Below are 55,610 nucleotides of genomic sequence, written 5' to 3'. Positions count from 1 at the left end.
TCCTCACTGAGGCCACCCCAGACGCCGGAGTCCTGGCCGGACTCGAGCGCCCACTGCAGGCACTGCTCCATGACGGGGCAGCGACGGCAGACGGCCTTGGCTTCCTCGATCTGCAGCAGCGCAGGACCGGTGTTGCCGATGGGGAAGAACAGCTCGGGGTCTTCCTCACGACAAACGGCGTTGTGACGCCAGTCCATGGCTGCTACCTCTCCTTGGTATTACATGCTGGTGCTTGTGAATGTGAACGCTTTCACGAATCCCCCCGCAGACGAAGGTCCGACGCCCAGATGAGCTGGATGTGGTCCTGTTGTGGTGAGGAGGGGTTCTGGCTCTCAGTGGAGGCCGATGTTGCGGGCCGTCCCGATCGCCATGTAGAGATTCGCAAACCTCGGCGGCGGATACAACCCCTTCTGGAAAGTTTTTTTTGATTCCTCGGTGTCGACTAGGTCACAGCCGTACTTCTAAGGGGTGGGGGACAGCCCAAACGTTCGAGTTAAAGGACTTTGGCCCCATCCACTCACACAATCACACGCAGTGCACGGCGTACGCCTGTGAACGTCACGCTCGTACGCAGTCCCAGGTGGTCACCGTCCATCTGGAAGGGCAGCGGCGCCTTTGAATGCAAGGTGAAGTCCGTGAGGTCGTGAAGCGACACGGCGTGCTTGCCGTGCGGCCCCTTCTCGGGGCTCGAAGTGAGCAGCTGGGTGGCGTACCGGGTCACGGCGGGGGTGGACAGACGCTTGAGGCCGAGGACGTCCAGGGCGCTGTCGAAGGACGCCTTCGGGGAGGCGTACAGCGGGCGGTTGCCCAGGTAGGTCCAGGGTGCGGTGTTGCAGATTATCGACAGCGCGAGGTCGGTGACCGGGTCCTGTCCGGGCACGTCGAGGGTGATCATGCCGTTGCGCCGGTGGGGGTCGTCCATGAACTGCCGGAGCACCTGGCGTACGTACAGGGCGTGGGTCGACCGTTTGCCCAGCTCGCGCTTCTGTTCGACCCGCCCGATGACTCCGGCATCGAATCCGAGTCCCGCGCAGAAGGTGAACCACCGCCCGGGCACGGCCTCGTCCGCCGTGCCCGGGGTGCCGGCCGCGAGGCCGAGGCCCACCGTGCGCTCGCTGCCGTCGGCGAGGGCGTCCAGGATGGCGCCGGTCGCCTCGACAGCGTCGTTGGGAATGCCCAGGGCCCGCGCGAAGACGTTCGTGGAACCGCCCGGGACCACGGCCAGGCTCGGCAGGCCCTCGGGGTCCGGGCCGTCGTGCAGCAGGCCGTTGACCACCTCGTTCACCGTGCCGTCGCCCCCGAGGGCGACCACCAGGTCGATGTCGTCGGAGTCGGCCGCCCGGCGTCCCAGGTCCCTGGCGTGACCGCGGTACTCCGTGGTCACGGTCTCGATCTTCATCTCGCTCGCGAGGGCGTGGATCAGCACGTCACGTGTCCGCGCACTGGTAGTGGTGGCAGCTGGGTTGACCACGAGGAGTGCGCGCATGCACGCCAGGGTACCTACCGCGCGGTACCGCCCTGAAGTCCCGATCCGACGGGTTCACCAGTGGTCACGCAGGGTGACTTCCCGGCCCGCCGCGCTGCCCCGGCTTCGCTTTCGGCGGGCCGGGGTGCGAATCTGAAGGGTGTGAGCACTCAGCAGAACACGCCCGCCCCGTCCCCCTCGGCCGGAACGGAGAAGCCGGGCCGGATCGCCGCCCTGGCGGCGCTCAACGCGCTCGAGGGCGCGGCGCTCGTCATCGGCGGGATCTACATGCTGGCCGTCGGCCTCCTCGGGCGTCCCGAAAGCGTCCAGCAGGCCGAGATGGGCGGACTCACGCTGGTGGCGCTCGGTCTGATCCCGCTCCTCGCCGCCCGCGGGCTGCTGCTGCGGCGGAGCTGGAGCCGCGGTCCCGCGCTCATCACCCAGCTCATGGCGCTGCCGGTGGCGTGGACGCTGTTGCGGGCCCAGGGCGCGCTGATCCCCCTGGGCATCGTCCTCGCGGTGGTCGCCGTGACGGCCCTCGTGCTGGTGCTCGACCCCGCGACCACGAGGGCGCTGGGCATCCGGGGGCCGCGGACGACCCCCGACGCCTGACCCCGGCGGCCCCGCGTCCCGCCGGCTACTCCTCGACGAGCAGCCGCTCGCGCAGCTGGGCGAGCGTGCGGGCCAGCAGGCGCGAGACGTGCATCTGGGAGATGCCCACCTCCTGCGCGATCTGCGACTGGGTCATGTTGCCGAAGAAGCGCAGCAGCAGGATCCGCTTCTCGCGCGGCGGGAGGTCCTCCAGCAGCGGCTTGAGCGACTCGCGGTACTCGACGCCCTCCAGCGCCTCGTCCTCGGAGCCGAGGGTGTCCGCGACCGCCGGGGACTCGTCGTCCGTGTCCGGGACGTCGAGCGAGAGCGTGCTGTAGGCGTTGGCCGACTCCAGCCCCTCCAGGACCTCCTCCTCGGAGATGCCCAGGCGCTCCGCCAGCTCGTGCACGGTGGGCGAGCGGCCGTGCTGCTGGGAGAGCTCGGCGGTGGCCGTCGTGAGCGACAGCCGCAGCTCCTGGAGGCGCCGCGGTACCCGCACCGCCCAGCCCTTGTCCCGGAAGTGCCGCTTGATCTCGCCGACGACCGTGGGGGTCGCGTACGTCGAGAACTCGACTCCGCGGTCGGGGTCGAACCGGTCCACCGACTTGATCAGGCCGATGGTGGCGACCTGGGTCAGGTCGTCCAGCGGCTCGCCGCGGTTGCGGAACCTGCGGGCCAGGTGCTCCACGAGCGGCAGGTGCATCCGCACCAGCCGGTTGCGGAGCTCGGCCTTCTCGACCGAGCCGTCGGGAAGCGCGCGGAGCTCGACGAAGAGCGCCCGCGCCCCACTGCGGTCGTGTGGATCGTGGTGCCCGTGCTCGCTCATCCGGCCCGCCCGCTCCACCTGTGGCTGCTCAGGCGCGGCCGGACGGCCCTGCGCCTCGTCCGCGCCGTCCGCCCCGCCCTCCGGATGCGGCCGGGCCTGCTGCTCCGGAAGGGCCGCCGGGCGCACCGCCCCCGACCGGATCGTCTCGTCCCGCACAGGACCGTCCCCGTTCCCGTCGCTCACGCCGGCCCGGGTCCCGCGCCGCGCTGTTTGTAGAGGCTGATGCTGACCGTACGGTCGTCGGCGACCGTGGAGTCGACCTTGCCGGCCAGCGCGGAGAGCACCGTCCAGGCGAAGGTGTCGCGCTCGGGGGCGCGGCCGTCCGTCGTGGGGGCCGAGACGGTCACCTCGAGGGAATCGCCGACGAGCCGGAACACGCAGCTGAGGACGGAGCCCGGCACGGCCTGCTGAAGCAGGATCGCGCAGGCCTCGTCGACCGCGATGCGAAGATCCTCGATCTCGTCGAGAGTGAAGTCCAAGCGCGCTGCGAGACCGGCCGTGGCCGTTCGCAGCACCGACAGGTAGGCACCCGCAGCGGGCAGCCGGACCTCTACGAAGTCCTGGTTCCCGGGCTCGCCTGCGATCTGGGACACCCTCACCTCCAAGGTGGCACAAACTCGTTCGAGGCTCCGGGACGGGTGCCCGGGGCCGTGCGGTCCGTCGTCGGTCCTCGTGGGCCGGCGACGCTGTCGCGCCCCATGATGCCGTGTCGCCGGGACCGTAACCCCATGATTACTCATGGTAGGCACATGAGTACGTACAGTGGCTAGAGGTCTGCGGCGGTCAATTGCGAAGAACGGGCGCCGGTTTGACGTACCCAGGCCTCAGACGATCGAACCGTCCACGAAGCACCAGCGCCAGCTCTCGGCGCATTCGAAGCTGCGCATGACCGGATGTCCGGTCGCCTCGAAGTGGGCCGTGGCGTGCTTCAGGGGCGAGGAATCGCAGCACCCGACGTGCCCGCAGACCAGACAGAGCCGCAACTGCACGGGATGGGTGCCGGCCACCAGGCACTCCGGGCAGGTGTCGTCGAGCGCGACGGGCTCGGGGCGCGGCAGTTCGGATACATGCAGGCACTCACTCATGATGGCCACGTTACGTCGGATGTGAGGACTGTGAGATGGACGCATTGCCGCTGGTGGCGCTCGTCGCGGCAAGCGCGGCGGTCGCGGGGGCCGCCCGCCGCACCCCCGTGCCCGCCCCGCTGCTGCTGGTCGCCGCGGGGCTGCTGGCCTCGTACCTGCCGGGGGTGCCGGACTACACGCTGGACGCGCACATCGTCCTGCCCCTGCTGCTGCCGCCGCTGCTGTACACGGCGGCGGTCGACAGCTCGTACCTCGACCTGCGGGCCAATCTGCGTCCCGTCGCCCTGCTCTCCGTCGGCTACGTGCTCTTCGCGACGTTCGCGGTCGGGTGGCTGGCCTATCTCCTCGTGCCGGACCTGCCGCTCACCGCGGCGCTGGTGCTCGGCGCCGTCATCGCCCCGCCCGACGCCGTCACCGCCGCGGCGATCGCCCGCCGGGTGGGCCTGCCCGCCCGGGTCACCACGATCCTGCAGGGCGAGTCCCTGGTGAACGACGCCACCGCGATCACCGCCTTCAAGGTGGTCCTCGCCGCGGCGGTCGGTCAGGGCATGAGCTGGGGCGAGGGCATCGGGGAGTTCCTGCTGGCCTCCGTCGGGGGTGTCGGCGTCGGCCTGCTGCTGATGGTGCCGCTGCACTGGCTGCGCACCCACCTCAAGGAGGCGCTGCTCCAGAACACCCTGTCGCTGCTGATCCCCTTCGTGGCGTACGCGGCCGCGGAGCGGGTGCACGCCTCCGGTGTGCTCGCCGTGGTCGTCGTCGCGCTCTACCTGGGGCACCGCTCCTGGCAGGTCGACTTCGCGACCCGGCTCCAGGAGGCGGCGGTCTGGAAGATGGTCGCGTTCGTCCTGGAGTCCGCGGTCTTCGCGCTGATCGGACTGCAGCTGCCCTTCGTCCTGAAGGGGCTGGGAGCGTACGGCGTGGGCGAGGCGTTCCAGTACGCGGTGCTCGTGTTCGTCGCCGTGGTGGTGGTGCGCTTCGTCTGGGTGTACCCCGCGAGCTATCTGCCCCCGTGGCTCTCCCGGCGTGTCCGGGAGCGCGAGGGGCCGCTGCCCCGGACGTCCCCCCTGATCATCAGCTGGGCCGGGATGCGGGGCGTCGTCTCGCTCGCCATCGCGTTCTCCATCCCCGTGGTCACGCACGACGGGGAGGACTTCCCCGCACGCAACCTGGTGCTGTTCCTGACCTTCACGACCGTCATCGGGACACTCGTCGTCCAGGGGCTGAGCCTGCCCCTCATGGTGCGCGTACTGAAGCTCCCGGGACGCGACGCGCGCGCCGAGACGCTGGCCGAGGCCCAGGCGCAGAGCGAGGCGTCCACGGTCGCGGACGCCCGGCTGGAGGCGCTGCTCGCCGACCCGCGCAACGCGCTGCCCGACCCCCTCACCCAGCGCCTGCGCGCGGTCATGGAACGGCGCCGCAACGCCGTGTGGGAGAGGCTCGGCCGGGCGAATCCGGTCACCGGGGAGTCGGCCGACGACACCTACCGCCGACTGGCGAGGGAGATGATCGCCGCCGAGCGGGAGGTGTTCGTGCGCCTCAGGGACGAGCGGCGGATCGACGACGAGATGCTGCGCGCCCTGCTGCGCCGGCTGGACCTGGAGGAGGCCGCCGCCTACCGGGAGTCGGACGGCGCCTCGTGACCCCGGGGCCTCAGGGCCGTCCCGTGACGACCGCGGTGACCGAGGACCCGGTCGGGAAGGCGCCCTCCCCGGCGAGCACGGTCAGCCCGTACAGGAGTTTGGCCACATACAGTCGTTCGACGGGCAGCCCGTGCCGGTCCTCGAAGTCGTCGGCGAACGCGTGCAGCTCCGGTGTCGTCCGGGCGTACCCGCCGAAGTGGAAGCGTTCGTCCAGCGACCAGCTGCCTGCCGGGGCGCCGAACGCCTCCTGCTGCAGAGTGCGCACCGCGGCACCCAGGAACCCGCCCCGCAGGACGGGTATCCCCAGGGCGCGCTGCTGGTCGCCGAGCCCGGCGGCCAGCCCGGCGAGGGTGCCGCCGGTGCCGCAGGCGACCGCCACCGTGCCGGTCCGGCCGCGCAGTTCGCGGCCGAGCTCTGTGCAGCCCTCTGCGGCGAGCGCGTTGCTGCCGCCCTCCGGGACGACCGCGCAGTCCCCGAAGAGGCTCAGCAGGCCCTCCAGGACCTCGGGTGCGGTCTTCGCGCGGTAGGTCGCGCGGTCCACGAAGTGCAGACGCATGCCGTCGGCCGCGCACTGTGCGAGGGAGGGGTTCAGCGGGCGGTGGGCCAGCTCGTCGCCCCGGACGACGCCGACGGTGGGGAAGCCCAGGAGGCGCCCGGCGGCGGCCGTGGCGCGGAGGTGGTTCGACCAGGCCCCGCCGAAGGTCAGCACCGTGCGGCCGGCGGCGGCCCGGAGGTTGGGGGCGAGCTTGCGCCACTTGTTGCCCGGCAGGTCTGGGTGGATCAGATCGTCGCGCTTGAGCAGCAGGGTCACGCCGTGACGTGCGAAGCGCTCGTCCTCGGCCGGCTGCAGGGGTGAGGGAAGCACCGGCTGCAGCCGGGAGAGGTCGAGCGCTCCGTGGTCCATGCCTCCATTGTGTGCCGCTCCGTGCGGCCTACTTCAGGCGGTCGTGGATCCGGTTGCGCATCCCCGTCATGGAGAAGCCGCGCGGGTCCACCTTGCCGGGCTGCCACTCCCGGTGTCCGATGACCGAGGGGGCGTCCCAGCCGTGGAAGCGGCAGACCGCCGCGGCGGCCTTCTCGACCGCCTCGAGCTGGACGGCGGGCCAGGGGTCCTTCCCGTCGCCGAGGTTCTCGCACTCGAAGCCGTAGAAGTGCCGGTTGCCGTCGGTGTTGGACTCGTTGTCCGGCGGCAGCCGCTTCTCGGCGACGACGGCGCGCAGGACGTCGTCGTCCCCGAGGCCGGCGTGGTTGGCGCGGCCGTAGCCGACCAGGTGGACCCGGCCGTCCTTGGCGATCACACCGTGGCAGAGCGGACCCGGCAGGCCCGAGTAGCCGTCGCGGCAGATCTCGACCGTGCGGGCCGTGCCCTTGGTGACGGTGTGGTGCAGCATCACACCGTGCACCGGCCCCCAGGGGCCCTTGTGGTTGCGGTTGTGCGTACGCCAGTCGCCGACCTGGACGACGGTGAGTCCCTCGGCCTTGAGGGCCTTGAGGAAGTTGCTCGCGGACATGGGTGAGGACATGGGCCGACTCCTTCGTTCGCAGGGGAGCGTGTCCGTACAGCGCTTCTACCGGAACATGAGGCTCCGGCAAACCTGTTCGGGCACTGTTCGCGCCGTGTGCGATGCGATCCGGACAGTCCGCGAGTGCCCCGGGGGGCCGCGCTCAGTCCTGGCTCAGTCCTGGGCGAGCCACAGATCGGGACCGAACACCTCGTAGTGGATGTCGGCCGCCGCCACCCCCTTGCCGAGGAGCTGCGAGCGGACGGCGCGCATGAAAGGGAGCGGTCCGCAGAGGTAGGCGCGGGTCCCCGGGGCGACGGCCACGCCGCTCAGGTCGACGGTCCCGGCGCGGTCCGTACCGCCGGACGGGCCGGGCTCCGGGTTCTCGTACCAGAAGTGGGAGACGGCGCCGGGGAGCCTGCCGGTGAGCGCCGTGTGGTCCGCGCGCAGCGCGTGGTCGGCGGGCGACCGGTCGCCGTGGACCACCGTGACCGGCGAACCGTGCCCCTCCTCCACCAGGTGCTCCAGCATCGCCAGGACCGGGGTGCAGCCGATGCCGGCCGAGGCGAGCAGCAGCGGGGCGCCGGCCCCGTCGAGCACCAGGTCGCCGTACGGTGCCGAGACGCGCAGCACGTCGCCGGCGTGCAGCCGCTCGTGCAGGTGCGCGGAGACCTCACCCTCCGGGCCGGCCTCGCCCCGCACCCGCTTGACCGAGAAGGAGCGCGTGGCGGAGCGGGGAGTGCCGGTGAGGCTGTACTGGCGTATCTGTCGGGCGCCGTCGGGCAGTTCCACCTGGACGGAGACGTACTGACCCGGCCGGAAGGCCGGGGCGGGCGCGCCGTCGGCGGGGGTGATGCGGAAGGTGGCGACGTCGGGGGTGTCCTCGACGCGGGAGGTCACCGTCCAGTCGCGCCACACGTCGCCCGCCGTCACCTTCTGCTGCGCGTAGAGCCGTTCCTCGATGGCGATCAGAGCGTTGGCCATCAGCCAGTAGACCTCGTCCCAGGCCGCGGCGACCTCGGGGGTGACGGCATCGCCGAGCACCTCGGCGATCGCGGCGAGGAGATGGGTGTGGACGATCTCGTACTGCGGGGCGGTGATGCCCAGCGAGGCGTGCTTGTTGGCGATGCGGCCCAGCATCACGTCGGGCCGGGTCCCCGGGTTCTCGACGAGCTGGGTGGCGAAGGCGGCGATGGACCCGGCGAGCGCCCTGCGCTGTGTGCCGGAGGCCTGGTTGCCCCGGTTGAAGAGGTCCCGGAGCAGCTCGGGGTGGGCCTCGAAGAGCTTTCGGTAGAAGAGGTCCGCGATGTCCCCGATGGCCGCTCCCACGGCGGGGAGGGTGGCTCGGACGGTGGCGGTCGACGTCTCGGAGAGCATCGGTTGACTCCTCGGGTGCGGAGGCGGGCCGACTGCGGACGGCCCGGTTAATTGGTATGTGAGATGCCTATTTTTGAACGGCGTGAGCCGGTCGCCGTGCCCCGCGGGGTCCGGCGGCCGGGTTCGGTGGATCAGTCCGCGGCCGGGCGGCCGCGGCTGATTCCGAGCAGCAGCGGGCCGGTGGGGGAGGCGGTGAGGTCGCTGACCGTGAGCGGGTCGAGAGAGGCGTAGAAGGCCTCTTCGGCCCGGCGCAGCGCCGAGCGGAGCCGGCAGGCGGAACGCAGCGGGCACGGGGTGTCGCCCTCGCATTCGACGACCTCGCCCGGTCCTTCCAGCTCCCTCACCAGGGTGCCGATCGAGGCCGACCGGCCCGCGGTGGTGAGGGAGAGGCCTCCGCCCCGGCCTCGTCGTGCGTCGACGAGGCCGAGGTGCTGGAGGCGGGCGACGACCTTGGCCGCATGGGTGTAGGGCACCTCCATGGCGGCCGCCACGTCGCGGGTGGTCGGCGGGTCCTCGCCCTCCGTCGTGACGGTCAGGCGCATGAGTACCCGCAGCGCCACATCGGTGAATCGCGTCAGCCGCATGGGGGCAGCGTAGATAAATTGCATCGGGGATGCAACTTAGGGTGCCCGTTCCCGGGAGGAGGAGGCGCGTCATCATGGAGGGGCGCGGCCCCGTGACGGATGCGGGGCGCGCGTGGGCGAGAGAGGTGGTCAGCGGCCGTGCGGAAGCCGAACGCAGCCGACGGGATCCCGGCGGGCAAAGTCGTCACCGACCCGGACAGCCTGGGCCGGTACGCGCACGACGAGGCGGAGTGGGCCCCGGCCGGGCTGCCCCTCGCCGTCGTACGGCCGCAGGACACCGAAGAGGTCCGGGCCGTCGTCGCGTACTGTGCCGAGCACCTGATCCCCGTGGTCCCGCGCGGTGCCGGTACGGGCCTGTCGGGCGGCGCGAACGCCGTGGACGGCGCCGTCGTCCTCTCCTTCGAGGACATGAACCGGATCCTGCGCATCGATCCGGTGGAGCGCCTCGCCGTCGTCCAGCCGGGCGTCGTCAACGACGACCTGCGTGCCGCGTGCGCCGAGCAGGGCCTCTGGTACCCGCCGGACCCGGCGAGCTCGCCCTGGTCCACCATCGGCGGCAACGCGGCCACCAACGCGGGCGGCATGTGCTGCGTCAAGTACGGCGTGACCCGCGACTACGTGCTCGGGCTGGAGGCCGTCAACGGCCTCGGCGAGGTCGTGCGGATGGGCCGGCAGACCGCGAAGGGGGTCGCCGGATACGACCTGTGCGGTCTCTTCGTCGGCTCCGAGGGCACTCTCGGCGTGATCACCGAGATCACCGTGAAGCTGCGCGGAGCGCGTCCCGCCGAGCGGACGGTGGCGGGCTTCTTCGACTCGGTCGTCGCGGCCGGCGACGCGGTGAGCCGGGTGACGGCCGCGGGCGTCGTGCCCTCGGCACTCGAACTCCTCGACCGGCACTGCCTGAAGGCCGTGGACGAGTGGAAGAACATGGGCCTCTCCGCGGACGCGGACGCGATCCTGCTCGGCCGGGTGGACACCCCCGGAGCCGCGGGCGACGCCGAGGCGGAGACCGTACGGGCGTGCTTCGCGGAGGCCGGCGCGGCCTGGGCCGAGGTCTCCACCGACCAGGCGGAGGCGGACGCCCTGTTCCAGGCCAGGCGGCTCGCCTACCCGGCGCTGGAGCGGCTGGGACCGGTACTCACCGAGGACGTGGTCGTGCCGCGATCCCGGGTGCCGCAGATGCTTGCGCGCATCGAGGGGATCGCGGCCGAGCGCGAGGTCCTCATCGCCAACATCGCCCACGCGGGCGACGGCAACCTCCACCCCCTCATCATCACCGAACCCGGCGACGACGCGGCCAGGGCGCGCGCCCAGCTCGCCTTCGAGGACATCCTCGACGCGGCGATCTCCCTCGGCGGCACGGTCACCGGTGAACACGGTGTGGGGCTGCTGAAGATGGGTGGAATGGGCCGCGAGGTGGGACCCGTCAACCTGGCCATGCAGCGCGCGGTCAAGGCGGCCCTGGACCCGCTCGGCATCCTCAACCCCGGCAAGGTCGTCGTGTCGGGAGTGCCGCTCGCACCCTGAACGGCCCTGCCCGCAGTGGTCGCCGGGCCCGGCGGCACCCGGCGCGCGCCCGTTCGTCGCCGGATTCGCGCGCCCTGGTGGGGCCGGTCCCGTGGCACCGGCGCCAGCGGACCGGCCGGGGGCCGCGGCCCGTACTCCCGGCCGTGTCCGGCCCCGGATGCGGTCGGCATGCCCCGACCCCGGCCCGAATAGTCACACTCTTTTGTGTAATAGCGCGCCGTGTCCTCCGGCTGCAAGTCTTCTCGACGCAGGTCAGACCATGATCGAGAGGATGTCGGATGTCCGTTGGTGAAGAGGTTCGCGACACGCAGCCGCCGCAGCAGCAGAGTCTCGGCACAGCGGCTGCGCGGAACCTCGCGACGACGACCAAGTCCGCCCCGCAGATGCAGGAAATCACCTCGCGGTGGCTGCTGCGCATGCTCCCCTGGGTGCAGGTGCAGGGCGGCACCTACCGGGTGAACCGCAGGCTGAGTCATTCGGTCGGGGACGGCAGGGTGACGTTCGTCCAGACGGGCGACCGGGTCGCGGTCATCCCCGCCGAGCTCGGGGAGCTCCCCGCCCTGCGTGACTTCGCCGACGAGGACGTGCTGAGCGAGCTGGCCCGCAGGTGCGAGCAGCGTGACGTCGAGGCCGGCGAGGTGCTCGCCGCGGCCGGCGACGCGGCGGACCGTGTCCATCTGCTGGCCCACGGCAAGGTCGAGAAGATCGGGACCGGCCCGTACGGCGACGAGACGGTACTCGGAGTCCTCGCCGACGGCGCCTACTTCGGCGACCACGTCCTGGTCGACGGCGACGCGGCCTGGGAGTACACGGCCCGCGCGGTGACCGCCTGCACCCTGCTGACCCTGCGCCGGTCGGACGTGCTCAACCTCGCCGCCCGGGCGGACTCGCTCCGCGACCACCTCGCCGGGCTGCTCGCCATCCCGCACCAGCGGACCAACCCCTACGGCGAGGCGGAGATCGACCTCTCGGCGGGGCACGTGGGGGAGAGCGTCGTCCCGCACACCTTCGTGGACTACGAGTCGGCGCCCCGTGAATACGAACTCAGCGTCGCCCAGACCGTGCTGAAGGTCCACAGCAGGGTGGCCGACCTCTACAACCAGCCGATGAACCAGACCGAGCAGCAGCTGCGGCTGACGGTCGAGGCGCTGCGTGAGCGCCAGGAGCACGAGCTCGTCAACAACCGCGAGTTCGGCCTGCTCAACAACTGCGACTACGGGCAGCGGATCCAGCCCCACGACGGCGCGCCCGGTCCCGACGACATGGACGAGCTCCTGTCGCGGCGGCGCGGATCGAACCTGTTCCTCGCGCACCCCCGGGCCATCGCCGCCTTCGGCCGTGAGTGCAACAAGCGCGGCCTGGTCCCGGAGAGCGTCGAGGTCGGCGGGCACCACGTGCCCGCCTGGCGCGGGGTGCCGATCTTCCCCTGCAACAAGATCCCGGTCACCGACGCCCGCACCACGTCGATCATCTGCATGCGGACCGGCGAGGCGGACCAGGGAGTCATCGGGCTCCAGCAGAGCGGCATCCCGGACGAGATCGAGCCGAGCCTCTCGGTGCGCTTCATGGGCATCGACGAGCAGGCGATCATCTCGTACCTCGTGACGGCGTACTACTCCGCCGCGGTGCTGGTGCCCGACGCCCTCGGGGTCCTGGAGAACGTGGAGGTCAGCCGCTGGCGGTGATGCTCCCCGGGGCCCGGGCGCCCGACGCCCGGGCCCCGGCAGGCCGAGGCCGCGACCACGGTGCCCGGTGGCACCCGGAAGGAGTGACCGTGACCATGACCAGTACGGATGCCGCGATGGAGGAGGACAAGGCCGTCGCGCTCCTGGAGCGCACCCGTGACACCGTCGACCCGCATCTGCGGGCGGCCGTCGAGACGCTGCCCGGGGCGATACGCCGGGTCGCCATGTACCACTTCGGCTGGCGGGACGCCGGCGGGACGCCCGCGTCCGGTCAGTCCGGCAAGGCCATCCGGCCGGCGCTCGTCCTGGCCGCCGCCCGTGCGCTGGGAGGGGACCCGGAGGCCGCGACGCGGGCAGCCGTCGCCGTGGAACTGGCACACAACTTCACCCTGCTCCACGACGACGTCATCGACGAGGACACCACACGCCGGCACCGGCCCACGGCCTGGGCGGTGTTCGGTGTGCCGGACGCCGTCATCACGGGCGACGCCATGTTCTCGCTCGCCCTCCGCCTCCTGACGGACGACCCGCACCCGGCGTCCCCGCACGCGGCGGTACGGCTCTCCACCTGCGTCATCGAACTCTGCGCGGGCCAGCAGGCCGACTGCGGTCTGGAGGACCGCGGCCCCGACGACGTCACGCTGGACGAGTGCCTGGCCATGGCCATGGCCAAGACCGGCGCCCTGCTCGGCTGCGCGTGCGCTCTGGGCGCGCTCTACGCGGGAGCGGACGAGAGGGCCGTGCGCGCCATGGACGGCTTCGGGAGGGAGGCGGGTCTCGCCTTCCAGCTCATCGACGACCTGATCGGCATCTGGGGGGACACGGCGCGCACGGGCAAACCGGTCGGGGCCGACCTGACCGCCCACAAGAAGTCCCTGCCGGTGGTCGCCGCGCTCACCTCGGGCACCCCGGCGGCCGCCGAGCTCGCCTCGCTCTACCGGGGCGCCATGAACACGCCTGGGGAGGTGAGGAGCGCCGCCGACGCGGTCGATCGGGCGGGCGGGCGTGACTGGGCCCAGACCGCCGCCGCGGACCGGATGGCCCGGGCCGTCCACCATCTGTCCCGCGCGGTCCCCGACCCGGCGGCCGCGGGAGACCTGCTGGCCCTGGCCGAGTTCGTCACCCGCAGAACCCACTGAACCGGACCGCCCACGATCGGTGACGAAGGCCAACTCTAGTATTCCGTCCGTCGGTTGACACGAACCACCGTGGGAAGAAGGGGCGGGCACGGTCATGGGCGTACGCGTACGGCAGGCGGAGCAGCGGGACAGGGACCAGGTCGTCCGGATCCTGGAGGAGGCGTTCCACCACGATCCGGTGAGCAGCTGGGTCTTTCCGGACGAGGAGCACCGGCGTGCGGTGCACGGGAAGTTCCTCGGCGTCTTCGCCGACGTCACGCTGGAGGAAGGCCGTGTCGACCTGCTGGAGGACGGCACGGCGACGGCCCTCTGGCTCGATGTGCCCGCGGGCGTGCCGGAGGAGGACGACACCCCCGCGCTCATGAGGGAGACCGCCGACCCCGACAACGAGCGGGCCGAGCTGGTGGGGAGGCTGACGGGCGCGGTCCATCCCCACGACCGCGCGCACGCCTACCTGCTGATGATCGGCGTCTCGCCCGAGCGGCAGGGGGAGGGGATCGGGGAGGCGCTGATGAGAGGGGTGCTGGAGCGATGCGACCGGGAGGGGACTCCCGCCTATCTGGAGGCGAGCAGCGCGCGCAGCCGCGGACTCTACGAGCGGCTCGGCTTCACCTTCACGGGACGGACCGTCGACCTTCCCGGGGGTCCGTCGATGTGGCCCATGTGGCGTGAGCCGCAGGCCTGATGAGGGGCTCCTGCCACCGGGGCCACGTAGGGGAGGGTGCCGCCGGGCGTGTCCGCGGGCCGGGCTACAGTCCCTGCTCATGACAGATGAGTCGTGGGCAGGCTGGTACCGGGACCGTCATGGTTCCGAGGCCGTCATTCTCACCACGGACGGACAGCAGCTCCGCATCCGGGTCCGGGGCACGGACTTCGAGGGCGAGAGCTTCGACGGCCTGAGCCCCGTGGCGGGCGCGCCGGCCCCGGAAGGGCTGTTCGACCTGGTGGACGGCGTGCTCGACGACTGCGTCCTGGAGTGGGACCTCCCGCTCCCCGTTCTCGTGGCCGGCACGGTCCGTCAGGCCACGCTCAGGTGCCTGCTGTCCCGGCGCAGGGCGGATCCGGACCTGTATCTGGCCCTTCATCTGGACGGCGCCGTGTACGAGTCGAACCGGGCCGAGGGCGACTTCGCCGCCGCGCTGGCCACGGTGCAGCGGGTCCTGCCGCCGGACATGTATCTGCAGACGTGCATCGCCTGCGCCTTCTCGGACTACTTCCCGGCCCCGGCGCGGGACCTCTCCGGAGGGCTCGCCTGCTTCCGCGGCGCGAAGGACGCCTACCGCGACGTGGCGGGCGGGGAGGACGTCGCGGGCCTCTGGGACCGGCGCACCGGATCCGTCCAGGAGATATGGAGCTGCCGGGAGTTCGAACCGCGACCGGCGCACGGCGCCGGAACGGGGCACCGGGGGGCCTTCCCGCTCGAACCCGCCTGAGGCGGGCCTTCCCCGCGGGAACCACCGCGGGGCCGCTCCGCCGAGGCGGAACGACCCCTGTGCCGGGTGACGGGGTTGTGCGAGGAGTCGCGTCAGGAGGTGGCGCGGGCGAGCGCGGCCGCGAAGCCGTTCTGCCACAGGCTGTTCACCTTCGAGCGCTCGGTGGCGTTCGGGTAGGCGTTCGTGCAGGACGTGCCGGGGCCGCCGCCGGACATGAGCTCGCTGCACGGACCGGTGTAGTGGTCGGGCAGGCCCAGCACGTGCCCGGTCTCATGGGCGGTGACCCGGGTCGAGTTGTACTGCTGGTTCTGGGCGTAGTCCAGGAAGATGTAGCCGCTGCCGTGGCCGTTCGTGCTCGCGTACGAACCCCGCGAGTCGTTGCCCTCGCGGTAGGTGAAGTCGGGGTTCGACCCCTCCTGCAGCTTGACGTTGCTGACCGAGCTGTTCCAGATGCTGGTGCTGCTCGCTATCTGGTTGCGGAAGCTGGGGGCGTTGGTGGTGCTGTAGACGACGGTGACCGCCGCGGCGCCCGGGTTCGCGGCCCGCTTCTCGGCGACCGACTTCATGACGGCGTCGAAGAAGGCCTTGTTCGCCTTGGCGTTCTCGCTCGAGCCGGCGTACGCGGCGTAGCCGGCCTGCGCGGTGTCGACGGTGGTCGCGGACGAGGGTGACGGTGCGGCGGCGATCGCGGGGGTGGTGCCCAGCGAGGCGGCGAGGCCGAGTCCGAGACCGGCCACGGCTGACATGACGGCTGTCCTGGGGTGTCTCATGGGGGGTGTCTCCTGCCTGTCCGATGAACCCCTTCCGGGTAGCCGGAGGGGGAACGGGGGGGGAACGGGTGGGGGGTACGGAGAGAGTCTCGGGGCAGCCGGGCCCGCGGCGGATGATGTCAACCGGCGATAGCGCCGCCCTATCGCCGGGTCGGCGCGTGCGGGCGGACGGGCGCGAAGCACACAGAATCAGCACAGTGCCGGTCGCCCCTACACCCCCTGAATAGGCCCGGTTGATGGGGGTTGGGGCATCTGGTGCTCGACGTGCGAACAGCCATACCCTCGCCGTCATGGAGCTCGAGGTGAGGCACCTCAGGGCGCTCTGCGCCATCGCCGACACGGGCAGCCTGCACCAGGCGGCACGGCGGCTCGGCGTCAGCCAGCCCTCGTTGACCACCCAGCTCCAGCGGATCGAGAAGAGCATGGGCGCCGAGCTCTTCCGCCGCGGGAGGACCGGCTGCCGCCCGACCCTCCTGGGACGTGCCGTCCTCAGCCGTGCCCGTCCTCTGGTCGACGGCATGTCGGCCCTGGTCGGCGCCGCGATCGCGGAGGCCGAGGCCGCCCGGGCCGGTGGCCCGGGCCTGCGCATCGGGTCCACCGCGAGCCGGGTCATCGGCGGCTGGCTGCGCGGACTGCGGGTGAGGCTGCCCGGCACCGACATCTCGCTCCGGGTGGACGTCTCCGCCCGGGCGCTGCTGGGGGAGGTGGCGGCCGGCCGGCTCGACGTCGCCTTCGTGCACGAGGTCGAGGGCTGCCCGCTCGCGATCCCGGACGGACTCGTCCAGCGCGTACTCGTGGAGCGGGAACCGCAGTTCATCTCCCTGGCCCGGGACCACCCCGCAGCGGGACGGCCGGTGGTGGACCTCGACGACCTGGCGGGTGACCGGTGGATGGTCGATCCCTCGGTGGACGGGGAGTGGGACGGGGTCCGGCGGGTCCTCGGCGCGGCGGGCCTCGATCCGCCCGTGCTGCACGGCGACTACCTCACGGCGGCCTCCCTCGTCGTACTCGGGGAGGCGGTCGCCCCCTGCCAGCCGACCTCGGGCCCGCGCGACGACATGGCGATCCGCCCGCTGCGCGGCGACCCGCTGGCGGTCCGGCTGCTGCTGGTCTCGCGGCGGGGCGCGGACACGGACGCGGTGTACGGGGAACTGGAAGCGGCCTACCGCGACGCGGCGCGGCGGGCCGAGGACTACCACCGGTGGCTGCTGCGCCACCGCAGTCCCCTCGCGCACACGTCCTGAGCCGTAGGTTCCCCGTTCTGCCGAGAGCGACGTCCCGTTGTCCCCGCCCGTTCCGGCGGGCACGATCGCCGTATGAGGCTCCTGATGCTGGGCGGTACGGAATTCGTCGGACGCGCCGTCACCGAAGCCGCGCTCGCACGCGGGTGGGAGGTCACGGCCTTCCACCGCGGCCACCACGCGGCACCTGCCGGGGCGCGCACGCTGACCGGCGACCGGACGACGGGCGAGGACGGCCTCCGGGCACTGGCCGACGGCACCTGGGACCTGGTCGTCGACACCTGGAGCGGCGCCCCCTCGGCCGTGCGGGACGCGGCCCGGCTGCTGTCGGGCAGAGCCGGGCACTTCAGCTATGTCTCCAGCAGGTCCGTGTACGCCTACGCCGCCCGGGCCGGGCTTGCGGAGGAAGGACCCCTGGTGGCCGGCGCCTCTGCCGACGCCGGCCCCGACGTCTCCTACGCCCTGGCCAAACGCGGTGGGGAGCTCGCCGCGCTCGACGCCTTCGGCGACCGGGCGCTGCTGGCCCGGGCCGGACTGATCCTCGGCCCCGGGGAGAACATCGGCCGTCTGCCGTGGTGGCTGGGCCGGACCGCCCGGGGTGGACCCGTCGTCGCGCCGGGACCGCCGGACGCCGGGATCCAGTACATCGACGCCCGTGACCTTGCGGGCTGGCTGCTGGACGCCGCGGCCGACGGCCTGTCAGGGGCGTACAACACCGTGAGCCGTCCCGGGCACGCGACCATGGGTGAACTCCTGGACACCTGCGTCCAGGTCACCGGATCCCGGGCCCGACTGCGGTGGACCGATCCGGAGGTGCTCCTCGCCGCGGGTGTCGAGCCGTGGACGGACCTGCCGGTGTGGTTGCCCGCCGGGGAGCTGCACGACACCCTGCACATGGGTGACGTCACCAAGGCGCACGCGGCCGGACTGCGCTGCAGACCGGTCGCCGATACGGTCGCCGACACCTGGGCCTGGATGCGGGCACTGGGTGGCACGGTCCCGCGGCGGCCGGACCGGCCGGCCGTCGGTCTCGACGCGCAGACCGAGGCGAAGCTCCTCGGGACGCCCGGCTGCCCTTAACGTGGCCCGATGACCGAACAGTTGCTGCACCTCACCGAAGAGCCCCTGTGGGAAGCCGCCCGCACGGCGGGGACGTACGAGATGTCCACCAGGGGCCGCACCCTGGGGGACGAGGGGTTCATCCACTGCTCGCTGCCTCATCAGCTCCCGGCGGTGGCGAGGGCGGTGTACGGTGCCGGCGCCGAGGGCCTGGTGGTCCTCGTCATCGACACCGGCCGGCTCACGGCGCCCGTCCGGTACGAGGCCATGGAGCCGGGCGGCGAGGAGTTCCCGCACATCTACGGTCCGCTGCCGGCGAGCGCGGTCGTGGAGGTGCGCCCCTGGCGCCCCTCGGACGACCACGCCGCGCGCTCCGTGCACGGGGAGGCCCGGTGATCAGCCCTCTCGTCGCGGTGACCGGCGCGAGCGGCGCGGTCGGCGGCAGGGTGGCCGAGAGGCTGGCCCGGACCGGCGTCCCCGTGCGCCTCCTCGGCCGGAACCCCGCCCGGCTGCCCCGTCTGCCCGGCGCGGTGGCCGCGCCCCCGGCCGCGTACGGCGACGGTGAGGCCATGCGCCGCGCCCTCGACGGTGCGCACACCCTGTTCCTCGTCTCGGCGCACGAGAGTCCTGGCCGGGTGCTGGAGCACACCACGGCGGTGGACGCGGCCCTCGCCGCGGGAGTCGAGCGCATCGTGTACGTCTCGTTCCTCGGTGCCGCACCGGACGCGACGTTCACGTTCGCCCGCGACCACTGGCACACCGAGGCGCACGTCCGGACGACCGGAGTGCGCCACACGTTCCTGAGGGACAGCTGGTACCTCGCGGGGATTCCCGCGATGACGGGGTCCGACGGCGTCCTCCGCGGCCCCGGAGGCGAGGGGCGGGTCTCGGCCGTCTCCCACGAGGACATCGCGGACTCGGCGTCGGCCGTCCTGCTGGACGAGGGCACGGACCACGACGGCGCCACGTACGACCTCACGGGCCCCGAGGCGTTCACCCTGGCCGAGGCGGCCGAAGAGCTGAGCCGGTGCACCGGCCGCACGGTCCGGTACGTGCCCGAGACCGAGCAGGAGGCGTACGCCTCGCGGGCACACCACGGCGCCGAGGACTGGGAGGTGGCCGGCTGGGTCACGTCGTACGAGGCGATCGCCGCCGGCGAGCTCGGAACGGTCTCGGACGCCGTCCCCACCCTCACGGGGCGGCCGGCCATGAGCCTGTCCGGCTACCTGAGGGACAACCCGGACAGCTACCGCCACCTCCTGCCGGCGCCCTGACCCCGGCCCACGGGTGCGGGAGCGTCCTCCCGCACCCGTGGGCCGTGCGAGGCGGGCCCGGCCGGGTGCCGGTCGGTTCGCATCGCTCCGGGGGCCGCCGGTGCAGACCCGCCCTGTCCGGGCCGATTCGGGCATTCGGGCCGTGTCATTCCCGTGGCCTCCACGGGACGTGCACAACTGCTGCTCAGGATCCGGACTACGCCCCCTGTGCACACCTGGGCGAGTTGCTAGCTTGGCCTGAAACCGATGTGTCCACCGGGCGCGACGGGCTGGGTCAGGTATGCGGGGGAAGGGTTGCCCATGGCATGGGACGAGTGGGAGCAGCTGAAGGCGGACTCGGCCGATCGGCATTCGACCGGGATGCGGTTGAACCAGCTCGACCCGGGTGACGGCGGTTCCGGGGCTCTGCCCGTGCAGACGGGCGACCTCAAGGTGGGCCACGACGATCTGACGAAGATCGGCAGTCAGGCGCACGAGCTCTACGACAACCTCTGGGGCAAGGCCCGGGTGGCCATTCCCAGCAGCGACAAGGCCGCCGGTGACCTGAGCGGTCAGGGCTTCGCGCTGGGCGGCGGGCTCAAGCACGTGTCGACCCGGTGGGACGAGCAGCTGAAGTCGCTCATGGACGCGTGCGCCCACATCTCGAACCACATGCAGGTCACCAAGAACGTGCACGCCGGTGACGAGCACTACATCCACCGGCAGGTGAGCAGCATCGCCGCCCTGGACGCCGGATTCGACGAGCGGGTCGGCGAGCCGGGCAAGAAGAACCCGGCGTACGAGCCGAAGAAGTAGCGGCGCGGACACAGACGTACAGGAGAAACGACACCTCATGGATCTCGATGCGCTGCGCTTCGCCAACTTCTCGACGCTCGACGACGCCGTCTCCGACTGGGGCCTGCTCGTACGGCACCTCGTCGACCTGGAGAAGCAGGCCGAGGACGGGTTGCACACGGCCGCCAACAAGGCCGACTGGGCCGGCATGAACGCCACGGTCACCAAGGAGTTCATCGGCAAGACCGCGGGTGAGTTCACCGACGCCCACACGCAGGCCAACACCATTCACAAGATCCTCAGCGACACCCGGGACGAGCTCCGGCAGTACAAGAAGGACCTCGATGCGGCCATCAGCCGCGGTCACAAGAAGAACCTGACCGTCACCAGCAACGGCGACGGCGGTTTCACCGTCACCATGAACATCCACCCGGACCGGGCCGCGAAGGGCACGTCCGTCCCCGAGCACAGCGAGAGTGACGTCACCGCGCTGCGCGACGAGGTGCAGGGGATCCTCAAGAAGGCGTCGGAGAGCGACGACTCGGCGAGCAAGGTGCTGACCGCGATAGCCGATCAGGCCGAGATGGGCTTCTCGGACGCCGACTACAAGGACCGCGACTCCGCGGCGGAGGCCGTCCAGGCCGCGGAGGACCTCTCCAAGATCGCGGCGAAGAAGCCCGAGGACCTCACCCCCGCCGACTTCGACAAGATCAACGACGGTCTGGCCAGGTACAAGGACGACCCGCTGTTCGCCGAGCGGTTCGCCACACAGCTCGGGCCCCGGAAGACCCTCGAGTTCTGGCAGGGCATCAACGATCCCGCCGTGAACCCGAACGTGGGCCGTGAACGGCTCGACGAACTCGACGACCTCCAGCGCAATCTCGGCCTGACGCTCGCGACCGCCACGCAGAGCGACTCCGCCGACATGACGAGCTGGAAGGGCAACATGATCAAGCTCGGTGACCAGCCCATCGGGCGGGACGGCGGCGGCCCCATGGGCTTCCAGGTCATGAGCAACCTGATGCGGACCGGCGACTACGACGACCAGTTCCTCAAGAGCTACGGCACCCAGCTCATGGAGACGGAGCGCAGGCTCACCGGCAACGGCGAGCACGCCAACATGGCGTGGCAGCACATGGGCATGGACCCGTGGCTCAACCGGATCGGTGACGACAGCGGCGACGACCCGCTGACCGGTTTCCTCAAGGGGCTGTCGAACAGCCCGGACGCGGCGACCGACTTCTTCAACGAGGAGTACGTCTCCAAGGACGACTCCCCCTTCGAGCGCGACACGGACGGTAACGGCAAGAACGGGAAGGTTCCGCTCTCCAACTTCCAGTACCTGTTCGAGGAGCGGGAGTGGCCGCAGGAGAGCAACCTCCAGGGCGACGACGACAACACGGGGCGCAACAATCTCGCCCTCGCCCTGGAGGCCGCCACGACAGGGCACCCGGCGGGCGAACTGCCGACCGCGGACACTCCGGCCCACGACGAGGGGCAGACCGAGCTCTTCGAGTCCATCGTGTCCTCCATCTCGGACGACAACGAACGGCTCACGAAGCACGGCTACATGTCCGACAGCATCGGCCAGATCACCTCGGAGTACCTGCCTGACATCAACCGGGCCATGACCGACGACCAGGACGAGGACACGAACAAGCTGTTCCCCGTCGCCGGCAGCTCCGCCGTGCTCAACCACCGCGACGTGAACGCCCTGCTGGTGACCGTCGGACAGAACCCCGAGGGGTACGCGGCGGTCGAGGTCGCCAACAAGTCGTACATGGCGAACCTCATGGACTACCACATGAACCCGGACCTGCCGGCCGACGAGCGCTACTCGAAGGACACACAGTTCGCCATCGAGCAGATCGCCCACGGGTCGGGCGAGGTGTCCGGCACGCTGGCCATCGGCCGCCAGGAGGCGGTCGCCGGGCCCGCCGACGAAGCCGACAAGAAGTTCGACCAGTCCGTGGGGCAGTGGAAGAACGCCATCTCCGGAGGCATCGGCACGGGGATCGGCGTCGGCACGTCGTTCATCGCCAGCCCGGTCGGAGGCGCGGTGGCCGGAGGCGTGGCGGGCACGGCGAGCAGCATGGTCCTCGAAGCCCTCTTCAAGGACGCCGAGGGGCACGCCAAGGACGACGCGGGATCCGTCATGGGCGAGAGGTGGGAGAGCGGCCTCGACCAGAACGCGGGGTACACCGAGAAGGCCGCGGAGAGCGCGGCGAAGGCGCACCACCGCGAGGACCTGATGGACGCCAGCATCGACGAGAAGGCGCGCGTGGCCGCCCAGGAGGGGTTCCGGGCCGCGGGTACGAACACCGACTTCATGTCCCCGCACTTGAAGACGGACATCTGATCGAATCTCCGGGGCGGCGCCCGCCGCGTCATCACCGTCCGAACCTCGAAAGGTCTCTCGCGTTGTCAGTCCGTGGATCTCTCCGGCGCCACCGGTTCATCGGCGCGGCCGTCTCCGTGTCGGCGACTCTCGTCCTCGCCTCCGGCCTGTCGGCGTGCTCCGGCGACAGCGACGACGCGGCCGGGAAGAAGTACACCGTGCCCGCGTCGCTGTGCGGGGTCGCAGTCGACCCCGCGCTGGTGAAGGCCTTGCTGCCCAACGGGGATTCGGTCTCGTCGGCGTCCTCGAAGCCGAACGGCGGGACGGCCCGCTGCGACGTCTCCGTGGACGGCGAGGTGGCCCTGCGCCTCACCCAGGCGTGGTGGGGGGCGGGGGAGAGCGCGACGACGGTCGCGCAGGGATACGCCGACGCGGACGAGGGGACGGCGTCGGACGACGGGAGGTTCGTCCACGCCGGGAAAGCGGCAGTGGGGAAGACCGCTTCCTGCACGTCGTCGGAGCACCCGGATCAGGACCTCTACGCGGTGGTCCAGGTGCTCGCCCCGGGGATCGACGACAAGGCGGCCATGAAGAGCCTGATCACCGACTACACCGAGGCGGTCGGGCGGTCGGACGCCTGCCGGTGACCCTGCCGCGCACCGGTGGCCGGCCCTTCGCCGGTGCCGGCGTGACGTGAGCGACGCGGGGCGCCGAGAACCCGTACGCGTCTGTGGCCGGGAAAAGGAAGACCGCACCCGGTCCGTGAGGGCCGCCGTGACGACGGCCCGAGGACCGGGTGCGGACAGGTGGCGACGTGACCGGCGGAGACCGCCGGCCGGTCGGCCGGGCCCGGGGTCAGGCCTTCTTGGTCTCCTAGTAAAGGGCCGGGTCGGTGACCTGCGGGGATCATCTCTGCGGGGCGCTGACCTGGTCTTTTGCTGTTGGTCAGCGATGGGTCCCGACGGTCCTGATCGGGTGTCCTGCGGACTGTGTGCGGACTGCCTGGGGTGCTCGCTGATACACCGGTCGAGCTGAGGGCGGACCTACGCAGCAGAAGGAGTGGTCGACGCCGAATCGGTCGATCGGCAACAGCGTTCGTGGGCTCGGCCAGGAGCTCGACGGCCTTGGGGTACCGGTAGACGCCGCGGTGAAGCCGCCCCGACCCAGCGCGAGCTGGGCATAAATGTCTCTGCTCCGGAGGTCGGTCAAGGTGGGTAGGGCTTGCTGCCGGCGTTCGGGCGCTGCTACTGGGGACTGACTCGTCGGCGTTCCCGCAGGAAGAGAAGGGTAGAGCTAGACACGTCGACGCCGGACGGGTAGACAACCCTCTGAAGCCTCTGGTGGGACGGTTCTCTTGGTCGAAAACCTGGCTACCAGGGGCTTTCCTCGTTCGCCAGGACATCTGCCAGCTTCACCACGGGCACTGGCTGCAATGGGGGTTGCGGCCTAAAACTAGTGAAATTAACGGGGAGGGTGAATGACGATGGAAGAAAAGCTGAGTAGCTGGACTGGGCCGTCTAGCGCAACAGAGCAGGATAAGCAAGAACGCACCGAACGAATGATTTGTGAGGCCATTAGGGGGCACGCTGCGTTTGCCGACTGTGACCTCAGCGTCTATGCCAAGGGTTCTTATGCGAACAACACCAACGTCAAGGTCGATAGCGATGTCGATATCGCCGTGCAGTGCGGTGAGGCTGTGTACTGGGATGAGGCAACCGAGGGCGCGCATCCGCCGAGCGGATCGTACACGGGGATCTGGACGCCAGCAAGACTGAGGTCAGAGATAGAAACAGCGCTGAAGAGTAAGTTTCCCGGTCAGGTTGACTCCTCGGGATCGACTGCATTCCGAATCCACTCCAGCAGCGCGAGGGTAGATGCCGACGTCGTGCCTTGCTTTGACTATCGGTATTACCTTTCGTCAAGTAATTACCGGGAGGGCGCTAAGGTTTTCAAAAAGAATGGAAAATCTCTAGTGAACTACCCCAAGCGACAGCTAGAGAATGGCCGAGGAAAAAACACTCGCACCAAGCAATACTATAAAAAGGCCGTCCGAATCATGAAACGCGTCGAGAATGCGATGGCGGCAGAGGGCATCCATCGAGAGGTTCCCTCCTTCTTCGTTGAGTGTCTCGTATACAACTGTCCTGACAGTTTTTTCATGGAGTCGACTTGGACCAAGACGGTTGAAAGAGTTATCTTGCACATTTGGCAGGAGCTTGAAGGTGATGAACCTGCTGCTGATTCGGAGCGGTGGCTAGAGGTAAGTGAGTGCAAGTATCTCTTTCATGGCGCTCAGGATTGGAACCGCCAGGACGGGCGGGACTTTGTGAAAGCTGCTTGGAACTATCTGGGATACGCCTCATGACGAAAACGATCGTCATTCGCATCATTGTCGGTATGGTCGTCGCTATCTTCATGATTAGTGCATGGGTGCATGACGGGAAGCCGGACTGGAGTGTGCTCAAAATCTTTTCGACCGCAGTATTTGTGTGCACCATCATTTTCAACATATGGGATTTCTGGCTTTGGAGACTTCCTTGGATTCAGCGAATCCCAGGAGTGGGAATCCCGCGTAGCCTCTGCGGAACCTGGAAGGGCACACTTACATCTTTCTGGGTTGATCCGGAAACTGGGAGTAGCCCACCATCGAAGACCGTCTACCTTGTAGTGCAACAGACTTCCTCTCTGGTCACCGTGAAACTGATGACTGACGAGTCGAAGTCCGCATCTGCTTTGGCTGAGGTGTCGGAGGCTGATGGGTCTCTCGTGTTGGCCTATATGTATCTCAACAAGCCTGATTTGCGTGTCGAACACCGCAGTCGAATTCACCACGGCTCAACCGTGCTTGACGTATCGGGCAACCCGGCGAGGCGCCTGAAGGGTCACTATTGGACCGACCGTGATAGCAAGGGCGAGCTGGTTTTTTTGGAGCGAAACAAGAAAAATCTAGCCGATGACTTCACCGAAGCGGCCGAACTCTTCGTAGGGGCTGGGTGATACCAGACGCGGCGAAGCCGCACAGAATAATGGCAAACGGAATGGTTTTGGACGTTGAGGGGTAAGTGTGGGGGAACGGCTTTATATCAGGCAGTTCATGTGGGCCTATCAGCCTCACTTTAGAATTTCGGTAAAGGTTCGCGCGGTGTCGGCCCTTGAAGCGATCGGATTTGCTGGGAATCCTGATGTGGTGCTCGTTGGTTTCAGAGTTGCCGGTGAGCATGAATTTGACGTATGCATTGAGCCTGAGGATGGTCCCTACTCTCCCGATGGCCTAGGGGGAGTTAGGCAGCGAGCGGTCGAGCTTTACGATGGCCATCCTGATCGAAATATGATGCACAGTGTTGCGCATGTGCACGAACAGCGCCACCGAGAGCTTCGTGACAGGATGCGCGCGAATGCGCTCGAAGAAGCCTTTGAGGCAATGCCGAGAGAGCAGGGGAGGAAGTTCTTTTCGGGAAGATCAGTCCGAGTTGGTGACTATGAAGTCCATGTGGTCATCAGTATTGATAAAGCGGCACTTCGGGAGGTTCCTCAAATCAAGACCGAGGAGCGTGATCGATTCTTTGTGCATCAGTCGCTGGTGCATTCGGTGATTCGTGAGGTCCTTGGTCGTTCAGCCCGACTCCTCTTTATTCCTGATGCTGGTTCAGGTTTGTTTCCGGATGGCACGGATGAGATTGTTAGGAGTGCCACCGAAGCGATGGTCCGCTCCATGTTGTATTGCGCTGGATTCTGGTTTGGCAGCGAGAACCACTTGCTGCTGAGCGGTCTTTCCGCCCTGCCGTATGAGGGGCGGCCAGGAGCGGGGCGACTTGTCATTGCCAAGCAGAATGATCCGGCTATTCAGGTGTTCCTGAGGCTTAAGCACCCGGTGAAAATGCGCAATGTGCCGGCCGTGCGAAAGCTTCTGGAAGCCAGCGGATCCCAGTCGGACCTACTGTCGGATGGGGAAAGTGTCTACGGCCTTGGGGTTGTGAAGCCTGATTATGACGCCGATAGCGAAACAGTGTTTGCCGTCAGCTTCACTGCGCGAGGCGTTTGGGAGTTTTCACACGCAGATGAAGCGCTACTGATAATGCGTGACGGTATCCCGCATTTGCCAGCCCGTGAACTGGATGAAGAGTATTTCGACGATCTCCTGAATCGTTTTTTCCCTGAAGCCGATCATGATGCCCTACGTGAATCCGCGCTAGCTGCCGGCAAGCATAGGCACGGGGCGATGCTTATTATTTCGGGCGATGCTACGGGTGAAGCTGAACGCCTATCGCCACAGTCATGGTCTATAGAGCCGACTCGGCTAACATCTGAGCTATTGACACAGCTGACCGATATGGATGGTGCGATGCTCGTTGACCCACAAGGTCGGTGCCATGCTATCGGTGTAATTCTCGATGGCACTGCCCATGGTCGGGGTGATCCGGCTCGCGGCAGTCGATACAACAATGCCATTCGGTACCTCGACAGCGATCGGCCTCCAGCGATTGTCGTCGTCTATAGCTCGGACGGCGTAATCAACATCCTGCCGCAACTGCATCCACGTATTGAGAGGCAGATCGTGATTGATGCCGTTGAGTGCTATCTTGCTGCAGCTTCGGCGGAGACGCTAAATCTTAAAGAGCGTAACGAGACTTGGGACGTAGTGAAATCGCTGCGTTTCTACTTGTCGAGTGCTCAGTGCGGAGCAGTAAATCGCGCCCGAGCGCGAGTGGATGAGTGGGAAGAGCAGAATCGTACCGTGCGAATTATCAAGTCGGATATGGAGCCAGATCCAGATATGAATGATTCATACTGGCTGTGACCTTTTCAAGGTGTGCCGGCGTCCTGTGTTAGGGCTGCTGTCGTCCATTGGTAATCCATGCTCTGTCGAGAATGAGATCGTCGCCTTGTCGGGATTTGGCTTCCATTGGGGTATTTTAACTCGCCCACGGTTGGGGGACGCGGATTCTGTAGTCGCGCGGGTCGCCGACGCGCGCGCTCGACCTGAAGGCCAAGCTGAAGAGGCTCATTGAAGCGAAGGGAGGATCTGGCGGCTGGTTACGCCGCAGTTGAAATTTCAGTGCCAGCCGTTGAGGGAGACCTCCGGCCCTCCAGCGAGGTATCGGTGAAGGGCGCTCGAAGTAGTGTCGACGAAATTTTCGGGCACCGCGTTTGCGTCGACCCAGCGGACCTGGGCGTGTTTGCGGGGTTCGCGGTTCTCGGGTTCGCCGGTCCATTCGTGGGTGGCGAAGACGACCGTGAGGAAGCCATTGGGGGACTCGACGCCCCAAGCGCCGTGGATGATGTGGGCGACCTTGAGGGACTCGGGCTTCACCGTGAGGCCCGTCTCCTCGTAGAGCTCGCGGACCGCAGTCTCCGTGATGGGCTCGCCCGGTTCACTCTTTCCGACGGGCAGGTCCCACATCCCCTGGGCGAACTTCGCGTTCTCGCTGCGCTGGAGGAGCACGACGCGGTTAGTGGTTCTGTCGTGGACGATGACGGCCGCGACCAGCAGCGTCATCGAGTCGAGCGCCGGCTTGAGGGCTGGAGGGCGGTTATCGGTCTGCTGAGCCACGGGGTTCCCTTCGTCGGGCAGGTTGTTGGGCATGTTAGGCGAGGGCCTCGCGGGCGCGGCGGGCGAGATCGGCGGCGCCGGGGACGCGGCGGCGCTGGTAGACCGCGAGCGTGGAACGGATCGAGGTGATCGCCTTGCGGGTGCGGTCGGAGGTCATGCCCTCCATGAGGACCAGGGCCTGAGTCCAGGACGCAACCGCTTCGTCGGCGCGGACCTGGGCGGCCAGGCTGTCGCCGAGGTCGGCATGGGTGAGGGCGTGGACGCGCTTGTACTTCTCTGGGTCCCATCGGGTGAGTGCGTCGCGGTGCTGTTGTTCCGTTCCGATGTGGTCGGAGAGGTCGGTCAGCGTGCGTGCGGTGTGGCTGGCGACTGTGCCGGCGGCGGGACCGCTGACGCGGGAGAAGCTGGGCTGGGGACCGTCCTCGCGCAGGAGTGCGTCTTCGGCGGCGAGGAGAGCGCGGGCGGCCAATGGGTTCTCGCCGACGGCTGCGTAGGCACGGGCGTGCGTGATGTGGAGGAGCGCTTCCGTCTGGCCGTCTACGTGGCCGAGGCCGCGGGTGAGGGCGCCTTTGACGAGGTCCACGCAGTGGTGGGGTTGTTTGAGGCTGAGGGACTGGTGGGCGAGGGCGCGCATCATCCAGGCGGCATGGCCGTGGGGGTCGGCTTCGCAGGCGAGCTGGTAGCCGACCTGGTAGTAGCGCTGGGCAGCGCCTTCGTGTCCCAGGTCGTGGTGCTTCCACCCTGCGAGGTAGGCGAGTTCGGCGACGGCGCCGAAGGCGGCCCGGCGTAAGGCTTCTGTGGGGAACCGGCCGCGCAGCATGGGGGCTGCCGTGTCGGCGAGGTACGCGGTGACCGTGGTCAGGCCGTGCCCGCCGCCGAGCCTTTCGTCGGCGGCACTGAAGGCTGCCGTGATCTGTCGTACGACGTCGATGTCGTCGCTGCCGACGAGGGAGCGGGCGGTGCGGGCACGGAGCATCCGCGAGGTAGCTTCGTGGTCGTGCATGAGCGGCATGGCCACGCCGGCCGTGGTGAACGCGGCGATGGCGAGGAAGCGGCGGCGCTCGACGTCCGCGCGGCCGAGGTCGGTGACCGCGGTGACGGGGTCGGTGTCTGGTGGCGACTCCGTGTCGGGTGAGTGGAGGCCCAGCTCGGTTCGGGTCACGACGCGGCCCAGCCGCCGTGAGAGGGCTTCGGCGAGGTACTGGCCTGCCTGGCCGGTCGGCCTGCGGGCACCGCCCACCCAGTGGGAGATGGCCGACTTGTTGGTCTGGAGCAGTTCGCCGTTCTCGGCGGCGATGCGGCGTACGTCCTTGGCGAGCGCGTCATACGTGCACCCGGCCGCGTTGATCGTGTCGCGCAGGCGGGAGCTGGCGCTGGTCGGTGTCGGCACGATCGCCCCCGCTCCGGATCCGTAAACCGTGTATACCGCTTGACCTCGGTCACACCGTACCCACTCTGCGTAGCGGACGGTTCACTTATCGACAGCCGCCCCACTCTCGGGCCGGGCGGCCCCCAAGTTCCGTACGCCCCAACGGGCTCGGGCATTCCTGTGCCCCGGCCCGGACGATCAGAGACGGAGACACGGTGACCACCATCGACACCGCGACCATCACGGTCGAGCTGCCCGACGCCTTCGACCCGCGCTGGAACCGCCTGCCCGGCATCCAGGTGGACGGCCGGCGCATCACCATCGACCCGGCCGAGTACTTCTTCCGCTTCGAGTCCAGCACCTGGCTCGTCGCCGACTGAAAGTTGGTGAAGGCCCAGCTCCTGGACGTGGATGAGACGACCGAGAGCGCGGTCGAGCAGCTCGCGCTCGACTTCATCAAGAACCACGGCGAGTCCACCTCGGACGCGGCCCGCGTGCTGGCGACGGCGTACGGGGTGTACTCGTACCTCTTCCGCGAGGAGCACCTGGCCGGCCTCGGCCTGCCGCAGATCACTGCCGATCATCTGCGCATGCTGCGCGAGGCGGCCACGTTGATGGCGCTCAACAAGGTGGAGCTGGACGGGCACATCTCCAACGTCGGCCCGTGCTGGTTCTTCCCCGCCGCCACCTCCGTCGTCTTCGACCTGGACGACGAGACGGGCGGGATGCTCGACGAGGTCTACCACGGCGGCTGGTTCAACGAACACCGCCGGATCGAGTCGATCAAGGCCCACACCGCGCTCGGCGGCAGGCTCGTACACGGATGCCAGTCCGTGCCGGACCAGTCCGGCGGCGTCGTCGCACCCTACGGTGCCTCGATGGCCAACTTCCGTGACGACCTCGCCGCGTTCAAGGCGGGCTGGATCGAGCAGGTCTACGCCCACCGCGTGACCGCAGCCGAGTAACCCCGCCCCCAGTACGGCTCCGGGGCGGGCCAGCTCGCGCGCGCCCGCCCCGGAGCCCACCAGTCCCCTGGAGACCCCCATGGCCCAGAGCCTGTCCGCCACCCTGCTGTACGACCTATGCACCCTCGTCGGCAAGCCCCTCCCCGAACGTACCGAGATTCGCGTCTGGGGCATGTCCGGCGTCGAACGCGTCACCTTCCCCGACAGCACCACAGCTGTTTTCAAGTACGCCAAGGAGCCATTCGACCGCGAGGCCCAGGCCCTGCGGGCGGCCCACCAGCGCGGGCTCCCGGTCCCCGCCCTCCACGCCACCGCCATGCAGGACAAGTGGCTCGGGATGCTCATGGACGACCTCGGCACCCCCGTACGGGACGCAGACGACCTCGACGGCGTCGCCGCCGCCGTCATGCTCCATGCCGCCCGCCCGGCGGGCGGTCTGCCCCTCCTCGACGGTGCCGGCCTCGCAGCCCTGCCCGGCCGAGCCCTCGATCACCTCCAGCGGCTGCGAAAAGCCGACCGATGGACGGACTGCGACGACATCGAGACCGCGCTGGGGAAGATCTCCGCCGCTGCCGAGACCCGTGTCCAGGGGGCGACACTCGACCCGTTCGGCTGGGTCCACTCCGAGTTCCACCCCACGAGCGTCCACATCGGGGAGAACGGCTGGCACCTCCTCGACTTCGCACGCGCCTTCACCGGACCCGGCCTGATCGACCTCGCCTCCTACCACGGCACCACCGACGTACCGAGCCCTTTCCGCATGCGGGTGTTCCTGGAGCAGTACGTCACCGCAGGCGGTCATGAAGACGCCCTCGCCGCGCGGGGCGGCCTCGCCGCAGAGGCATGGGCCCTGGGCTGGCACCGCATGTGGGCCGTGGAGTGGTTCATGGAGCAGGCCATCCGCTGGATCAACGACCCGGCCAAGGACCCCGCCTACATCCCCGTCGTCCGCCGCCACCTGAACGACGTGGTCCAACTCCTGGAGGTCTAGGTGCTCGCCCAGGTCTCCCCCTGGTACGCCCACGCAGCCCAGCGCACAGCCGCCGCCCCCGCGCACGCCCTCACCGCGCCGGCCCGGATGGAATGGAGCACCCACGCGGGCATCGGTCCCGGCGCCGAGATCCTGGGCCGGGACCTGTGCGGCAAACGCGTCCTGGAGCTGGGCTGCGGCCCCGGCCACAACGTGGCCCACATCGCGAAGCATCACCAGGCCCGCGTCACCGGCGTAGACCTGGTCGGCCTCCAGGTACGCCGGGCCCGCTCCCACTACGGCCACATCGACGGCGCCACGTTCGCCGCCGGCCACGCACTGCACCACCTTCAGGCCACCGGCCAGACCTTCGACACGATCTACTCCGTCTTCGGCGCCGTCGGCCTCGTCGCCCCCGAGCTCCTCCTCGCCGCCATTTCCCGACGCCTGAAACCGGGCGGTGTCCTGGCCTTCTCCGTCCCTCACCCGGCACGGGCCGGAAGACATCCATCCACGGACGACCGTCCGCGCGAGGACTACGTCACCATGCCCGACCGCACCCGACTTCCCCTCACTCGATGGGAGTTCGACGCCCGCCGCTGGGGAGCCCACCTCTCCCGGACCGGCCTGGGCATCACCTCGGCGGTGGAGCTGCGGCACCCGCGCCGTGACCCGTGGCCCACCACCCTCCTGATCACCGCCCGTAAACGCTGACCGACGGAGGCACCGATGACCCTGCCCTACCTGCTTCTCGACATCGACGGCGTCCTCATACCGTTCCCGGCCGCCGACGGGAGCACCCCGCCCACCCACGTCCGTCACACCGTCCTGCCTACCGGCCGGCGCCCCGACGACCCCGTGCCCATCTGGCTCGACCCGAGTCAGGGCGGCATTATCGCCGACCTCCTGACCAGCGGGATCGTCACCCCCCGTGTGGTGCACGAGCTGGCGCAAGGACGCCACCACGATCATCGGCCCTCTCCTGGGGCTGCCCGACTTCCCTCACCTCGACCTGCCTCGCCCCCAGATCACCACCAGCCACCCCGACGGCTACCTCTGGAAACGTGACCACGTCAACGACTGGCTGGCAGACGCCCCCGCCGTCTGGATCGACGACGACTTCACCAGCCTCGACCACGCATGGGCGGCAGAGCGCACAGCCAGGGGAACGCCGACCCTCCTCGTTCAGCCAGACCCACACCTCGCGCTGCAGCCCGAGCACCTGACCGAACTCAGGACGTGGGTTTCGCGGTTACCCACAGCCCACGCCGCATGAGGGCTGGCGCCCTTGTTGCCATGAGCAGCGAGGGCATCAGAGTGTTGCTCAAGCTTGAGCCGTCTGTGGTCTGTGGCAGGTATCGGCACCGCTGATGTCGGAGGCGGCTGGAACACTGCGACCGTGATCAACGAATCAACCCCGGACCTTCCTGATGGTCCCGCAGACTCCCTCCCACCCGCAGCGCAGGCCGAACTCACAGGCACCGCCTGGGAGGAGCTGCCGCACTTCTGCACGGGCCGGCACGATGTGCCCGACACCCCGGACATCCTCGGCGCGGTGCTCGCCGCCGACCCGGCCCACCGGGTGCGGGCGGTCGGGGATCTGTACCGGCTACTCCTCCATCAGGCGCGGGTGTTTCCGGCGACCGCCCCGGCGGCCTTGGTCCTCGCTCGTCTTCTCGACGATCCGCGCACCCTCGCCGAAGACCGGTGGGAGCGCAGGGCCGGCCGGCGGCCGCTCCGCGCCGAACTGCTGAACTGGCTGGCTTCGTTCGCCGACATTGCCCGACTGGACATCGAGCACGGTGTCGGGGCGGCGCGGGATCTGGCCGCTGCCCGTGCGGCACGGCCGGTGCTCCACGACTGCATCGCGGATTTCTGCGACGCCGATGATCCACTGGTGAGGGAGGCCGCGCTCGCGGCCACCGCCCTGCTCCTGGCCGACCCCTGCCTCGTCTCGTCCGTCCCCCGGTACGCACCTGCCGTTCGTGCGGTCCTTGCCGTGAGCGCAGACTCGTACTACCGGTGGATCGCCCGGGAGCGCTTGGCGGCCTGGGGCGAGAGCGTCACTGGTCTTGTCGCCGCAGAGGAGGAACACCGCGCAGCCCTGGACCGGGCACACGCTCTGGCGGACGACCCGTTCGGGGAGGGCCAGGAGCAGGCGATCCGCTGGCTGGAAGCGCAGCCGGAGGACACCGCGGCTCCGGAACAACGCGGCCGCCGACGTGAGGACCCGCCCGCGCCCACACATGCGGCCCCGCCGGAACCAGCACCCGAACCGCCGGTACCCGCCCCAGGGAGCGGGGCGGGGTACCAAGGCCCGTGGCGAATCGCCAGGCAGGAGGAGCGCGCCGAGTGGACGTTCACGCCGTACGTAGGAGTCGGCCCTCTGCACTTCGGGATGACACTGGAGGAGATCACCCATGCTCTCAGTGAAGGACCGGCCGTCTCGTCCTACTTCGCTCACGGCGATGGCCAACAGCTCAACTACGTCGATTTCGCCGAGATTGGGATCAGGGCCCTCTTCGAGGAAGGCCGCCTGGGGTGTGTCGCCGTGAACGCCCTCACCGGCCCCCAAGTGAGACTGGAGGCAGCCCCGCTGACCGGCTGCGCGCCTTCCCAGGTGGAGGACTGGCTCGTCCACCGCACGACACTGCAGTCCGGCAGCCTGACGTACAGTCCAGCCGCCGATCCGGTCTTCGTCGACCTCGGCCTCGCAATCCGATCCCAACGTGCTGGCGACATCGTCCTGACCCGACCGCTCTTCCTGCTCCATGACTGGCTCGATCTGTGGCACTCGCTGCCCAGTGAAGAGTGGAACTACGCCTAGAACGGGATGGCGAGAGCATTTGACCAGGCCGTCAGCGGCGCCGGCCGCGCTCTTGGGGCCTCATGGACACTGGTGTGGCCGGAAGGTTTGGGGCGGTGGACATGGACGATGGGCCGTTGAAGGTGTTTCGCCTGCGCGCCGCCTGAACCAGCTTGTTCGGCTGAGCGTAGACGTGCCAGTTGAGCACCTCGGCGGGGTGCTCGGCACTGTCGAGTTCCTGCTGGGTACCCAGCTCAGCCAGGAGACGCCGGGGGTTGTGGCCGGTGGTCTCGGCGTGGGCGAGAGTTGTGGTCAGAGCGGTCCAAGTGGGGTCGGCGAGGATCCGGTCGGCGTGGTCGGGAAAGGCCGCGCGGAGGTCTTGCTCGAAGCGGCGGGCGGTCTCAGCTCGTGGGGCGCGGCGGGTCAGGCTTGTCAGGACGGGTGCGGCGGCCTGCTGGTAGCCGGCCTGCAGGTGGTGGAAGGCTTCGTCGGCTGCTGCGGCCTGCTGTTCGTGGCCTCGCTGCTCGTGCCACCTGGCGGCGGCGCGGGTCAGGTGCACGGTGGCGAAGAGCAGTGCGATGGCGAGTCCTCCGGGCTCGTTGGAGGCGTAGGCGAGTTCCTTGGCGGCTTGGCGCAGGGCACTGGCGGCTTGGTGGTCCGCGCGGGTGGTCGATCGGCGGGCGCGGTTGAACGACATGGCTGCTGCGCGCAGCTCTGCCCGGTGCGGGCCTGGCGTAGCGCTGGCGATGTTGTAGAGGGCGTCGCCGAAGGCGGCGAGGTGGGCCTGGGCGGCGGCATGGTCGTCGGAGTCGAGGGCGAAGTGCGCCGTCTGAATCGCGGTGATGGTGTGCTGCCACGGCTCTGCGGGATCTGCCGCGAACCTGGGGCGGTCGGTTACCTCCTGGTCGGGGAGGCGTTCGCGGAGGCGGTTGATGGAGAGGTCGGGGGCGAGTTTCGAGCCGCCGTACCAGATGGGTTCGCCGGCGCTGTTGGTGTCGCCGGGTGCGGCGAGGCTGTAGCCGATCACGTCGCCGCTCTCGGGGCCGAGGCGTGTCTTGACCTTGATGCCGAGGGACTGCAGCACGGTGAAGTAGTCGGCCTCGGTGTGTACGGCGGCGGCGACCGCGTACGCCCGCTCGCGCAGCCAGTGCCGTGCTGTCACGGTCTGGCCCTGGCGCTCGGCCTTGGCGCGTTCGGCGCCGGTGGGGGTTCGGGGGGCTGTGAGGTCGCCGGACTTCAGGCGGCGCAGGCCGAACTCGGCTTCGATCCTGCGGCACTCCGCTTGTGCCAGTCGGCCGTCCTGGTGGGTGCGTGGGCGGCGTCCGTCGGCGCGGACGGTGGTGGCCATGATGTGGATGTGGTCGTCGGCGTGACGGACCGCGATCCATCGGCAGGCCCTCTCGTCGCCGTCGGGGGCGATGCCCGTGGCGTGCACGACGCGGCGGGCGACCTCGGCCCACTCGGTGTCGGTGAGGTAGCGGTCGCCGGGCGCGGTGCGGACCGGGCAGTGCCAGACGTGCTGCGGTGGCTTCTTGCCGCCCAGCTCGCGGGTGCGCAGGTCGACGTGGTGGTCGAGTCGCCTGGCGAGCTGGGAGTAGGTGGCTGCCGGGTCGCGGCCGGGGTCCGGGGCGCCGTTCATGTCCCATGCGGCGACGATGTGGGGGTTGGTGTGCTCGTCGCGGCGGCCGGGGCCGAAGAGATAGGCGATCAGTCCGCGGCTGTCGGAGCCGGTGGAGACGTCAGGAACCATGGGTCGTGCCGTTCGCGAGGAGCTGGTCGATGAGGTGGAAGCTGTTCTGTGCTGCTTGCTCGACGTGGTCGAGAACCGTCTCGGCGCGCTCGGGCACGGTTCCTCGGTTGATGGCTGCGGTGATCTGGTTGAGGTTGCCGCCGATGCGGTTCAGGGCGACCGTGTGCGCCTCGACGGCCTCGATCAGCGGGCGCAGTGGATCGTCTTCCGGACTGCCGACCAGCCCCGCCTTGCCCACCGCAACGGCCAGGGCTGCGTCCCCGACGAATCCGGCGAACCTCTGACCGCGCTGGTGAGCGGCGGCGCTGATCACCTGGACCGCGGTGCGCGTGAAGCGGATGGTTTTCTCCTGGTCGCGCTTCTCTACGGTGCGCTTGCGGTTCATCTGCGCGGGCAGGGCGGGGGCGTCGAGGTCCCGCCAGGAGGGCTGCTCGACGAGCGGTGGGGCATCGGCCGGCGTACTGCTGGGAGCGGAGTCGGCTGCGGGCCGGCCGGAGTCCTCGGCCACCCCCTCCTTCGGCTCGGGCGCCCCCTGGCGCTCGGCCTTGTCCTCCGCCATCCCTGAGGCGGGGGCAAGCGCGGACGAAGCCTCGTTAGAGGCTCGTTCGCTCCAGCTTGCTGCTGGTCGTCGGGTGAGCCTGAACAACTTCCTGCGGCGGCGGGGGGTGGGGTCGTCGGCGTTCGGTTCGGGCATGGTGGTGCTCCGTCAGTCGTGTGGGGTGGCCCGTCGTCGCATCCGTCGCATCCGTCGCGTGGCTGGTCAGCACAGGTACGGAGACGGAGGCAGGTACGGAGTGATCCGTAACGCCGAGGAGATCCGTCCCCGCGCTGACCTGCGCGGGGACGGATGCGACGGATTGATGCGGACCTGGTGTCAGCGAGTGGGCCTGGGGCCTGCGGGCCCTCCCGGCGGGCCGGTGGGCAGCGTCCCGGACGGAGGGGCGGGCGGCCTGCCCCGGGTCGGATGTGCCGGGACCTCGGCGGTGGGTGCCGACAGGGCGGGGTCGGGGCAGTAGCGGGCCCATGCGTCCACAAACTGGTTGCGGGCGTACGCCTTGGCCTGCCTGCCGTTCTCGAATCGGTAGTTGGCCGGGCTGATACCGAAGTCGCGCAGCAGATTCGCCAGGTGGTAGGCGTTCAGCCCCTTCGTGCCGTACTCCGCCCACGGGGCCTCGGCGTCCTGGATGAGGACCGCGAGCAGGTCCTGGCTGCGCATGGCCTCCTTGCCGGCCTCCTGGTCGAAGACGCGGCGGATGTCACGCAGCAGCCGTGTCTTCAGCGTCGTCTGCCCGTCCTGGACCACCTCGTTGCGCGTCATCGCCAGACAGGCGGCACGTGCCCGCGCGGGCCAGTGCCCGCCGGCGAGGTCGGCGACGATGACGAGCGGCTCCCATGTGTCGGCGGCGCGGTCCTCGACGGGCATCTTCGGCACCGCGCCCGCGACGGTGCCGCGCTGCGGGACCAGCCAGTCGGCCAGCCGGTCGCGAAGCGCGTGCAGTTCCGGTACGGAGTACCGCGATCGGAACGGGGTGATCCGCTCGCCCGGCTTGCGCTTCTGCATGCGGATGACGATTGCCCGGTCCATGATCGTGTCCGGCAGGTCACCGATACCGGCCAGCGCCGCCATCGCGAAGGTGGGGAATGCGGTCGGCTTGTGCTCCGGCCCGGAGATCCGCCAGGCGGGCCGGTTGCGCTGGTGCCCGGCATTCAGCAGGCCGCGCAGGTCCTCTTTGTCGCCCGCTTTGGGGCCGAAGATGGTGTCGGCCTCGTCCACCAGCAGCGTCGGCGGGTTCTTGCCGATGACGCGGAAGACGACGGCGGGGGAGGTGCTGACCGTCATCATCGGCTGGTGGACGGTCTCGTAGAGGACGTCCAGGAGGCGGGACTTGCCGCACCCCTTGGTCGGTCCGACCACCGCCAGCCGTGGCGCGTGCTGGAGGGCGGGTTGGATGTGGGAGGCCGCGACCCAGAGGGTGACGGCGGTCAGGGCCTCGTCGCTCGGCAGCACCACGTACCGCCCGATCGCCGTGCGGAGGTCGTCCAGCAGCGCGCTGCCTTCGCCTGCCGGCCCGCCGCTATCTTGGGACTCTGGTCCGCCTGGAGCAGGAACGCCTGCGCTGTCCGACGCTGTTGTCGGGGCACTAGTTTCGGCAGGTCGCGAATCGCGTGAGCTCCGGCTCGGAGCATCGGCGGGCGGGCCTCCGATGGCGGGGCGTGCTTCTCGGTCGCGAGGCAGACCCTGGCCCGGGACCGCGATCGGTGGCCAGGCAACACCGGATGCCTTCGAGGTGGCGGGGGACGTAGGGTCCTTCATAGATGTTCCTCTCAGGTGGGGGCGAGACGGGCAAGGTCTCGCCCCCGACCAGTTCGTTCAGGGATGGGCGAGGTGCAAGGGGATCTCCGGCCCTCGGCGTAGGCGCGCCGAGGGCCGTTCCTGTGTCCGGGCGGTCCGGCGGCTCATGAGGCCAAGCCCCACTCGTCTCCGCCGTCGATCAGCGCGCGCTCGTAGCGCAGCAGTTCGGCCTCGGGGTAGAGCACCCGCTTGCCGACCTTGATGCCGCGCGGCCCCTTCTTGAGCTGGCGCCAGTAGCGGACGGTGCTCTCGGCGGTGCGGTAGCGCTCGGCTACCTCGGCGGTGGTCAGGTATCGCATGCGTTCCCATTTGGCTAGGTGGTGATTCGATCTGCATAATCAGTTCGTCATGATCGGTGGTTAGCCAAACCGGGAAGCTCGTGTTTCAATTTGGATAGCGACGGTCGCGATGGAGGTTCGATGGCAAGCGAGAAGCCCGAGGGTGGCGAGGTGCCGCTGCTCTACAGCGAAGGCAACGTGGCGGGCCGCGTGGCCCTGGAGCGCGAGGTCAGAGGGTGGAGCACGACCGAGCTGGCCGAACGAGTGACCAGAGCTGGCGTGAAGATGAATCAGACGGCCGTCTGGCGCATCGAGAACGGCTCACCCCGTCGCCGGATCAACCTCGACGAGGCGCTCGCCTTCTCCCGCGTCTTCGAGCTCCCCCTCGAAGAGCTGATGTCGCCGCCCCTCGAAGGGCTCGACGTCGACAGCCGACGGCTCGTCCAGGAAGCCGTCGAAGCGTTCTACGAAACCCGTGATGCCCGCGACCGTCTGCACCGTGCCGTGGTCGCCGTCGCCGGCCACATCAAGGCCCACCCGGACAGCTCGCGGGCGATCCACGAGCAATGCCTCCGCCTCATGGGGGACGAGCGAGACGCGCGCGTCCTCAGCGGCGACATCGAGGACGGGGGCCACTACTGACAACCAGCACAGAGGAGAAGTCGCCTGGCGAACGTACAGAAGCGCCCCAACGGCAAATGGCGCGCCCGCTACCGTGATCTCGACGGCAAGGAGCACGCTCGCCACTTCGACCGGAAGCTCGACGCCCAGCGCTGGCTCGACGAGGTCACGACCAGCGTGGTCACCGGTCAGTACGTCGACCCGCGCGCCGGTCGCATCACGTTCCAGAAGTACGCCGAGAGGTGGCAGGGCTCGCTCATCGCGAGCGAGGCGGGTGAGCGCATCACCGATAACGCGCTCCGGCTCCACCTGGTACCGGCGTTGGGCGCCCGCTCACTGGCGGCGATACGCCGTAATGACATACAGGTGCTCTTCAAGCACCTGTCCGACCAACTCGGCCCCGGCAGCGTCCGGAACGTCCACGACGTTCTCGTGCGCGTCATGACCGCGGCCGTGGACGACAAGGTCATCGCATCCACTCCGTGCCGCCGGATCACCCTTCCGGTCATGCCGGACGAGGAGGTCACTCCGCCCACCGTCGCCCAGGTGGAGGCCATGGCACGCGTGATGCCGCCGTACATCCGGGCAGCCGTCGTCGTGCTCGCAGGGTCAGGCTTGCGCATAGGTGAGTTGCTGGGCCTGAAGGTGTCGGACGTCGACTTCAAGGCCGGCAGCATTCGCGTGGAGCGGCAGCGGCTCCAGTCGGGGAAGATCGGCCCGCCGAAGACCGCGAAGTCCCGGCGTACGGTTCCGGTCGGGGAGGTCGTCACCGACGCGCTCCTCGGGCACCTCGCCGCGCGCCCCTCCACGGAGTGGCTGTTCACGATGGAGGAGGGGGAACCGCTCAACTACCGCCGCTGGAAAACCGAGTGGAATTGCGCACGTAGGGCGCTCCAGGCGGCGGAGAGCGAAGCAGCCAAGCGTGAGGGCCGCAAGCCCGTCGAGCTGCCGCACACGGTGACCCACGACCTGCGGCACTTCTACGCCTCCGCGCTCATCGCGGGCGGGGCGAGCGTCAAGCAGGTGCAGCTCGTCCTCGGCCACGCGTCCGCCGTCATCACGCTGCGGATCTACGCGCACCTGTGGCCGGGCGAAGAAGACCGCACCCGGTCCGTGATGGACGCCGTTCTCGGCGGCCTGCGGACCGGGTGCGGACCGGTAGGCGACATGACCAGCGAAATCGCAGGTCAGACGGCCTAACCAGAGATCAAGCCTTCTTGGTCTCCCAGAAGATCGTGTCGATCTGGGCGATCAGGTCCAGAGCCTTCTGGCCCGTGGCCGGGTCGTTCGAGCCCTTGGCCGCGGAGAGCGCCTTCAGGGTGTCGTTGACCAGCTGGTGCAGCTCCGGGTACTTCTCGAAGTGCGGGGGCTTGAAGTAGTCGCTCCAGAGCACCGAGACGTGGTGCTTCGCGAGCTCGGCACGCTGTTCCTTGATCAGAACGGCGCGCGTGCGGAAGTCCGCGTCCTCATTGGCCTGGTACTTCTCCTGGACGGCCTTGACGGACTCCGCCTCGATGCGGGCCTGGGCCGGGTCGTACACGCCGCAGGGCAGGTCGCAGTGGGCGCTGACCTTCACCTTGGGGGCAAACAGGCGGGAAAGCATGGAGCTGTCCTTCCTCGTGATCGTCTTCTCAGGTGGGACATTACTCCGTGGGAGAGCCCTTTTTACGGCTGCCCCCTGGGGCTTAGGCCAAAAGTCCGGGGTGAGGACGGGGTCGTCGGCCGAAAATACGGAGTGGTGCGCGCAGCCGTGTACCGGAGGATGGACCGGGAGGTGCCACAGATGCCGGAACCGGCAGAGGAACCGTGGAGCGGGCGGGCGGCCCGCAGGCCGTTCCAGGTGGTGGAGGTGACGGGGCCGTCGATGGTGCCCACGCTCTACCACGGGGACCTGCTGCTCGTGCAGCGCGGGGCGCCGGTGCGCCCGGGGGACGTGGTGATCCTGCGTCATCCGCTCCAGCAGGACCTGCTGGTCGTGAAGCGGGCCTCCGAGCGACGCGACGGGGGCTGGTGGGTGCTCGGCGACAACTCGTTCGCGGGCGGGGACAGCACGGACTACGGGACGGTGCCCGAGGAGCTCGTGCTGGCCCGGGTACGGGCCCGCTACCGGCCGCTGAGGAAGGATCAGCGATCCGTGTGGGGGCTGCTGGGCTGGGCGGTCTCGGCGGTGCGCCGGGTCTCGCCGGAGCTCTCCGACTCCAGGCGCTTGCGGGCCCGGTAGGCGGCCACGTTGGCCCGGGTCGCGCAGCGGTCCGAGCAGTAGCGCCGGGAGCGGTTCGTCGAGGTGTCGAGGTAGGCGTTGCGGCACGGCGCGGCCTCGCACAGGCCGAGCCGGTCCACGCCGTGCGAGGTGAGGTGGAAGGCGAGGCCCATCGCCGCGATCGCGGCGTAGCCCGCCGTCGCGTTCGACGGGTGGTCGGCGAGGTGCATGTGCCAGTCCGGCGTGCCGTCCTCGTCCCGGGTGTCGTGCCCGGAGATCTGCGGGCTCACCGGGAACTCCAGCAGCAGTGAGTTGAGCAGATCGACCGCGAGGGTCTCGTCGCCGTCGTCCGCGGCCTCGAAGACCGCGCGCAGCCGGGCCCGCACGGACCGGAAGCGGGTCACGTCCCCGTCGGTCGCACGACGGGCCGCCTGCGCGTTGGCACCGAACAGCTCCCGGACGGACTCGACCGTGGTGAGGGAGTCCTTGCCGCGGGCCGGCTCCTCGGTGTTGACCAGACGCACGGCGTAATCCGAGTAATAGGCCAGTTCCACTTGTAGTCCTTACGGCGTCGGTCTATGGTCGGTGCGTCGACCAGTGTAATGGGTGGTCGCCTTTTATGGGTATTACGCGCGCAGGTGACGAGGTGGAGGTCCGGATGACGGCGGCAGGCACCGACTGGCAGTCCTGGCAGGAGAGCTGGGACCGGCAGCAGGAGTGGTACATGCCGGACCGCGAGGAGCGGTTCCGGGTGATGCTCGACATGGTCGAGGCCGTCGTGGGGCCCGAACCGAGAGTGCTCGACCTGGCGTGCGGTACGGGAAGTATCACGGACCGGCTCCTCAGGCGGTTCCCCCGGGCCACCAGCACCGGCGTCGACCTCGACCCCGCGCTGCTCGCCATCGCGCGCGGCACCTTCGAGGGCGACGACCGGGTCACCTTCGTCACCGCGGACCTGAAGGACGCCGCCTGGACCGCAGAGCTCCCGCATCCCACGTACGACGCCGTGCTGACCGCCACCGCACTGCACTGGCTGCACAGCGAGCCGCTCGCCACCCTCTACGGGCAGATCGGCGGACTGGTCAGGGACGGCGGGGTATTCATGAACGCGGACCACATGATCGACACCGACACCCCCCGCATCAACGCCGCCGAACGTGCCCGGCGGCACGCGGCGATGGACCGTGCCAGGGCCGAGGGGGCCGTGGACTGGGCGGACTGGTGGGCCCTGGCGGCGAAGGACCCGGTCCTCGCGGCGCCCACCGCCGAGCGGTTCGCGATCTACGGCGAGCACGCGGACGGCGACATGCCGTCCGTCCACTGGCACGCCCGCACCCTGCGCGAGGCCGGCTTCGCGGAGGCACGGGCGGTCTGGGCCTCGCCGTCGGACAGCCTGGTGCTCGCCGTGAAGTAGGGCGGCGGTACGAGGACCGAGCAGCGGGGAAGCGACGAGGAGGGCGGTACGGACCAGGTCCGTACCGCCCTCCTCGTCGTCGCGGGGGTGCTACAGCACCTTCGACAGGAAGGACTTCGTCCGGTCGTGCTGCGGGTTCGTCAGGACGTCGCGCGGATGGCCCGACTCGACCACCACGCCGTCGTCCATGAAGACCAGCGCGTCCCCGACCTCACGGGCGAAGCCCATCTCGTGGGTGACCACGATCATCGTCATGCCCTCCTCCGCGAGGCCGCGCATGACGTCCAGGACGTCGCCGACCAGCTCCGGGTCGAGAGCCGACGTCGGCTCGTCGAAGAGCATCAGCTTCGGTTCCATGGCGAGGGCGCGGGCGATCGCCACGCGCTGCTGCTGACCGCCGGAGAGCTGGGAGGGGTAGTTCCTCGCCTTGTCGGACAGCCCGACCCGGTCCAGCAGCCGTTCCGCGCGAGCCCTGGCCACGGCCCTGGCCTCGCCCTTGACCTGGATCGGGGCCTCCATGACGTTCTCGAGGGCCGTCATGTGCGGGAACAGGTTGAAGCGCTGGAAGACCATGCCGATGTCCCGGCGCTGGAGAGCGACCTCGCTGTCCTTGAGCTCGTAGAGCTTGTCGCCCTTCTGGCGGTAGCCGACCAGGTCGCCGTCGACGTACAGCCGCCCGGCGTTGATCTGCTCCAGGTGGTTGATGCACCGCAGGAACGTCGACTTGCCGGAACCGGACGGGCCGATCAGGCAGAACACCTCACGCGGGGCGACCTCCAGGTCGATGCCTTTGAGGATGTGCGCGGGGCCGAAGGACTTGTGGACGCCCTCGGCCTTCACCATGGCGGTCATGCGGAGACACCCCCCGAAGGACGGTTGCTGAAGGAGGCGAGGTTGACCCTGACACGCTGCCACGGGGTGAGCGGCAGGCTGCGCAGGGTGCCCCGGGCGTATCGCCGCTCCAGGTAGAACTGACCGACGCTGAACACGCTGGTCATCACGATGTACCAGATCGAGGCGACGAAGAGCATCTCCATCACCGCGTAACTGGTCGAGCCGATCTGCGACGTGGAACGCAGCAGCTCGTTGTAGGTGACCGCGTAGACCAGGGACGAGGTCTTCAACATGTTGATGAACTCGTTGCCGGTCGGCGGGATGATCACCCGCAGGGCCTGCGGGAGCACCACACGGCGCATCGTTCTGGCCTGCGTCATGCCGAGCGCGTGCGAGGCCTCGGTCTGGCCCTCGTCCACCGACTGGATGCCCGCCCGGACGATCTCCGCCATGTACGCGGCCTCGTTGAGGGCCAGCCCCAGCAGGGCGCACATGAACGGCGTCATCACGTCGGTCATCTCGTCCTTGTAGATGAACGGGATGTTGAGGACCGGGAAGATCAGGGCCAGGTTGAACCAGAGCAGCAGCTGCACGTAGACCGGAGTGCCGCGGAAGAACCAGATGTACAGCCACGCCACCCAGCTGGTCACGGGGTTCCTGGAGAGCCGCATGACGGCGAGCACCACACCCAGGACCACACCGAGGGCCATGGCGAGCACACTGATCAACAGCGTGCGGCCGGCCCCCGCCATGACGGTGTCGTCGAACAGCTTGTCCTGGACCGCCTGCCACTGGATGTTGCCCTGGGAGAAGGCGTAGACCAGGGCCGCCAGCAGCGCGAGCACGACCACGCCGCTGATCCAGCGGCCGACGTGCCGGACGGGGATGGCCTTGATGGTCTCCGGTGCGACGGTGGTGGCCTTGGAGACGGGTGCGTCGGCGACCGATGGGCCGCCGGGCACCTTGTCGAACTTGTCAGTCACGGTGACTGCCCTTCGGTGGTGCGCCGGTCACTTGCCGCCGTTGATGGCGGCCTTGTCGATCGCGCCGGTGCCGGCACCCCACTTGTCGAGGACCTTCTGGTAGGAACCGTCGGCGATGATGGCGTCCACGGCTTCCTTGAGGACGTCACGCAGTTCGGTGTTGTCCTTGTTCACGGCGATACCGAAGGGGCCGGCGTCGACCTGCTCGCCGACGACCTCGAAGTCCTTGCCGCCGTTGGCCTTGCGGGCCAGGTCGAGGGCGACCGGGTAGTCGTTGACGCCGGCGACGGCACCGCCCGACTTCACACGGGTCTGGGCCTCGGTGTCGTTCTCGAAGGACTGGATGTCCACGGCCTTCTTGCCGCCGTCCGTGCAGGCCTTCGACTGCTTCTCCAGGGCCTTCTCGTACGTGGTGCCGCGCTGGACCGCCGCGCCCTTGCCGCACAGGTCCTCGATGGACTTGATGCCCTCGGGGTTGCCCTTCTTGGTGTAGACGGCGGTACCGGCCAGGAAGTAGTCGACGAAGTCGACGCCCTTGCCGAGCTTCTTGCCGCTGTCGTCCAGGCCCTCCTGGCGCTGCTTGTTGTCCGTGATGGACGACATGGCGATGTCGTGGCGGCCGGTGTTGAGGGCGGTGATCAGGCCGTCGAAGGAGCCGGAGGTGAACTCGAACTTCACGCCCAGCTGCTTGCCGATCGCCTCGGCCAGATCGGGGTCGACACCGACGATCTTGCCGTTCTCCACGGACTCCATCGGCGCGTACTCGGCGTTCGTGCCGACCTTGATGACACCGGACTTCTGGTACTTCTCCGGCAGCTTGTCGAAGAGCGGGGCGCTGTTCCCGGCCGCGGTGTCGCTACCGGTCTCCTTCGAACCGCTGTCGGTCTGGTCGCCACAGGCGGTCAGCAGCAGTGTGCCGGCGACCGCGACTGCGCAGACCGCGGCAATCCGGGACTTCGCGGTCGTACGACAGAGGGTGCTTGCGGTCATGATCGGAATCCTCCGGCGGTGAGGGAATGCTGCCTTGTCAGGTGGGTGCGCACGCACCTTCGAGTGACGACACCTTGTGTGATTAGGGCATCTTGCCATTCGGACTCACCCGATCAGGGGGCCAGGCATGTCAAAATCGGGTAACGGGCGACCCCCGAACCTCAACGGGCCGATACGGCAAGGCCGGACCATCTGCTGGAAAGAGCACGCCCTTCCGGAGAATCTCCGGTGCGTCTCGACCTACGGACGGCCTTTGTAGCCCTTAGTGGACTTGTCCAGATATTCGGCTATGAGTCATCTCACCGAGTCGATACCGACTCGTGAGAGGCCCGGTCCGTCCGGTAAGAAAGACCTTTACACCCCTCATCCGGGGCTCAGGGCGCGTGTGCGGCGCGCCCGCGCGTATGTGCCTCCCCTGCCGGAGCGGTCCAACCGCTCAGTGCCGGGAACGTACGCGGTGCCCGCCCACCCCTCCTCAACCAGGAGTGGCCACCCTCAAATGATGAAGACTTAAGGGGTCAACACAATGGCAGCGGAGATCGTCAATCCTCGCAGCGACAGCACGACGCACGGCGCGGCCGGTGCGGCAGGACTCAGCGGCGCGGACGAGCTCTTCGATCCGGCCTTCGCCCTCCACCGCGGGGGGAAGATGGCCGTGCAGGCCACCGTTCCGATCCGCGACAAGGACGACCTGTCCCTCGCGTACACGCCCGGCGTGGCCAAGGTGTGCAGCGCCATCGCCGAGAATCCCGAACTCGTCCACGACTACACCTGGAAGTCGCAGGTCGTGGCCGTCGTCACGGACGGCACCGCCGTCCTCGGCCTCGGGGACATCGGTCCCGAGGCGTCCCTCCCCGTGATGGAGGGCAAGGCGATCCTCTTCAAGCAGTTCGGCGGGGTCGACGCGGTGCCGATCGCGCTCGCCACGACCGACGCGGACGAGATCGTCGACACCGTCGTCCGCCTCGCGCCCTCCTTCGGCGGGGTGAATCTGGAGGACATCTCGGCGCCCCGGTGCTTCGAGATCGAGCGCAAGCTCCAGGAACGCCTCGACATTCCGGTCTTCCACGACGACCAGCACGGCACCGCGGTGGTGACCCTCGCGGCCCTGCGCAACGCGGCGAAGCTGTCCGGCCGTACGCTCGGCGATCTGCGCGCCGTCATCTCCGGCGCGGGCGCGGCGGGCGTGGCCATCGCGAAGTTCCTCCTGGAGGCCGGCATCGGTGACGTCGCCGTCGCCGACCGGAAGGGCATCGTCAGCGGCGACCGCGACGACCTCACGGACGTCAAGCGCGAGCTGGCGGAGATCACCAACCGGGCGGGTATCACCGGCTCCCTGGAGACGGCCCTGGCCGGCGCCGACGTCTTCATCGGCGTCTCCGGCGGCACCGTCCCCGAGCCGGCGGTCGCCTCGATGGCCCCCGGCGCGTTCGTGTTCGCCATGGCCAACCCGAACCCCGAGGTCCACCCCGATGTCGCGCACAAGTACGCGGCCGTGGTGGCGACCGGTCGGTCGGACTACCCGAACCAGATCAACAACGTGCTGGCGTTCCCCGGCATCTTCGCGGGCGCGCTGCAGGTGCGGGCCTCCCGGATCACCGAAGGCATGAAGATCGCCGCGGCGAACGCGCTGGCGGACGTCGTCGGCGACGAGCTGGCGGCGGAGTACGTCATCCCGTCGCCGTTCGACGAGCGGGTCGCGCCCGCCGTCACCGCGGCGGTGGCCGCGGCCGCGCGCGCCGAGGGCGTCGCGCGGCGCTGACGCGGGACGGGGCGGGGCCGGGCGGCGTACGCCGCCCGGCCCCGCCTCCGGCACTCCTGGACTGGGGCGTGTGTCACACCTGCGAACGGTTACGTCACGGGGTGTCACGGCTTATCGTCATGGCCATGTTCGCCGCCTACGCAGCCCGCATCGACCGTGACCGCCCCCTCGACGGACTCGAGCTGGGTGAACGCCCCGCCCCGGAGGCGAGGTCCGGGTGGACCACCGTCCGGGTCAAGGCCGCGTCGCTCAACCATCACGACCTCTGGTCCCTGCGGGGTGTGGGCCTCGCCGAGGACAAGCTGCCCATGATCCTCGGCTGCGACGCCGCCGGCATCGACGAGGACGGCAACGAGGTGGTCCTGCACTCCGTCATCGGCCAGACGGGCCACGGTGTCGGGCCGGACGAGCCGCGCTCCATCCTCACCGAGCGCTACCAGGGCACGTTCGCCGAACAGGTCACCGTCCCCAGCTGGAACGTGCTGCCCAAGCCGAAGGAGCTGACCTTCGAGGAGGCCGCCTGCCTGCCGACCGCCTGGCTGACGGCCTACCGGATGCTCTTCACCAACGCCGGTGTCCGGCCGGGTGACTCCGTCCTGGTGCAGGGTGCGGGCGGGGGTGTCGCCACCGCCGCGATCGTGCTCGGAAAGGCCGCCGGACTCCGGATGTTCGCCACCAGCCGTGACGAGGCGAAGCGCGGGCGGGCCGTCGAACTGGGGGCCATCGAGGCCTACGAGCCGGGTGCCCGGCTGCCCGAGCGCGTCGACGCCGTCATCGAGACCGTCGGGGCGGCGACCTGGTCCCACTCGGTCAAGTCGCTGCGGCCCGGTGGCACCCTGGTCATCTCGGGTGCCACCAGCGGTGACCGGCCCTCGCACGCCGAGCTGACCCGGATCTTCTTCCTCGAACTCAAGGTCGTCGGCTCCACCATGGGCTCCAAGGACGAGCTGGAGGACCTGCTGTCCTTCTGCGCGACCACCGGGGTGCGGCCGGTCATCGACGGCACGCTCCCGCTGGACCGGGCCCGCGAGGGCTTCGAACGGCTGGCCGCCGGTGACCTCTTCGGGAAGATCGTCCTCACCACCTCGTGAGGACGCTCATGAGGGCGCGGTGGAACAGCTGACACCGGACGGGCCCGTCGCTGCGGCTCTGGCGTCTCTTCCCCCTCGCCGCTCTCGGGCTCGTCGACCGCCGCCGGTGGTCCGGCCGGCGCGCCTCGCCGAGAACGGGGCGACCTACGCGGCGGTGGAGCGGGCGCTGTACGGAGACGGCGGGGAGAGCCGCCGGGCGAGCTGACCGGCCGTCCGCCGCACCGCGCCGTGGACCCACGGCTCGGTGCGGCGGACGGAGATCAGGACGCGCCCTTGGCGCCCTTCGCCTCGTCGGCCGTGCCCCGCAACAGCGAGTCGATGTGTGTCGCGGCGGTCGCCAGATGACCTCGGGCCTCCGAGAGCTGCGCCCCCGTGACACCGCGGTCCCGGGCCGCGTCACGGATGTCGTCGCGGAAGCGGTCGAGCAGGCGGTCCAGGTCGCGGGCCGGATCGCCGGTGGGCGCGGTGTCGGCGGCCCACTCGATGTCCGGCTCCTCGGGTGCCGGGCGGCTGTACGAGGGCCAGGTGCCCGTCCTGGCGAAGCCACCGAGCTGGCCGGTGATCTCGGCCAGGCCGTCCCGAACGCCCGCCGGCCAGTCACCCCGCGCGAAGTGCTCCTGGACCTGGCGTGCGGCGTTCTGCACCTGCTCCCGCGCCTTCTCGTGCGCCTCCTCGGCCTGACGGCGGGCCTGCTCCGCGTCCTCGCGGGCCTTGCGGGACTCGTCCTTCGCCCTGCGGGCCTGTTCCTTCCACTCCTGCTTCGCCTTGCGCAGCTCCTCCTTCGCCACGCGCCAGGCCTCCTTCTCGCCGAAGCCGGGGTCCCAGCCGCTCCGGCCCCCGCCGGAGGCCTGCCGTGACTCGGAGGCCGCAGCGCGCATCTCGCTGCGCAGCTGGCCGGCCGCGCCCCGTACGTCGTCGCGGATCTCGGCGGCCAGCTCGGAGACCGACTCGCGGATCTCCAGCTCCAGATCGGCCAGTTCGCCGCCCCGGCCCGCCAGCTCGGCCCGGCCGGCGTCGGTGATGGAGTAGACCTTGCGGCCGCCCTCGGTGGCATGGGTGACCAGGCCTTCGGCCTCCAGCTTGGCCAGGCGTGGGTACACGGTGCCCGCCGACGGTGCGTACAGCCCCTGGAAGCGCTCCTCGAGGAGACGGATCACCTCGTAGCCGTGGCGAGGGGCCTCGTCCAGGAGCTTGAGGAGATAGAGGCGCAAACGGCCGTGGGCGAATACGGGGGCCATGTCAGAGCACCTTTCCGGTCGGCTCGGCATCATGCGCGGGGTCCTGTACGGCCGGCCGGCGCAACAGGGCGATCGAACCCGAGACGGTGGTCGCCTTCAGCTTCCCCGTGCCCGCGCCGAGTGTGCCGGTGATCTTCTTCGCGCCCCACTGGCCGCCCACCCGCAGGTCCTCGAAGGCGTTGGAGACGGTGCCGCCGGCGGTGTTCGCCTCCACCTTCGCGTCCGCGGGGTGCGGCAGGCGGATGGCGATCTCGCCGGACACCGAGGTCAGCCGGATGTCCGTCGGCTCGGGCGAGGTGTCGAGGTCGAGCACCATGTGCCCGGTCACGGACTCCGCCCGGACCGAGGTGCCGGCACCCTCGACGACCGTCAGATCACCCGAGACGGACTGGAAGCGGAGGTCGCCGGTGACGGCCTGGGCCTCCAGGCTGCCGGACACCGTCTCCGCCCGGACGACACCGGAGAGACCCACCAGGGTGCTGTCACCGGAGATGCCGCGCAGCTCCGTGCGTCCCCGGATGCCGGACACGACCGCCTCGGCGCCGATCACGCCGGCCTCCACCGACGCCCCGGCCGGCACGACGAGCGTGACGGAAGCGCTGCGGCGCGGGCTCCGGCGGTCCAGCCAGGTGAGGAGGCCCTGCCACGGCAGGTCCTCGTAGGCGACGGTGAGCGTGCCGTCCGCCAGGGTCACGATCAGTGGTGGCCCGTCGGTCGCGGAGACCTCCAGCCGTGCGGCGGATTCGTCCGTCCCGACGACATTGACCGCTCCGTCGACGATGCGCACCTTGAGCGCCGTCACGGGTTCGTCGAACGTGAGCTTCCGGGGCTCGGTGACGGTCCACGTCGACTCGGGCATGGATCTGACCTCCCGCTGGACGGCATGACGCAACATATCGCGTCTTCTCGACAACACGATATATCGCGGATGGGGGGAAGTCAAGGGGGGAGTCGAATGGATGCTCGCGACGAGGGAGGCTCGATGCCTCACATGGTCCATATGTGGGCGAATTGCCCTAGCGTGTGGAGCATGACCGCGACATCCGTGGGCGCCCTGCTGCTGTGCCGGGCCGACCCCGAGACCGTACGGCCCGTGGCCCACCTCCTTCAGGAGGGCATGACGCTCGTGCCCGCCGGGGACGGCTGGAGCGTGCTCGTCCCCGAGGGGAAGCCCTGGCGCACGCACGGCCCGTCGGCGGCCGGCACTCCGGCCGACGGGGGAACAGAGCCTGTCGACCGGGTCGTCGGCGGATGGGCCACCGCGCTCGCGGTGGGTTCCACCTGGCCGGTGCTCGCCCTCTGGTGGGACGGCGACCGCGCGGGCTTCACCCTGGCCGCAGGGTTCCGGCGCCCGGTCGGGTACGTCTGGCTGGCCGACGGCACCCCGGTGGGCGAGGACGAGGCCATGCGGACGTTCGCCACCCGGCTGGGCCTCGACCCGGTCCTCGACGTCCAGGTGCTCGAAGGGCTCACCCGCGGTGACCCGGAGGCCGACGCCGACACGCGGCTGCGTGGCCTGCTGGCCGTGCTCGGCCGTACCGGGGTGGGCCTGCCGACCGGGCTCACGCCCGGCGAACCGGCCGACCGGCTCCGCTCGGTGGCCGGCGTCCTCCCGCAGGCCGAACAGATCCGCTGGGGCGGCTGGCGGGACGCCGTGCGCGTGGAGCTCGACGCCGTGGAGAGCGGCAGCCTCGGCCCCTGGATGCTGGGACCGAAGGCCCGCGCGGTGGCGACCGCGCAGGTCGCCGCGGGACTTCCGCTGACCGTGTGGGGTGCCCGACGGCGCAGCGGCGGCTGGATCGCCGCGGGCCTGGTCCTCCTCGTGCAGGGACTGCTGGGGCTCGCGTACAACCGTGTCAGGGGCGCGGGCGGAGGCGTCCCCGGGCGGTGACCCGCCGGTGGCCTACTCGTCCTCGTCGTCGTCCAGCCGGGCCAGCCACGTCGCGAGGCGCTCGACGGGGACCTCGAAGTCGGGGTTGAGGTCGACGAACGTACGGAGCTGCTCGGCGAGCCACTCGAAGGTGACCTCCTCCTCGCCGCGCCGCTTCTCCAGTTCCTCGATGCCACGGTCCGTGAAGTACATACGACCAGAATAACGAGCCCGGAAAGCCGGAGGGCCCGGCCCCGCGAAGATCTCGCGGGGCCGGGCCCTCCGGTGACGTACAGCCGCTGATCAGGCCTCGAAGACCTCGGCGACCAGCTGAGCCTGCTCGGCCTGGTGGCGCTTGGCCGAGCCGACCGCCGGGGACGAGCCGTGCGGACGCGAGATGCGGCGCAGGCGCTCACCGTGCGGGACGTCGGCGCCGACGGCCAGGTCCAGATGGTCGATCAGGTTGAGCGCGATGAACGGCCACGCACCCTGGTTCGCCGGCTCCTCCTGGGCCCAGAGGTACTTCTCGGCGTTCGGGTACTTGGCGATCTCGGCCTGGATCTCCGCACCCGGCAGCGGGTACAGACGCTCCAGACGGATGATCGCCGTCTCCGTGTCGCCGCGCTTCTCGCGCTCGGCGTCCAGGTCGTAGTAGAGCTTGCCGGACACGAAGACGACCTTGCGGACCGCCTCGGCCTTGACCGACTCGTCGCCGATCACCGGGCGGAAGCCGCCGGTGGTGAACTCCTCCACCGAGGATGCGGCCGCCTTGAGACGGAGCATCGACTTCGGGGTGAAGACGATCAGCGGCTTGTGGTGCGGGTTGTGCACCTGCCAGCGCAGAAGGTGGAAGTAGTTCGACGGGAGGGTCGGCATCGCGACCGTCATGTTGTCCTGCGCGCACATCTGCAGGAAACGCTCCGGGCGGGCGGACGAGTGGTCCGGGCCCTGGCCCTCGTAGCCGTGCGGGAGCAGCAGGGTGACGCCGGACGTCTGGCCCCACTTCTGCTCGGCCGAGGAGATGAACTCGTCGACGACGGTCTGGGCGCCGTTGACGAAGTCACCGAACTGGGCCTCCCAGATCACCAGGGACTCCGGGCGGGCCAGCGAGTAGCCGTACTCGAAGCCCATCGCCGCGTACTCGCTGAGCAGCGAGTCGTAGACGTTGTAGCGGGCCTGGTCGTCGGAGAGGTAGAGCAGCGGGGTGTAGTCCTCGCCGGTCTTCTGGTCGACGAGGACGGCGTGACGCTGGCCGAACGTGCCGCGGCGGGTGTCCTGGCCGGCGAGCCGGACCGGGGTGCCCTCCATCAGCAGCGAACCGATGGCGAGGGTCTCGCCCATGCCCCAGTCGATCGTGCCGTTCTCCACGGAGGCGGCGCGGCGCTGCATCTGCGGGAGCAGACGCGGGTGGACCGTGATGCCGTCGGGGATGTTGACCTGCGACTCGGCGATCAGCTTGACGACCTCCGAGGAGACCGCGGTGTTCACGGTGACCGGGAACTCCGCCTGGACGTCCGGGACATGCGGCTGGGACGGCGCCGAGGTGGCCTCGCGGACCTCCGCGAAGACCTTCTCCAGCTGGCCCTGGAAGTCCTGGAGGGCCTGCTCGGCCTCTTCCAGCGTGATGTCGCCGCGACCGATGAGGGACTCGGTGTAGAGCTTGCGCACCGAGCGCTTCTTGTCGATCAGGGTGTACATCTGCGGGTTGGTGAACTCCGGGTTGTCGCCCTCGTTGTGACCGCGGCGGCGGTAGCAGATGAGGTCGATCACGACGTCCTTGTTGAACGTCTGCCGGTACTCGAAGGCGAGCCGCGCGACGCGGACCACGGCCTCCGGGTCGTCGCCGTTGACGTGGATGATCGGCGCCTCGATCATGCGCGCCACGTCCGTGGCGTACATCGAGGAGCGCGAGGACTCCGGGGCGGCGGTGAAGCCGACCTGGTTGTTGATCACCACGTGCACGGTGCCGCCGGTGCGGTAGCCGCGCAGCTGCGACATGTTGAGCGTCTCAGCGACGACGCCCTGGCCCGCGAAGGCCGCGTCGCCGTGGAGCGCGACGGGCAGGACCGTGAAGTCCGTGCCGCCCTTGTTGATGATGTCCTGCTTGGCGCGCGCGATGCCCTCGAGGACCGGGTCGACGGCCTCCAGGTGCGAGGGGTTGGCGGCCAGCGAGACCTTGATCTGCTCGCCGTCCAGACCGGTGAAGGTGCCCTCGGCGCCCAGGTGGTACTTGACGTCGCCGGAGCCGTGCATCGACCGCGGGTCGAGGTTGCCCTCGAACTCCCGGAAGATCTGCGCGTACGACTTGCCGACGATGTTCGCCAGGACGTTCAGCCTGCCGCGGTGGGCCATGCCGATGACGACCTCGTCGAGGCGGGCCTCGGCGGCGGAGTCGATGACCGCGTCGAGCAGCGGGATGACGGACTCGCCGCCCTCCAGCGAGAAGCGCTTCTGGCCGACGTACTTGGTCTGCAGGAACGTCTCGAACGCCTCGGCGGCGTTGAGGCGGCGCAGGATCCGCAGCTGCTCCTCGCGCTCCGGGGCCGGGCGCGGGCGCTCCACCCGGTCCTGGAGCCACTTGCGCTCCTTCGGCTCCTGGATGTGCATGAACTCGATGCCGGTGGTGCGGCAGTACGACTCACGCAGGACGCCGAGGATGTCGCGGAGCTTCATCATCGTCTTGCCGGCGAAACCGCCGACCGCGAAGTCGCGCTCCAGGTCCCACAGGGTGAGGCCGTGCTCGGTGATGTCCAGGTCGGGGTGCTTGCGCTGGCGGTACTCCAGCGGGTCGGTGTCGGCCATGACGTGGCCGCGGACCCGGTAGGAGTGGATCAGCTCGAAGACCCGCGCCGCCTTGGTGACGTCGTCGTCGTGCGAGGCGTCGATGTCCTTGAGCCAGCGGACCGGCTCGTAGGGGATGCGCAGCGCCTTGAAGATCTCGTCGTAGAAGTCGTTCTCGCCGAGCAGCAGCTGGGCCAGGACGCGGAGGAACTCGCCGGACGCGGCACCCTGGATGACCCGGTGGTCGTACGTCGAGGTCAGGGTCATGACCTTCGAGATGCCCAGCTTGTTCAGGGTGTCCTGCGAGGTGCCCTGGAACTCGGCCGGGTAGTCCATCGCGCCGACGCCCATGATGAGGCCCTGTCCGGGCATCAGGCGGGGCACCGAGTGCACGGTGCCGATGCCGCCGGGGTTCGTCAGCGAGGCGGTGACACCGGAGAAGTCGTCCATGCCGAGCTTGCCGACGCGGGCACGGCGGACGATGTCCTCGTAGGCCTGCCAGAACTCGAAGAAGTTGAGCGTCTCGGCCTTCTTGATGGCCGCGACGACGAGCTGGCGGTCGCCGTTCGGCTTCACCAGGTCGATGGCGAGGCCGAGGTTGACGTGCTCCGGCTTGACCAGGGTCGGCTTGCCGTCCTTCACCGCGAAGGAGTAGTTCATCGACGGCATGGCCTTGAGGGCCTGCACCATCGCGTACCCGATGAGGTGCGTGAAGGAGATCTTCCCGCCGCGGGCGCGCTTCAGGTGGTTGTTGATGACGATGCGGTTGTCGAAGAGCAGCTTCACCGGCACGGCGCGGACCGACGTGGCCGTCGGCAGCTCCAGCGAGGCGTTCATGTTCTTCGCGACTGCGGCCGACGGGCCGCGCAGCGTCACGTACTCCGGGCCCGCGGGGGCCTCGGCCGGGGCTTCCGCCTTCGCGGGTGCCGGGGCCGCCTTCGCGGGCGCGGCCTTCGCGGGGGCGGCGGGAGCCTTCGCGGGAGCCGCCGGAGCGGCGGCCGCGGGCTTGGCCGGGGCGGCGGGGGGCGCGGCCGGAGCCTGCGCCGGAGTGCCGTTGTTCACGGTGGCGGTGGTGGCGGCCGGGGCCGGGGTCACCTCTCCCGCGGGTGAGGGGACGGGCTTGTCCGCCGTGCCGGACGTACCCGGCTTGTAGTCGGCGAAGAAGTCCCACCAGGCGCGGTCGACCGAATTGGGGTCCTGGAGGTACTGCTGGTAGATCTCGTCGACAAGCCACTCATTGGGGCCGAACGCGGCAGCCGGGTTGGACCCGGAGCCCGCTTCCTGATCGGTCGAGATGCTCGAGTTACTGGGGGACTGAGACGACACGGCGGCAACCGCCCTCTTCCGCTTCACAAGGTGATGGACAGCGGAAATCAAGGCTACGCCCCCCGAGCCGTTACGTGCAGGCCGGGCCGGTCTTCGTCGTGCACATCACATCGAAAGCCGGGTTTCGGCGCATGAAATGGCGGGAAAC

At 69.5% G+C, this 55,610-nt stretch carries 52 protein-coding genes and 2 pseudogenes (1 of these 54 cut by a window edge); 29 read left to right on the top strand and 25 right to left on the bottom strand.

The annotated features are described in order from the left end of the window. Both LWJ43_RS10570 and LWJ43_RS10565 read right to left on the bottom strand, forming a co-directional pair. Nucleotides 1-197 carry the 5' portion of a WhiB family transcriptional regulator gene (locus LWJ43_RS10570; protein WP_003953983.1) on the bottom strand. Its footprint begins 61 nt before the window's first position, so 197 of the gene's 258 nt are visible here — the first part of the coding sequence; its start codon is at nt 195-197; its stop codon lies off the left edge, out of view. Between the two features lie 320 nt (nt 198-517). Then, nucleotides 518-1,486: a diacylglycerol/lipid kinase family protein gene (locus LWJ43_RS10565; RefSeq protein ID WP_277332028.1), complete on the bottom strand. Its 969-nt coding sequence runs from the start codon at nt 1,484-1,486 to the stop codon at nt 518-520. A gap of 141 nt (nt 1,487-1,627) precedes the next feature. Here LWJ43_RS10565 and LWJ43_RS10560 point away from each other — a divergent pair, with 141 nt between their 5' ends. Continuing rightward, nucleotides 1,628-2,077: a hypothetical protein gene (locus LWJ43_RS10560; protein WP_277332027.1), complete on the top strand. Its 450-nt coding sequence runs from the start codon at nt 1,628-1,630 to the stop codon at nt 2,075-2,077. A 25-nt stretch (nt 2,078-2,102) separates the two neighbouring features. On the opposite strand, the gene LWJ43_RS10555 is transcribed toward LWJ43_RS10560, so the two are convergent. The 3 genes from LWJ43_RS10555 to LWJ43_RS10545 form a co-directional block, all read right to left on the bottom strand. Beyond that, nucleotides 2,103-3,038: an RNA polymerase sigma factor SigF gene (locus LWJ43_RS10555; RefSeq protein WP_277335856.1), complete on the bottom strand. Its 936-nt coding sequence runs from the start codon at nt 3,036-3,038 to the stop codon at nt 2,103-2,105. Between the two features lie 23 nt (nt 3,039-3,061). Next, the gene (locus LWJ43_RS10550; protein WP_014154139.1) at nt 3,062-3,475 is read right to left on the bottom strand and encodes an ATP-binding protein; all 414 of its coding nucleotides are present in this window, start codon (nt 3,473-3,475) and stop codon (nt 3,062-3,064) included. Nucleotides 3,476-3,706: 231 nt separating this feature from the next. Next, the gene (locus LWJ43_RS10545) at nt 3,707-3,967 is read right to left on the bottom strand and encodes a UBP-type zinc finger domain-containing protein (protein ID WP_277332026.1); all 261 of its coding nucleotides are present in this window, start codon (nt 3,965-3,967) and stop codon (nt 3,707-3,709) included. Between the two features lie 35 nt (nt 3,968-4,002). On the opposite strand from LWJ43_RS10545, the gene LWJ43_RS10540 reads away from it, so the two are divergent. Continuing rightward, nucleotides 4,003-5,607 carry a Na+/H+ antiporter gene (locus LWJ43_RS10540; protein WP_277332025.1) on the top strand — a complete coding sequence of 535 codons (1,605 nt, stop codon included), beginning with the start codon at nt 4,003-4,005 and terminating at the stop codon, nt 5,605-5,607. Between the two features lie 10 nt (nt 5,608-5,617). On the opposite strand, the gene LWJ43_RS10535 is transcribed toward LWJ43_RS10540, so the two are convergent. The 4 genes from LWJ43_RS10535 to LWJ43_RS10520 form a co-directional block, all read right to left on the bottom strand. Beyond that, nucleotides 5,618-6,511, bottom strand: coding sequence for a 1-aminocyclopropane-1-carboxylate deaminase/D-cysteine desulfhydrase (locus LWJ43_RS10535; protein ID WP_277332024.1), 894 nt, complete (start codon nt 6,509-6,511; stop codon nt 5,618-5,620). 28 nt (nt 6,512-6,539) lie between these two features. Beyond that, nucleotides 6,540-7,130, bottom strand: a complete 591-nt coding sequence (locus tag LWJ43_RS10530) for a peptidoglycan recognition protein family protein (protein WP_277332023.1) — start codon at nt 7,128-7,130, stop codon at nt 6,540-6,542. Nucleotides 7,131-7,283: 153 nt separating this feature from the next. Beyond that, nucleotides 7,284-8,486 (bottom strand): globin domain-containing protein, encoded by a 1,203-nt coding sequence (locus tag LWJ43_RS10525; protein WP_277332022.1) that lies wholly within the window; start codon nt 8,484-8,486, stop codon nt 7,284-7,286. 131 nt (nt 8,487-8,617) lie between these two features. Continuing rightward, nucleotides 8,618-9,070: an RrF2 family transcriptional regulator gene (locus LWJ43_RS10520; RefSeq protein ID WP_277332021.1), complete on the bottom strand. Its 453-nt coding sequence runs from the start codon at nt 9,068-9,070 to the stop codon at nt 8,618-8,620. A gap of 99 nt (nt 9,071-9,169) precedes the next feature. Between LWJ43_RS10520 and LWJ43_RS10515 the strand changes: the two genes are divergently transcribed. From LWJ43_RS10515 to LWJ43_RS10495, 5 genes are all read left to right on the top strand, one after another. Then, nucleotides 9,170-10,597: an FAD-binding oxidoreductase gene (locus LWJ43_RS10515; RefSeq protein ID WP_277332020.1), complete on the top strand. Its 1,428-nt coding sequence runs from the start codon at nt 9,170-9,172 to the stop codon at nt 10,595-10,597. 278 nt (nt 10,598-10,875) lie between these two features. Beyond that, nucleotides 10,876-12,282 carry a family 2B encapsulin nanocompartment shell protein gene (locus LWJ43_RS10510; RefSeq protein ID WP_277332019.1) on the top strand — a complete coding sequence of 469 codons (1,407 nt, stop codon included), beginning with the start codon at nt 10,876-10,878 and terminating at the stop codon, nt 12,280-12,282. Nucleotides 12,283-12,377: 95 nt separating this feature from the next. Then, nucleotides 12,378-13,421 carry a family 2 encapsulin nanocompartment cargo protein polyprenyl transferase gene (locus tag LWJ43_RS10505; protein ID WP_277332018.1) on the top strand — a complete coding sequence of 348 codons (1,044 nt, stop codon included), beginning with the start codon at nt 12,378-12,380 and terminating at the stop codon, nt 13,419-13,421. A gap of 94 nt (nt 13,422-13,515) precedes the next feature. Then, entirely contained in the window at nt 13,516-14,106 is a 591-nt protein-coding gene (locus LWJ43_RS10500) for a GNAT family N-acetyltransferase (RefSeq protein ID WP_277332017.1), read from the top strand. Nucleotides 14,107-14,185: 79 nt separating this feature from the next. After that, nucleotides 14,186-14,854, top strand: coding sequence for a DUF6304 family protein (locus LWJ43_RS10495; protein ID WP_277332016.1), 669 nt, complete (start codon nt 14,186-14,188; stop codon nt 14,852-14,854). A 92-nt stretch (nt 14,855-14,946) separates the two neighbouring features. Here the strand turns inward: LWJ43_RS10495 and snpA are convergent, their stop codons facing one another. Then, entirely contained in the window at nt 14,947-15,624 is a 678-nt protein-coding gene (gene snpA, locus LWJ43_RS10490) for a snapalysin (protein ID WP_277332015.1), read from the bottom strand. A 290-nt stretch (nt 15,625-15,914) separates the two neighbouring features. Here snpA and LWJ43_RS10485 point away from each other — a divergent pair, with 290 nt between their 5' ends. The 10 genes from LWJ43_RS10485 to LWJ43_RS10440 all read left to right on the top strand — a co-directional run bounded on the left by LWJ43_RS10485 (nt 15,915) and on the right by LWJ43_RS10440 (nt 27,108). Then, nucleotides 15,915-16,868, top strand: a complete 954-nt coding sequence (locus LWJ43_RS10485; protein ID WP_277332014.1) for a LysR family transcriptional regulator — start codon at nt 15,915-15,917, stop codon at nt 16,866-16,868. Nucleotides 16,869-16,952: 84 nt separating this feature from the next. Continuing rightward, nucleotides 16,953-17,945, top strand: coding sequence for an NAD-dependent epimerase/dehydratase family protein (locus tag LWJ43_RS10480; RefSeq protein ID WP_277335855.1), 993 nt, complete (start codon nt 16,953-16,955; stop codon nt 17,943-17,945). A gap of 9 nt (nt 17,946-17,954) precedes the next feature. Beyond that, entirely contained in the window at nt 17,955-18,320 is a 366-nt protein-coding gene (locus tag LWJ43_RS10475) for a DUF952 domain-containing protein (protein ID WP_277332013.1), read from the top strand. Continuing rightward, nucleotides 18,317-19,198, top strand: coding sequence for an SDR family oxidoreductase (locus tag LWJ43_RS10470; protein ID WP_277332012.1), 882 nt, complete (start codon nt 18,317-18,319; stop codon nt 19,196-19,198). Before LWJ43_RS10475 ends, LWJ43_RS10470 begins: the two co-directional genes overlap by 4 nt. Nucleotides 19,199-19,498: 300 nt before the next feature. Further along, on the top strand, nt 19,499-19,993 hold the full coding sequence (locus LWJ43_RS10465) for a hypothetical protein (protein WP_277332011.1): 495 nt from the start codon (nt 19,499-19,501) through the stop codon (nt 19,991-19,993). A 37-nt stretch (nt 19,994-20,030) separates the two neighbouring features. Next, the gene (locus LWJ43_RS10460; RefSeq protein ID WP_277332010.1) at nt 20,031-22,331 is read left to right on the top strand and encodes a hypothetical protein; all 2,301 of its coding nucleotides are present in this window, start codon (nt 20,031-20,033) and stop codon (nt 22,329-22,331) included. Nucleotides 22,332-22,393: 62 nt separating this feature from the next. Further along, nucleotides 22,394-22,957 carry a hypothetical protein gene (locus LWJ43_RS10455; RefSeq protein ID WP_277332009.1) on the top strand — a complete coding sequence of 188 codons (564 nt, stop codon included), beginning with the start codon at nt 22,394-22,396 and terminating at the stop codon, nt 22,955-22,957. A gap of 830 nt (nt 22,958-23,787) precedes the next feature. Continuing rightward, nucleotides 23,788-24,675, top strand: a complete 888-nt coding sequence (locus LWJ43_RS10450; protein ID WP_277332008.1) for a nucleotidyltransferase domain-containing protein — start codon at nt 23,788-23,790, stop codon at nt 24,673-24,675. After that, nucleotides 24,672-25,307 (top strand): Cap15 family cyclic dinucleotide receptor domain-containing protein, encoded by a 636-nt coding sequence (locus tag LWJ43_RS10445; protein ID WP_277332007.1) that lies wholly within the window; start codon nt 24,672-24,674, stop codon nt 25,305-25,307. The genes LWJ43_RS10450 and LWJ43_RS10445 overlap by 4 nt, the downstream gene beginning before the upstream one ends. Before the next feature lie 97 nt (nt 25,308-25,404). Beyond that, complete coding sequence (locus LWJ43_RS10440) at nt 25,405-27,108, top strand: DNA integrity scanning protein DisA nucleotide-binding domain protein (protein WP_346771982.1); 1,704 nt, start codon at nt 25,405-25,407, stop codon at nt 27,106-27,108. 255 nt (nt 27,109-27,363) lie between these two features. Here LWJ43_RS10440 and LWJ43_RS10435 read toward each other — a convergent pair whose 3' ends face one another. Then, complete coding sequence (locus tag LWJ43_RS10435) at nt 27,364-27,894, bottom strand: NUDIX domain-containing protein (protein WP_277332004.1); 531 nt, start codon at nt 27,892-27,894, stop codon at nt 27,364-27,366. 1 nt (nt 27,895) lies between these two features. Next, nucleotides 27,896-29,251 carry a tetratricopeptide repeat protein gene (locus LWJ43_RS10430; RefSeq protein WP_277332003.1) on the bottom strand — a complete coding sequence of 452 codons (1,356 nt, stop codon included), beginning with the start codon at nt 29,249-29,251 and terminating at the stop codon, nt 27,896-27,898. Nucleotides 29,252-29,445: 194 nt separating this feature from the next. On the opposite strand from LWJ43_RS10430, the pseudogene LWJ43_RS10425 reads away from it, so the two are divergent. From LWJ43_RS10425 to LWJ43_RS10405, 5 genes and pseudogenes are all read left to right on the top strand, one after another. Continuing rightward, nucleotides 29,446-30,195, top strand: a pseudogene (locus LWJ43_RS10425) (hypothetical protein). 79 nt (nt 30,196-30,274) lie between these two features. Continuing rightward, a complete protein-coding gene (locus LWJ43_RS10420; RefSeq protein ID WP_277332002.1) occupies nt 30,275-31,186 on the top strand; it encodes a phosphotransferase family protein in 912 nt (303 codons plus the stop codon). After that, nucleotides 31,187-31,879: a class I SAM-dependent methyltransferase gene (locus LWJ43_RS10415; RefSeq protein WP_147959460.1), complete on the top strand. Its 693-nt coding sequence runs from the start codon at nt 31,187-31,189 to the stop codon at nt 31,877-31,879. Nucleotides 31,880-31,894: 15 nt separating this feature from the next. Then, nucleotides 31,895-32,441, top strand: a pseudogene (locus LWJ43_RS10410) (HAD domain-containing protein). A gap of 123 nt (nt 32,442-32,564) precedes the next feature. Next, nucleotides 32,565-33,992 carry a hypothetical protein gene (locus LWJ43_RS10405; protein WP_277332001.1) on the top strand — a complete coding sequence of 476 codons (1,428 nt, stop codon included), beginning with the start codon at nt 32,565-32,567 and terminating at the stop codon, nt 33,990-33,992. Nucleotides 33,993-34,023: 31 nt separating this feature from the next. Here the strand turns inward: LWJ43_RS10405 and LWJ43_RS10400 are convergent, their stop codons facing one another. The 4 genes from LWJ43_RS10400 to LWJ43_RS10385 form a co-directional block, all read right to left on the bottom strand. After that, on the bottom strand, nt 34,024-35,721 hold the full coding sequence (locus tag LWJ43_RS10400; RefSeq protein WP_277332000.1) for a relaxase/mobilization nuclease domain-containing protein: 1,698 nt from the start codon (nt 35,719-35,721) through the stop codon (nt 34,024-34,026). Further along, nucleotides 35,711-36,280, bottom strand: coding sequence for a hypothetical protein (locus LWJ43_RS10395; RefSeq protein ID WP_277335854.1), 570 nt, complete (start codon nt 36,278-36,280; stop codon nt 35,711-35,713). Before LWJ43_RS10395 ends, LWJ43_RS10400 begins: the two co-directional genes overlap by 11 nt. 315 nt (nt 36,281-36,595) lie before the next feature. Continuing rightward, nucleotides 36,596-38,035, bottom strand: coding sequence for a DUF3631 domain-containing protein (locus LWJ43_RS10390; protein WP_277331999.1), 1,440 nt, complete (start codon nt 38,033-38,035; stop codon nt 36,596-36,598). Nucleotides 38,036-38,178: 143 nt separating this feature from the next. After that, on the bottom strand, nt 38,179-38,373 hold the full coding sequence (locus LWJ43_RS10385) for a helix-turn-helix transcriptional regulator (RefSeq protein ID WP_030628141.1): 195 nt from the start codon (nt 38,371-38,373) through the stop codon (nt 38,179-38,181). A gap of 120 nt (nt 38,374-38,493) precedes the next feature. On the opposite strand from LWJ43_RS10385, the gene LWJ43_RS10380 reads away from it, so the two are divergent. Together LWJ43_RS10380 and LWJ43_RS10375 are read left to right on the top strand one after the other, a co-directional pair. Then, nucleotides 38,494-38,994, top strand: coding sequence for a helix-turn-helix transcriptional regulator (locus LWJ43_RS10380; RefSeq protein ID WP_028438806.1), 501 nt, complete (start codon nt 38,494-38,496; stop codon nt 38,992-38,994). 24 nt (nt 38,995-39,018) lie between these two features. Next, nucleotides 39,019-40,173, top strand: a complete 1,155-nt coding sequence (locus LWJ43_RS10375; protein ID WP_277335853.1) for a tyrosine-type recombinase/integrase — start codon at nt 39,019-39,021, stop codon at nt 40,171-40,173. Between the two features lie 7 nt (nt 40,174-40,180). On the opposite strand, the gene sodN is transcribed toward LWJ43_RS10375, so the two are convergent. Then, complete coding sequence (sodN, locus tag LWJ43_RS10370; protein WP_014154121.1) at nt 40,181-40,576, bottom strand: superoxide dismutase, Ni; 396 nt, start codon at nt 40,574-40,576, stop codon at nt 40,181-40,183. Between the two features lie 180 nt (nt 40,577-40,756). Here sodN and sodX point away from each other — a divergent pair, with 180 nt between their 5' ends. Continuing rightward, nucleotides 40,757-41,194, top strand: coding sequence for a nickel-type superoxide dismutase maturation protease (gene sodX, locus LWJ43_RS10365; protein WP_277331998.1), 438 nt, complete (start codon nt 40,757-40,759; stop codon nt 41,192-41,194). Here the strand turns inward: sodX and LWJ43_RS10360 are convergent. Then, nucleotides 41,098-41,727 carry a CGNR zinc finger domain-containing protein gene (locus tag LWJ43_RS10360; protein WP_277331997.1) on the bottom strand — a complete coding sequence of 210 codons (630 nt, stop codon included), beginning with the start codon at nt 41,725-41,727 and terminating at the stop codon, nt 41,098-41,100. The two genes, sodX and LWJ43_RS10360, sit on opposite strands and share 97 nt — an antisense overlap. Nucleotides 41,728-41,792: 65 nt before the next feature. On the opposite strand from LWJ43_RS10360, the gene LWJ43_RS10355 reads away from it, so the two are divergent. After that, nucleotides 41,793-42,587: a class I SAM-dependent methyltransferase gene (locus tag LWJ43_RS10355; protein ID WP_277331996.1), complete on the top strand. Its 795-nt coding sequence runs from the start codon at nt 41,793-41,795 to the stop codon at nt 42,585-42,587. A 90-nt stretch (nt 42,588-42,677) separates the two neighbouring features. On the opposite strand, the gene LWJ43_RS10350 is transcribed toward LWJ43_RS10355, so the two are convergent. The 3 genes from LWJ43_RS10350 to LWJ43_RS10340 are packed head-to-tail and all read right to left on the bottom strand — an operon-like array spanning nt 42,678 to nt 45,394. Beyond that, nucleotides 42,678-43,439, bottom strand: coding sequence for an amino acid ABC transporter ATP-binding protein (locus LWJ43_RS10350; RefSeq protein WP_277331995.1), 762 nt, complete (start codon nt 43,437-43,439; stop codon nt 42,678-42,680). After that, on the bottom strand, nt 43,436-44,404 hold the full coding sequence (locus LWJ43_RS10345) for an amino acid ABC transporter permease (RefSeq protein WP_277331994.1): 969 nt from the start codon (nt 44,402-44,404) through the stop codon (nt 43,436-43,438). Before LWJ43_RS10345 ends, LWJ43_RS10350 begins: the two co-directional genes overlap by 4 nt. Before the next feature lie 27 nt (nt 44,405-44,431). Further along, entirely contained in the window at nt 44,432-45,394 is a 963-nt protein-coding gene (locus tag LWJ43_RS10340; protein WP_277331993.1) for an ABC transporter substrate-binding protein, read from the bottom strand. Nucleotides 45,395-45,920: 526 nt separating this feature from the next. Here LWJ43_RS10340 and LWJ43_RS10335 point away from each other — a divergent pair. Both LWJ43_RS10335 and LWJ43_RS10330 read left to right on the top strand, forming a co-directional pair. Next, nucleotides 45,921-47,156 carry an NAD(P)-dependent malic enzyme gene (locus tag LWJ43_RS10335; RefSeq protein ID WP_277331992.1) on the top strand — a complete coding sequence of 412 codons (1,236 nt, stop codon included), beginning with the start codon at nt 45,921-45,923 and terminating at the stop codon, nt 47,154-47,156. A gap of 125 nt (nt 47,157-47,281) precedes the next feature. Then, entirely contained in the window at nt 47,282-48,247 is a 966-nt protein-coding gene (locus LWJ43_RS10330; RefSeq protein WP_277331991.1) for a zinc-binding dehydrogenase, read from the top strand. 260 nt (nt 48,248-48,507) lie between these two features. Here LWJ43_RS10330 and LWJ43_RS10325 read toward each other — a convergent pair whose 3' ends face one another. Together LWJ43_RS10325 and LWJ43_RS10320 are read right to left on the bottom strand one after the other, a co-directional pair. Then, complete coding sequence (locus tag LWJ43_RS10325; RefSeq protein WP_277331990.1) at nt 48,508-49,485, bottom strand: PadR family transcriptional regulator; 978 nt, start codon at nt 49,483-49,485, stop codon at nt 48,508-48,510. A 1-nt stretch (nt 49,486) separates the two neighbouring features. Further along, nucleotides 49,487-50,344 carry a DUF4097 family beta strand repeat-containing protein gene (locus LWJ43_RS10320; RefSeq protein WP_277331989.1) on the bottom strand — a complete coding sequence of 286 codons (858 nt, stop codon included), beginning with the start codon at nt 50,342-50,344 and terminating at the stop codon, nt 49,487-49,489. Nucleotides 50,345-50,515: 171 nt separating this feature from the next. Between LWJ43_RS10320 and LWJ43_RS10315 the strand changes: the two genes are divergently transcribed. Further along, a complete protein-coding gene (locus LWJ43_RS10315) occupies nt 50,516-51,376 on the top strand; it encodes a hypothetical protein (protein ID WP_277331988.1) in 861 nt (286 codons plus the stop codon). Nucleotides 51,377-51,388: 12 nt separating this feature from the next. Here the strand turns inward: LWJ43_RS10315 and LWJ43_RS10310 are convergent, their stop codons facing one another. Continuing rightward, nucleotides 51,389-51,568: a DUF6104 family protein gene (locus LWJ43_RS10310; RefSeq protein WP_014048295.1), complete on the bottom strand. Its 180-nt coding sequence runs from the start codon at nt 51,566-51,568 to the stop codon at nt 51,389-51,391. Nucleotides 51,569-51,658: 90 nt separating this feature from the next. After that, the gene (locus LWJ43_RS10305) at nt 51,659-55,462 is read right to left on the bottom strand and encodes a multifunctional oxoglutarate decarboxylase/oxoglutarate dehydrogenase thiamine pyrophosphate-binding subunit/dihydrolipoyllysine-residue succinyltransferase subunit (protein ID WP_277331987.1); all 3,804 of its coding nucleotides are present in this window, start codon (nt 55,460-55,462) and stop codon (nt 51,659-51,661) included. Between the last annotated feature and the right edge of the window lie 148 nt (nt 55,463-55,610).

The sequence above is a fragment of the Streptomyces sp. JH34 genome, from assembly GCF_029428875.1.
GTDB lineage: Bacteria > Actinomycetota > Actinomycetes > Streptomycetales > Streptomycetaceae > Streptomyces.
Note: the sequence above shows the minus strand (reverse complement) of the source record. Positions and strands in the feature narration are given on the sequence as shown.

What these genes read in the sequence shown, in the direction of transcription:
- LWJ43_RS10460 (WP_277332010.1), top strand. Translation starts at nt 20,031, where the DNA reads ATGGATCTCGATGCGCTGCGCTTCGCCAACTTCTCGACGCTCGACGAC.
- LWJ43_RS10315 (WP_277331988.1), top strand. Translation starts at nt 50,516, where the DNA reads ATGACCGCGACATCCGTGGGCGCCCTGCTGCTGTGCCGGGCCGACCCC.
- LWJ43_RS10495 (WP_277332016.1), top strand. Translation starts at nt 14,186, where the DNA reads ATGACAGATGAGTCGTGGGCAGGCTGGTACCGGGACCGTCATGGTTCC.
- LWJ43_RS10320 (WP_277331989.1), bottom strand. Translation starts at nt 50,344, where the DNA reads ATGCCCGAGTCGACGTGGACCGTCACCGAGCCCCGGAAGCTCACGTTC.
- LWJ43_RS10325 (WP_277331990.1), bottom strand. Translation starts at nt 49,485, where the DNA reads ATGGCCCCCGTATTCGCCCACGGCCGTTTGCGCCTCTATCTCCTCAAG.
- LWJ43_RS10545 (WP_277332026.1), bottom strand. Translation starts at nt 3,967, where the DNA reads ATGAGTGAGTGCCTGCATGTATCCGAACTGCCGCGCCCCGAGCCCGTC.
- LWJ43_RS10380 (WP_028438806.1), top strand. Translation starts at nt 38,494, where the DNA reads ATGGCAAGCGAGAAGCCCGAGGGTGGCGAGGTGCCGCTGCTCTACAGC.
- LWJ43_RS10480 (WP_277335855.1), top strand. Translation starts at nt 16,953, where the DNA reads ATGCTGGGCGGTACGGAATTCGTCGGACGCGCCGTCACCGAAGCCGCG.
- LWJ43_RS10475 (WP_277332013.1), top strand. Translation starts at nt 17,955, where the DNA reads ATGACCGAACAGTTGCTGCACCTCACCGAAGAGCCCCTGTGGGAAGCC.
- LWJ43_RS10340 (WP_277331993.1), bottom strand. Translation starts at nt 45,394, where the DNA reads ATGACCGCAAGCACCCTCTGTCGTACGACCGCGAAGTCCCGGATTGCC.
- LWJ43_RS10565 (WP_277332028.1), bottom strand. Translation starts at nt 1,486, where the DNA reads ATGCGCGCACTCCTCGTGGTCAACCCAGCTGCCACCACTACCAGTGCG.
- LWJ43_RS10440 (WP_346771982.1), top strand. Translation starts at nt 25,405, where the DNA reads ATGTGGGCCTATCAGCCTCACTTTAGAATTTCGGTAAAGGTTCGCGCG.
- LWJ43_RS10485 (WP_277332014.1), top strand. Translation starts at nt 15,915, where the DNA reads ATGGAGCTCGAGGTGAGGCACCTCAGGGCGCTCTGCGCCATCGCCGAC.
- LWJ43_RS10525 (WP_277332022.1), bottom strand. Translation starts at nt 8,486, where the DNA reads ATGCTCTCCGAGACGTCGACCGCCACCGTCCGAGCCACCCTCCCCGCC.
- LWJ43_RS10335 (WP_277331992.1), top strand. Translation starts at nt 45,921, where the DNA reads ATGGCAGCGGAGATCGTCAATCCTCGCAGCGACAGCACGACGCACGGC.
- LWJ43_RS10350 (WP_277331995.1), bottom strand. Translation starts at nt 43,439, where the DNA reads ATGACCGCCATGGTGAAGGCCGAGGGCGTCCACAAGTCCTTCGGCCCC.
- LWJ43_RS10515 (WP_277332020.1), top strand. Translation starts at nt 9,170, where the DNA reads ATGCGGGGCGCGCGTGGGCGAGAGAGGTGGTCAGCGGCCGTGCGGAAG.
- LWJ43_RS10510 (WP_277332019.1), top strand. Translation starts at nt 10,876, where the DNA reads ATGTCCGTTGGTGAAGAGGTTCGCGACACGCAGCCGCCGCAGCAGCAG.
- LWJ43_RS10505 (WP_277332018.1), top strand. Translation starts at nt 12,378, where the DNA reads ATGACCAGTACGGATGCCGCGATGGAGGAGGACAAGGCCGTCGCGCTC.
- LWJ43_RS10530 (WP_277332023.1), bottom strand. Translation starts at nt 7,130, where the DNA reads ATGTCCTCACCCATGTCCGCGAGCAACTTCCTCAAGGCCCTCAAGGCC.
- LWJ43_RS10395 (WP_277335854.1), bottom strand. Translation starts at nt 36,280, where the DNA reads ATGGCGGAGGACAAGGCCGAGCGCCAGGGGGCGCCCGAGCCGAAGGAG.
- LWJ43_RS10355 (WP_277331996.1), top strand. Translation starts at nt 41,793, where the DNA reads ATGGGTATTACGCGCGCAGGTGACGAGGTGGAGGTCCGGATGACGGCG.
- LWJ43_RS10445 (WP_277332007.1), top strand. Translation starts at nt 24,672, where the DNA reads ATGACGAAAACGATCGTCATTCGCATCATTGTCGGTATGGTCGTCGCT.
- LWJ43_RS10540 (WP_277332025.1), top strand. Translation starts at nt 4,003, where the DNA reads ATGGACGCATTGCCGCTGGTGGCGCTCGTCGCGGCAAGCGCGGCGGTC.
- LWJ43_RS10310 (WP_014048295.1), bottom strand. Translation starts at nt 51,568, where the DNA reads ATGTACTTCACGGACCGTGGCATCGAGGAACTGGAGAAGCGGCGCGGC.
- LWJ43_RS10535 (WP_277332024.1), bottom strand. Translation starts at nt 6,511, where the DNA reads ATGGACCACGGAGCGCTCGACCTCTCCCGGCTGCAGCCGGTGCTTCCC.
- LWJ43_RS10330 (WP_277331991.1), top strand. Translation starts at nt 47,282, where the DNA reads ATGTTCGCCGCCTACGCAGCCCGCATCGACCGTGACCGCCCCCTCGAC.
- LWJ43_RS10385 (WP_030628141.1), bottom strand. Translation starts at nt 38,373, where the DNA reads ATGCGATACCTGACCACCGCCGAGGTAGCCGAGCGCTACCGCACCGCC.
- LWJ43_RS10420 (WP_277332002.1), top strand. Translation starts at nt 30,275, where the DNA reads ATGGCCCAGAGCCTGTCCGCCACCCTGCTGTACGACCTATGCACCCTC.
- LWJ43_RS10400 (WP_277332000.1), bottom strand. Translation starts at nt 35,721, where the DNA reads ATGGTTCCTGACGTCTCCACCGGCTCCGACAGCCGCGGACTGATCGCC.
- LWJ43_RS10465 (WP_277332011.1), top strand. Translation starts at nt 19,499, where the DNA reads ATGGCATGGGACGAGTGGGAGCAGCTGAAGGCGGACTCGGCCGATCGG.
- LWJ43_RS10500 (WP_277332017.1), top strand. Translation starts at nt 13,516, where the DNA reads ATGGGCGTACGCGTACGGCAGGCGGAGCAGCGGGACAGGGACCAGGTC.
- sodX (WP_277331998.1), top strand. Translation starts at nt 40,757, where the DNA reads ATGCCGGAACCGGCAGAGGAACCGTGGAGCGGGCGGGCGGCCCGCAGG.
- LWJ43_RS10435 (WP_277332004.1), bottom strand. Translation starts at nt 27,894, where the DNA reads ATGCCCAACAACCTGCCCGACGAAGGGAACCCCGTGGCTCAGCAGACC.
- snpA (WP_277332015.1), bottom strand. Translation starts at nt 15,624, where the DNA reads ATGAGACACCCCAGGACAGCCGTCATGTCAGCCGTGGCCGGTCTCGGA.
- LWJ43_RS10450 (WP_277332008.1), top strand. Translation starts at nt 23,788, where the DNA reads ATGACGATGGAAGAAAAGCTGAGTAGCTGGACTGGGCCGTCTAGCGCA.
- sodN (WP_014154121.1), bottom strand. Translation starts at nt 40,576, where the DNA reads ATGCTTTCCCGCCTGTTTGCCCCCAAGGTGAAGGTCAGCGCCCACTGC.
- LWJ43_RS10390 (WP_277331999.1), bottom strand. Translation starts at nt 38,035, where the DNA reads ATGAAGGACCCTACGTCCCCCGCCACCTCGAAGGCATCCGGTGTTGCC.
- LWJ43_RS10520 (WP_277332021.1), bottom strand. Translation starts at nt 9,070, where the DNA reads ATGCGGCTGACGCGATTCACCGATGTGGCGCTGCGGGTACTCATGCGC.